At 72.3% G+C, this 56099-nt stretch carries 50 protein-coding genes (1 of these 50 running past the window's edge); 19 read left to right on the forward strand and 31 right to left on the reverse strand.

The window, feature by feature from the left end:
* Positions 1-132 precede the first annotated feature (132 nt).
* The 3 genes from ACFWYW_RS47710 (at position 133) to ACFWYW_RS47720 (ending at position 3857) form a co-directional block, all read left to right on the forward strand.
* Positions 133-1011 (forward strand): GNAT family N-acetyltransferase, encoded by an 879-nt coding sequence (locus tag ACFWYW_RS47710; RefSeq protein ID WP_379626648.1) that lies wholly within the window; start codon positions 133-135, stop codon positions 1009-1011.
* Positions 1008-2120, forward strand: a complete 1113-nt coding sequence (gene menC, locus ACFWYW_RS47715; protein ID WP_379626646.1) for an o-succinylbenzoate synthase — start codon at positions 1008-1010, stop codon at positions 2118-2120. Before ACFWYW_RS47710 ends, menC begins: the two co-directional genes overlap by 4 nt.
* A gap of 87 nt (positions 2121-2207) precedes the next feature.
* Complete coding sequence (locus ACFWYW_RS47720) at positions 2208-3857, forward strand: helix-turn-helix domain-containing protein (protein ID WP_379626644.1); 1650 nt, start codon at positions 2208-2210, stop codon at positions 3855-3857.
* Here ACFWYW_RS47720 and ACFWYW_RS47725 read toward each other — a convergent pair.
* From ACFWYW_RS47725 to ACFWYW_RS47760, 8 genes are all read right to left on the reverse strand, one after another.
* Entirely contained in the window at positions 3835-5889 is a 2055-nt protein-coding gene (locus ACFWYW_RS47725) for a prolyl oligopeptidase family serine peptidase (RefSeq protein WP_379626642.1), read from the reverse strand. The two genes, ACFWYW_RS47720 and ACFWYW_RS47725, sit on opposite strands and share 23 nt — an antisense overlap.
* Positions 5886-7052, reverse strand: coding sequence for an erythromycin esterase family protein (locus tag ACFWYW_RS47730; protein ID WP_379626640.1), 1167 nt, complete (start codon positions 7050-7052; stop codon positions 5886-5888). Before ACFWYW_RS47730 ends, ACFWYW_RS47725 begins: the two co-directional genes overlap by 4 nt.
* Positions 7016-8884 carry an ABC transporter substrate-binding protein gene (locus tag ACFWYW_RS47735; RefSeq protein WP_379626638.1) on the reverse strand — a complete coding sequence of 623 codons (1869 nt, stop codon included), beginning with the start codon at positions 8882-8884 and terminating at the stop codon, positions 7016-7018. The genes ACFWYW_RS47730 and ACFWYW_RS47735 overlap by 37 nt, the downstream gene beginning before the upstream one ends.
* A 52-nt stretch (positions 8885-8936) precedes the next feature.
* Positions 8937-9800, reverse strand: a complete 864-nt coding sequence (locus ACFWYW_RS47740) for an ABC transporter permease (RefSeq protein WP_379626636.1) — start codon at positions 9798-9800, stop codon at positions 8937-8939.
* Positions 9797-10747: an ABC transporter permease gene (locus tag ACFWYW_RS47745; protein ID WP_379626634.1), complete on the reverse strand. Its 951-nt coding sequence runs from the start codon at positions 10745-10747 to the stop codon at positions 9797-9799. The genes ACFWYW_RS47740 and ACFWYW_RS47745 overlap by 4 nt, the downstream gene beginning before the upstream one ends.
* On the reverse strand, positions 10744-12858 hold the full coding sequence (locus ACFWYW_RS47750; RefSeq protein WP_379641298.1) for a dipeptide ABC transporter ATP-binding protein: 2115 nt from the start codon (positions 12856-12858) through the stop codon (positions 10744-10746). Before ACFWYW_RS47750 ends, ACFWYW_RS47745 begins: the two co-directional genes overlap by 4 nt.
* Positions 12859-12979: 121 nt before the next feature.
* Positions 12980-14368 carry a serine hydrolase domain-containing protein gene (locus ACFWYW_RS47755; RefSeq protein ID WP_379623508.1) on the reverse strand — a complete coding sequence of 463 codons (1389 nt, stop codon included), beginning with the start codon at positions 14366-14368 and terminating at the stop codon, positions 12980-12982.
* A gap of 136 nt (positions 14369-14504) precedes the next feature.
* On the reverse strand, positions 14505-15656 hold the full coding sequence (locus tag ACFWYW_RS47760) for an ROK family transcriptional regulator (RefSeq protein WP_379623506.1): 1152 nt from the start codon (positions 15654-15656) through the stop codon (positions 14505-14507).
* A gap of 312 nt (positions 15657-15968) precedes the next feature.
* Here ACFWYW_RS47760 and ACFWYW_RS47765 point away from each other — a divergent pair, with 312 nt between their 5' ends.
* Positions 15969-19841: a discoidin domain-containing protein gene (locus tag ACFWYW_RS47765; protein ID WP_379623504.1), complete on the forward strand. Its 3873-nt coding sequence runs from the start codon at positions 15969-15971 to the stop codon at positions 19839-19841.
* A gap of 28 nt (positions 19842-19869) precedes the next feature.
* Positions 19870-22233 carry a cellulase family glycosylhydrolase gene (locus ACFWYW_RS47770; protein ID WP_379623502.1) on the forward strand — a complete coding sequence of 788 codons (2364 nt, stop codon included), beginning with the start codon at positions 19870-19872 and terminating at the stop codon, positions 22231-22233.
* A 43-nt stretch (positions 22234-22276) separates the two neighbouring features.
* Here the strand turns inward: ACFWYW_RS47770 and ACFWYW_RS47775 are convergent, their stop codons facing one another.
* The 3 genes from ACFWYW_RS47775 to ACFWYW_RS47785 all read right to left on the reverse strand — a co-directional run bounded on the left by ACFWYW_RS47775 (position 22277) and on the right by ACFWYW_RS47785 (position 24193).
* Positions 22277-22771, reverse strand: coding sequence for an SRPBCC family protein (locus ACFWYW_RS47775; protein ID WP_379623500.1), 495 nt, complete (start codon positions 22769-22771; stop codon positions 22277-22279).
* Entirely contained in the window at positions 22768-23133 is a 366-nt protein-coding gene (locus ACFWYW_RS47780) for a metalloregulator ArsR/SmtB family transcription factor (protein WP_379623499.1), read from the reverse strand. Before ACFWYW_RS47780 ends, ACFWYW_RS47775 begins: the two co-directional genes overlap by 4 nt.
* Positions 23134-23212: 79 nt before the next feature.
* Positions 23213-24193: a LacI family DNA-binding transcriptional regulator gene (locus ACFWYW_RS47785; RefSeq protein ID WP_379623497.1), complete on the reverse strand. Its 981-nt coding sequence runs from the start codon at positions 24191-24193 to the stop codon at positions 23213-23215.
* A 69-nt stretch (positions 24194-24262) separates the two neighbouring features.
* Between ACFWYW_RS47785 and ACFWYW_RS47790 the strand changes: the two genes are divergently transcribed.
* Positions 24263-25195 (forward strand): nucleoside hydrolase, encoded by a 933-nt coding sequence (locus ACFWYW_RS47790; protein WP_379623495.1) that lies wholly within the window; start codon positions 24263-24265, stop codon positions 25193-25195.
* Complete coding sequence (gene add, locus ACFWYW_RS47795) at positions 25192-26124, forward strand: adenosine deaminase (protein WP_379623493.1); 933 nt, start codon at positions 25192-25194, stop codon at positions 26122-26124. The genes ACFWYW_RS47790 and add overlap by 4 nt, the downstream gene beginning before the upstream one ends.
* A gap of 1 nt (position 26125) precedes the next feature.
* Here the strand turns inward: add and lexA are convergent, their stop codons facing one another.
* The gene (lexA, locus tag ACFWYW_RS47800; protein WP_379623491.1) at positions 26126-26782 is read right to left on the reverse strand and encodes a transcriptional repressor LexA; all 657 of its coding nucleotides are present in this window, start codon (positions 26780-26782) and stop codon (positions 26126-26128) included.
* Positions 26779-27714, reverse strand: a complete 936-nt coding sequence (locus tag ACFWYW_RS47805; protein WP_379623489.1) for an NAD(P)-dependent oxidoreductase — start codon at positions 27712-27714, stop codon at positions 26779-26781. The genes lexA and ACFWYW_RS47805 overlap by 4 nt, the downstream gene beginning before the upstream one ends.
* 59 nt (positions 27715-27773) lie before the next feature.
* Between ACFWYW_RS47805 and ACFWYW_RS47810 the strand changes: the two genes are divergently transcribed.
* Entirely contained in the window at positions 27774-28124 is a 351-nt protein-coding gene (locus tag ACFWYW_RS47810) for a MerR family transcriptional regulator (RefSeq protein ID WP_379623487.1), read from the forward strand.
* A 229-nt stretch (positions 28125-28353) separates the two neighbouring features.
* Positions 28354-28764 (forward strand): ATP-binding protein, encoded by a 411-nt coding sequence (locus ACFWYW_RS47815; protein WP_379623485.1) that lies wholly within the window; start codon positions 28354-28356, stop codon positions 28762-28764.
* A gap of 123 nt (positions 28765-28887) precedes the next feature.
* On the opposite strand, the gene ACFWYW_RS47820 is transcribed toward ACFWYW_RS47815, so the two are convergent.
* Genes ACFWYW_RS47820 through ACFWYW_RS47840 form a run of 5 tightly spaced genes read right to left on the reverse strand, consistent with a single transcriptional unit; the run spans position 28888 to position 35352 of the window.
* Positions 28888-29721: a sugar ABC transporter permease gene (locus ACFWYW_RS47820; RefSeq protein WP_379623483.1), complete on the reverse strand. Its 834-nt coding sequence runs from the start codon at positions 29719-29721 to the stop codon at positions 28888-28890.
* Positions 29718-31097, reverse strand: a complete 1380-nt coding sequence (locus ACFWYW_RS47825; protein WP_379623481.1) for an ABC transporter permease subunit — start codon at positions 31095-31097, stop codon at positions 29718-29720. Before ACFWYW_RS47825 ends, ACFWYW_RS47820 begins: the two co-directional genes overlap by 4 nt.
* Positions 31097-32287, reverse strand: coding sequence for an extracellular solute-binding protein (locus ACFWYW_RS47830; protein ID WP_379623479.1), 1191 nt, complete (start codon positions 32285-32287; stop codon positions 31097-31099). The genes ACFWYW_RS47825 and ACFWYW_RS47830 overlap by 1 nt, the downstream gene beginning before the upstream one ends.
* 9 nt (positions 32288-32296) lie before the next feature.
* Positions 32297-33616 carry an alpha/beta hydrolase gene (locus ACFWYW_RS47835; RefSeq protein ID WP_379637854.1) on the reverse strand — a complete coding sequence of 440 codons (1320 nt, stop codon included), beginning with the start codon at positions 33614-33616 and terminating at the stop codon, positions 32297-32299.
* Entirely contained in the window at positions 33613-35352 is a 1740-nt protein-coding gene (locus tag ACFWYW_RS47840) for a glycoside hydrolase family 13 protein (protein WP_379623475.1), read from the reverse strand. Before ACFWYW_RS47840 ends, ACFWYW_RS47835 begins: the two co-directional genes overlap by 4 nt.
* Before the next feature lie 134 nt (positions 35353-35486).
* Here ACFWYW_RS47840 and ACFWYW_RS47845 point away from each other — a divergent pair, with 134 nt between their 5' ends.
* Positions 35487-36485 (forward strand): LacI family DNA-binding transcriptional regulator, encoded by a 999-nt coding sequence (locus ACFWYW_RS47845; RefSeq protein ID WP_379623473.1) that lies wholly within the window; start codon positions 35487-35489, stop codon positions 36483-36485.
* A 2-nt stretch (positions 36486-36487) separates the two neighbouring features.
* On the opposite strand, the gene ACFWYW_RS47850 is transcribed toward ACFWYW_RS47845, so the two are convergent.
* Positions 36488-37663: a sensor histidine kinase gene (locus tag ACFWYW_RS47850; RefSeq protein WP_379623471.1), complete on the reverse strand. Its 1176-nt coding sequence runs from the start codon at positions 37661-37663 to the stop codon at positions 36488-36490.
* A 120-nt stretch (positions 37664-37783) separates the two neighbouring features.
* Between ACFWYW_RS47850 and ACFWYW_RS47855 the strand changes: the two genes are divergently transcribed.
* The 3 genes from ACFWYW_RS47855 to ACFWYW_RS47865 all read left to right on the forward strand — a co-directional run bounded on the left by ACFWYW_RS47855 (position 37784) and on the right by ACFWYW_RS47865 (position 39575).
* Positions 37784-38446 (forward strand): response regulator, encoded by a 663-nt coding sequence (locus ACFWYW_RS47855; protein ID WP_379623469.1) that lies wholly within the window; start codon positions 37784-37786, stop codon positions 38444-38446.
* A gap of 243 nt (positions 38447-38689) precedes the next feature.
* A complete protein-coding gene (locus ACFWYW_RS47860; RefSeq protein ID WP_379623467.1) occupies positions 38690-39118 on the forward strand; it encodes a hypothetical protein in 429 nt (142 codons plus the stop codon).
* 85 nt (positions 39119-39203) lie between these two features.
* Positions 39204-39575 (forward strand): hypothetical protein, encoded by a 372-nt coding sequence (locus ACFWYW_RS47865; protein ID WP_379623465.1) that lies wholly within the window; start codon positions 39204-39206, stop codon positions 39573-39575.
* 60 nt (positions 39576-39635) lie between these two features.
* Here the strand turns inward: ACFWYW_RS47865 and ACFWYW_RS47870 are convergent, their stop codons facing one another.
* Entirely contained in the window at positions 39636-40733 is a 1098-nt protein-coding gene (locus ACFWYW_RS47870; protein ID WP_379623463.1) for an MFS transporter, read from the reverse strand.
* A gap of 169 nt (positions 40734-40902) precedes the next feature.
* On the opposite strand from ACFWYW_RS47870, the gene ACFWYW_RS47875 reads away from it, so the two are divergent.
* Entirely contained in the window at positions 40903-41322 is a 420-nt protein-coding gene (locus ACFWYW_RS47875) for a YciI family protein (RefSeq protein ID WP_379623461.1), read from the forward strand.
* Positions 41322-42560 (forward strand): RNA polymerase sigma factor, encoded by a 1239-nt coding sequence (locus tag ACFWYW_RS47880; protein ID WP_379641299.1) that lies wholly within the window; start codon positions 41322-41324, stop codon positions 42558-42560. The genes ACFWYW_RS47875 and ACFWYW_RS47880 overlap by 1 nt, the downstream gene beginning before the upstream one ends.
* On the opposite strand, the gene ACFWYW_RS47885 is transcribed toward ACFWYW_RS47880, so the two are convergent.
* The 3 genes from ACFWYW_RS47885 to ACFWYW_RS47895 are packed head-to-tail and all read right to left on the reverse strand — an operon-like array spanning position 42557 to position 44923.
* Positions 42557-43354: a pentapeptide repeat-containing protein gene (locus ACFWYW_RS47885; protein WP_379623457.1), complete on the reverse strand. Its 798-nt coding sequence runs from the start codon at positions 43352-43354 to the stop codon at positions 42557-42559. The genes ACFWYW_RS47880 and ACFWYW_RS47885 overlap by 4 nt on opposite strands.
* A 25-nt stretch (positions 43355-43379) precedes the next feature.
* Positions 43380-44558 carry an RNA polymerase sigma factor gene (locus ACFWYW_RS47890; protein WP_379623455.1) on the reverse strand — a complete coding sequence of 393 codons (1179 nt, stop codon included), beginning with the start codon at positions 44556-44558 and terminating at the stop codon, positions 43380-43382.
* Complete coding sequence (locus ACFWYW_RS47895) at positions 44555-44923, reverse strand: YciI family protein (RefSeq protein ID WP_379623453.1); 369 nt, start codon at positions 44921-44923, stop codon at positions 44555-44557. Before ACFWYW_RS47895 ends, ACFWYW_RS47890 begins: the two co-directional genes overlap by 4 nt.
* Before the next feature lie 58 nt (positions 44924-44981).
* On the opposite strand from ACFWYW_RS47895, the gene ACFWYW_RS47900 reads away from it, so the two are divergent.
* Both ACFWYW_RS47900 and ACFWYW_RS47905 read left to right on the forward strand, forming a co-directional pair.
* Positions 44982-46178 (forward strand): acyltransferase family protein, encoded by a 1197-nt coding sequence (locus tag ACFWYW_RS47900; RefSeq protein ID WP_379623451.1) that lies wholly within the window; start codon positions 44982-44984, stop codon positions 46176-46178.
* A gap of 155 nt (positions 46179-46333) precedes the next feature.
* Positions 46334-46738 carry a hypothetical protein gene (locus ACFWYW_RS47905; RefSeq protein ID WP_379623449.1) on the forward strand — a complete coding sequence of 135 codons (405 nt, stop codon included), beginning with the start codon at positions 46334-46336 and terminating at the stop codon, positions 46736-46738.
* Positions 46739-46777: 39 nt separating this feature from the next.
* Here the strand turns inward: ACFWYW_RS47905 and ACFWYW_RS47910 are convergent, their stop codons facing one another.
* On the reverse strand, positions 46778-47953 hold the full coding sequence (locus ACFWYW_RS47910; protein ID WP_379623447.1) for a macrolide family glycosyltransferase: 1176 nt from the start codon (positions 47951-47953) through the stop codon (positions 46778-46780).
* A gap of 40 nt (positions 47954-47993) precedes the next feature.
* Between ACFWYW_RS47910 and ACFWYW_RS47915 the strand changes: the two genes are divergently transcribed.
* A complete protein-coding gene (locus ACFWYW_RS47915) occupies positions 47994-48596 on the forward strand; it encodes a TetR/AcrR family transcriptional regulator (protein ID WP_379623445.1) in 603 nt (200 codons plus the stop codon).
* Between the two features lie 10 nt (positions 48597-48606).
* On the opposite strand, the gene ACFWYW_RS47920 is transcribed toward ACFWYW_RS47915, so the two are convergent.
* From ACFWYW_RS47920 to ACFWYW_RS47935, 4 genes are all read right to left on the reverse strand, one after another.
* Complete coding sequence (locus ACFWYW_RS47920; RefSeq protein WP_379623443.1) at positions 48607-49821, reverse strand: aminopeptidase; 1215 nt, start codon at positions 49819-49821, stop codon at positions 48607-48609.
* On the reverse strand, positions 49802-50944 hold the full coding sequence (locus ACFWYW_RS47925) for an MFS transporter (RefSeq protein WP_379623441.1): 1143 nt from the start codon (positions 50942-50944) through the stop codon (positions 49802-49804). The genes ACFWYW_RS47920 and ACFWYW_RS47925 overlap by 20 nt, the downstream gene beginning before the upstream one ends.
* Positions 50941-51456, reverse strand: coding sequence for an ArsR/SmtB family transcription factor (locus ACFWYW_RS47930; protein WP_379623439.1), 516 nt, complete (start codon positions 51454-51456; stop codon positions 50941-50943). Before ACFWYW_RS47930 ends, ACFWYW_RS47925 begins: the two co-directional genes overlap by 4 nt.
* Before the next feature lie 96 nt (positions 51457-51552).
* Complete coding sequence (locus ACFWYW_RS47935; RefSeq protein ID WP_379623437.1) at positions 51553-52122, reverse strand: TetR/AcrR family transcriptional regulator; 570 nt, start codon at positions 52120-52122, stop codon at positions 51553-51555.
* A gap of 79 nt (positions 52123-52201) precedes the next feature.
* Here ACFWYW_RS47935 and ACFWYW_RS47940 point away from each other — a divergent pair, with 79 nt between their 5' ends.
* Positions 52202-53635, forward strand: a complete 1434-nt coding sequence (locus ACFWYW_RS47940; protein ID WP_379623435.1) for an MFS transporter — start codon at positions 52202-52204, stop codon at positions 53633-53635.
* Positions 53636-53706: 71 nt separating this feature from the next.
* On the opposite strand, the gene ACFWYW_RS47945 is transcribed toward ACFWYW_RS47940, so the two are convergent.
* From ACFWYW_RS47945 to ACFWYW_RS47955, 3 genes are all read right to left on the reverse strand, one after another.
* Positions 53707-53970: a DUF1883 domain-containing protein gene (locus tag ACFWYW_RS47945; RefSeq protein ID WP_379623433.1), complete on the reverse strand. Its 264-nt coding sequence runs from the start codon at positions 53968-53970 to the stop codon at positions 53707-53709.
* A 403-nt stretch (positions 53971-54373) separates the two neighbouring features.
* Entirely contained in the window at positions 54374-55474 is a 1101-nt protein-coding gene (locus tag ACFWYW_RS47950; protein ID WP_379623431.1) for an alcohol dehydrogenase catalytic domain-containing protein, read from the reverse strand.
* On the reverse strand, positions 55474-56099 hold the 3' portion of the coding sequence (locus ACFWYW_RS47955) for a DMT family transporter (RefSeq protein WP_379623429.1). The gene runs 283 nt beyond the window's last position; 626 of the gene's 909 nt are visible here — the last part of the coding sequence; the start codon falls outside the window, past its right edge — the gene reads right to left on this strand; it ends in the stop codon at positions 55474-55476. Before ACFWYW_RS47955 ends, ACFWYW_RS47950 begins: the two co-directional genes overlap by 1 nt.

The raw sequence follows: 56099 nt of genomic DNA on the forward strand, positions 1-56099 counted from the left end.
CTACGCGAGGCGCGTCTGGTCCTAGCCTGCGGGCGATGACATCGGCCGGTTGTCCGCCCGGACGAACCGGGCCCCGGCCTGATGTCCGCGCCGACCATCTACGGGACACGATCGGTTGCGACCATGGCCGTCGTGACCGATCTCATCAGCGACCGTCGCGAGTCCCCGGCCGCCGCGGCCGCCCGCGCCGCGGCCGAGGCGGCCGCGCGCGGCGCGGGCGTCGACATCCGCCCCCTGGACAGCGTCGGCGAGCTCGAGGCCGTCCGCCGCCTGTACGAGCGCATCTGGCGCACCGGCGAGAACAACCCTCCGGTGACGGCCGACCTGCTGCGCGCGATGTGGAAGGCGGGCAGCTACGTGAGCGGCGCCTTCGACCGGGGCGAGATGGTCGGCGCCTGCTTCGGCTTCTTCTCCCCGCCCGCCCGCGCGACCCTGCACAGCCACATCGCCGGGGTCCTGGCCCGCACGCAGGGACGCAACGTCGGTTTCGCGCTGAAGCTGCACCAGCGCGCCTGGGCGATGCCGCGCGGGGTCGGCGAGGTCGCCTGGACCTACGACCCGCTGATCCGGCGCAACGCCTACTTCAACATCACCAAGCTGGCCGCCGATCCGGCCGAGTACCTGCCGAACTTCTACGGCCCGATGGACGACGACATCAACCGCAGCGACGACACCGACCGTGTCCTGGTTCGGTGGCGGCTGGAGTCGCCCGAGGTCGAGGCGGCCTGCGCCGGCCGGCCCCGTCCCGCCGAGGTGACGGCCGCGCACATGGGCGTCGCGCTGGGCGTCGCCCCCTCCGGCGGGCCGCTGACCGGCCGCGCCGACGCCCCCACCGTACTCGTCGGCGTCCCCGCCGACATCGAGACCATGCGCGAGAACGATCCGGCCCGCGCCGCCGAGTGGCGCAAGGCGCTGCGTGAGGTCCTGGGCGGACTGCTCGCCGAGGGCGCGCGGGTACGCGGGTTCGACCGCGCCGGCTGGTACATCGTCGACAGGCAGGAGAAGCCATGAAGCTCACCGGGATCGAGATCCGCACCATCCAGGTGCCGCTCGTGTCACCGTTCAGGACGTCGTTCGGCACGGAGACCGTACGCGAGGCGCTGGTGCTGCGCGCCGTCACCGACGAGGCCGAGGGGTGGGGCGAGTGCGGCGCGGGCACGGCACCCCTGTACTCGTCGGAGTACACGCACGCCGCCGCCGACGTGCTGACCCGCCACCTGGTCCCGGCGCTGGCGGGGGTGGCGGAGCTGGAGGCGCACCGGGTCGCCCCGGTGCTGGCCGCGTTCAAGGGCCACCGGATGGCCAAGGCCGCGCTGGAGACGGCGATCCTGGACGCCGAACTGCGCGCCCGCGGCGTCTCGTTCGGCCAGGCGCTCGGCGCCGTGCGTACCTCGGTGCCGTGCGGGGTGTCCGTGGGGATCACCGGGTCGATCCCCGCGCTGCTGGACACGGTCGCCGCCTATCTGGAGGCGGGCTACCTGCGGATCAAGCTCAAGATCGAGCCCGGCTGGGACGTCGAGCCGGTCCGTGCCGTGCGCGAGCGGTTCGGCGACATCCTGCTGCAGGTCGACGCCAACACCGCCTACCGGCGCGGCGACGCCGGGCACCTGGCCGGGCTCGACCCGTTCGGCCTGCTGCTGATCGAGCAGCCGCTGGACGAGGACGACCTCATCGGGCACGCGGAGCTGGCCAAGCGGATCACCACGCCGATCTGCCTGGACGAGTCGATCGTTTCGGCGCGGGCCGCCGCCGACGCGATCGCGCTCGGGGCCTGCCAGATCGTGAACATCAAGCCGGGCCGCGTGGGCGGCTACCTGGAGGCCCGGCGGATCCACGACGTGTGCGCGGCCAGTGACGTGCCCGTGTGGTGCGGCGGCATGCTGGAGACCGGGCTGGGCCGCGCCGCCAACGTCGCGCTGGCCGCGCTGCCCGGGTTCGTGCTGCCGGGCGACACCTCGGCCTCGGATCGTTACTACCGCACCGACATCACGCCGCCGTTCCGCCTGGTGGACGGGCACCTCGAGGTGCCGTCGGGGCCGGGGCTCGGCGTCAGCCCGATCCCCGACGTGCTGGACGCGGTCACGGTCGGCACGAGCTGGGTGCCCGCGAGCACCCCCTGACGGTTGTCCCGCCGGACGAACGGGATGGCATCATTTCGTCATGGCGACCCAACGACCCCGCACCCGCGCTGAGCTAGCTTCAAGCGTGTGCTCGACCCCGTGACCGGCCTCCCGCGAGCCGGCCTCGCCCGCGTGCTGGAGGAGCTCGGCTCCACGCTGCTCGACGTCGTCTGCGGAGACGTCGGGTCCGCCCGCGACGTCGGCGGCGTGGTCATCCACGACCCGCTCGACGAGCCGGAGCTGCCGGGCAACGCGCTCGTGCTGGGCGTCGGCCTGCACGATCCCGCCGAGATCGCGCGGGTCGTCACCCAGGTGGGCAAGCGGGGCGCCGCCGGGCTCGTGGTGCGCGCACCCGTCGTACCGGATGAGGAGCTTGTCGCCGCGGCGCGCGCGTCGGGGGTCGCGGTCCTGGCGTTCGCGCGCGGCGCGTCGTGGACGCACCTGACCGGGATGCTGCGGACGCTGACCGCGGAGGGCGGCCTCGACGACGCCGGCGCGTCCGCGCCCGGCCGGGCCCGGTCGGGTGATCTCTTCGCGGTCGCCAACGCCATCGCCGCGCTGCTCGACGCGCCCGTCACCATCGAGGACCGCAACTCGCGCCTGCTGGCCTTCTCCAGCCGGCAGGAGGAGGCCGACCCGTCGCGGGTGCGGACGATCCTGGGCCGGCAGGTCCCCCGTCACTACACCCAGATCCTCGAGGAGCGCGGGGTGTTCCAGGCGCTCTACCGCAGCGGCAGGCCCGTCTTCGTGGCGCCGCTGCCCGAGAGCGGCGAGCTGCCGCGGGCGGCCATCGCGGTGCGGGCCGGGGACGAGATCCTCGGCACGATCTGGGTGGTCGTGCCGGAGGCGCTGAACGAGGAGCGCAGCGAGGCGCTCTTCGAGGCGTCCAAGCTGGTCGCGATGCACATGGTGTGGCAGCGCGCGGACGAGGACAGGGAACGGCGGCTGCGGGCGGAGCTGCTGAGCACCGCGCTGGAGAGCGCGCCGGGGTCGCTGGAGGCGGTGCGCCGCCTCGGGCTGAAGGACGAGCCCGCGGTCGTCCTCGCGCTCACGGTCGTCGCCCCGGCCGCCGCCCAGCCGCTGCCCGCGCAGCTGGCCACCGAGCGCAAGCGGCTGGCCGACGCGTTCTCCATGCACCTGTCGGCCGTGCACCCGCGCGCCGCCGCCGCGCTGATCGGCGACGTCGCGTACGGCATCCTGCCGCTGCCGCAGAGCGGCCAGGACGCCGAGGAACGCGCCGCCCTGATCGCCACGGAGTTCCTGGCCCGGGTCGGCTCCCGCCTGCGTCCGCTGGTCGGGGTGGGGCAGCTCGCCCTGGACGCGTCGGCGCTGGCCCGATCCCGCTCCGGGGCCGAACGCGCGCTGCGCGTCCTGCGCGCCGGGGTCGTGGCCGGTCCGCAGGTGGCCCGGCTGGACGACGTCCACGTGGAGGCGCTGCTGCTGGAGCTGGCCGACCTGGTTCCGCGCGGCGACCTGCCGAGCGGCACGATCGCGCGCGTGGCCGCCTATGACAAGGAGCACCAGACCAGCCTGGTCGAGACGCTGCACGCCTGGCTGGACGCCTTCGGCGACGTCGCGGTGGCCTCGTCGGCCATGTACGTGCACCCCAACACGTTCCGCTACCGGCTGCGGCGCGCGGCCGAGGTGGGCCGCATCGACCTCACCGATCCGGGCGCGCGGCTGTCGGCCATGCTGCAGCTGCGCCTGATGTCGATCAGGTCGGCCCCGGACGGCTGAGCGGGCCGCGCAGGCCGAGCGTGCCGATCAGGAACGCCAGCCACTCCGCGTCCTGCGCGAGCGCGACGTCGTGCGCGGTCGCGGCGCCGTGGCCCGCGTCGTCGAAGACGTGCAGCAGGATCGGCGCGTCCCCCCGCTGGGCGGCCTGCATCCGGGCGGCGAACTTGCGCGCGTGCCAGGGCCGGCACCGCGGGTCGTTGGCCCCCGCCTGGATGTAGACCGCCGGAAAGTCACCGGGACCGGCCAGCTGGTACGGCGACAGCCGCAGGAGCCGGCGCACCTCCTCCGGATCGTCCGGGTCCGCCCAGGCCTTGCGGATGACGAAGTCGAGGTAGGGGTCGCGGGTGCCGCCGATGAGATCCAGCAGCGGCGCTCTCGGCAGGACGGCCCGCCACAGGTCCGGCCGTGTGGTGACGGCGACCCCGCACATGAGGCCGCCGTCGGACCCGCCGGTCAGCGCGAGCCGTCCGGGGTCCGTGACGCCCTCGGCGATGAGGTGCTCGGCCACCGCGACGAGGTCGGCGTCGCGCACGTGCTTGTTCTCCCGGTGCGCGGCCAGGTACCAGTCCCGGCCGAACTCGCCGCCGCCGCGCAGGTGGGCCTGGACCAGGACGCCGCCGGCGGCGACGAAGGCGGCCAGGTCGGGCTGGTACTGGGGCAGGAGGGGCACGTTCGCGGCGCCGTACGCGGAGATCAGGACCGGCGCGGGACGTGCGGGGTCGCTCCCGGCCGGGCGCACGACGTGGTACGGCACCGCCACCCCGTCGGCGGCGACGGCGTGTCCCGTCTCCAGCGAGGCGTCCAGGGTGAGCGCGGGGGCCGACAGCGTCTCCAGCCCCGCCCGGCCGGGATGGTGCCGGTAGACGCCCCAGGAGCTGGTCGGCGTGGAGAAGGCGAAGACGAAGCCGGTCGCGGGCGGGCCGGCGGCCAGGGCGGTCATCGCGAAGAAAGGGGCGGCGAGCGCGCCGCGCCCGGGTAGCGGGACCTCGCCGGTGACCGTGCCCGTGTGGTCGATGACGCGGACCCTGGCGAAGGTCTGGTCGAACTCGCTGAGGTACAGCCGCCCGCCGACCGGCTGGAGGGAGCGCAGGACGGTCTCGCCCTCGGGGACGAGCTCGGTCCAGCCCGCCGGGTCGTCGGGGTCTGCCGCGTCCAGGGGGATGGAGACCACCCGCCCGCGGGCGGCGCCGACGTCGGTCACCGCGATGTAGTGGTCGCCGACGACGTGGCCGGCGATGGTTCCGGAGCACGCGGTGACGAAGGGGCGCCACGTGGCGCCGGGCCGGGACAGGTCGCGGACCGCGACCGGGATCGGGCTGCCCACGCGATGGCTGGCGACGGCCCACCGGCTGCCCGGCGCCGTCTGGACGAGCGTGTACTCCCGGGAGCCCGCGCCGACCGGGATGGGTTCGAGTGTGGTCCTGCCGTGGCGGTGGAGGAACACCGCCTGCCGGAAGTCCTGGGGCGAGCCGGTGAGGGCGAAGAAGTAGAAGCCGCTGCCGTCGGGCAGCCACGAGACGCCGCCGGCCCACGCGCTGTGCAGGACCTGTTCGGGCGCGCCGTCGAGCAGCCGTCCCGTGTCCACCTCGACGAGGCGGATGGTGTTGTGCTCGCTGCCGTCGGTGCAGACGCCGAGGGCCAGGACGCGGCCGTCGGGTGCTGGCGCCAGCCAGGACAGAACGGCCGGGCCGCCCGCCTCGCCGAGCCCGGCCAGGTCGATCAGCGCGCGCCCGGGGCCGAGCGGCTCGCCGGAGACGACCACCGAGGAGCCCTCCGCGCGAAACCACCGCCCGGCCGCGTACTTGGGCAGGGCCGGACGGGACCCGGCGTCGTGGGCCAGGACCAGTGCCCGGACGTCGCCGGGGTCCTGGCCGGCGTAGGCGACGGCGGTGGCGAGCTCGGCCTGGCGCCGCTGCCAGAGCCGCACCTCGGGGGTCTCCTCCTCCAGCCAGCGGTACGGGTCGGGCGCGCGGACGCCGGCGACGTCCTCGAAGACCTCGACGGTGCGCGCGGGCGGGTAGGGCAGGGTCATGTCGCCTCCAGTTCGGCGCGCAGCCGCTCGAACGCGCCGGGGATCCGGGTGACCCGGCGCAGGTGGATGAGTGCGTCGAAGGCGGCGGGGAAGTCGTCGACGAGGTCGAGGCCGCCGCCGGCGAGCGTGCCGTCGACGCCGTCGAAGAACGTCGTGGGCACGCGGCGCAGGTCAATGGCGGTGACCGCCCGCCCGGCGCGGTCCAGCCGCGCCTCGACGGAGTTCGGCGGCGCGACCCGGGCTTCCAGGAAGACGTCGCAGTCGAACGGCCGCGGCGAGCGCTGCGCGAACCGGACCTCCGGGCCGGAGCCGTAGGTCATCCCGACGACGACCAGCCCGTCTCCGAGCGCGGCGTCGAGCAGGCCGCCCATCGTCGGCCGGTTCAGGAACGGCGTGCGCCGCACGTGCGCGTTGTGGGCGCTCACCACCACGCGCCCCTCCCGCTCCAGGATCCAGCGCACGGTCTCGGCCATGAACACCTCGCGCGGGTACGGCCCGGCCGCGGGCGGATCCAGCTCGGCGGCGAAGGCGTGGAGCGAGGCGGCGCACCGGCGGGCGACCTCGTCGCCGTCCGCGGCGGCACGCTCCTCCAGTTCGCGCAGGCCGCCGAGCAGCCGCGCCCGATCGGCCGGCGGCATGGCCGCGTAGCCGAGCGCCGCCTCGGTGCGTCCGCCCAGGTCGCTCAGGTGGACGAGCTCCCGGTCGCCGGGGCGGCCCGGGATCCGGCCGAGGATCGCGCGGACCGCGGGGCCGGGTGAGGTGGAGGAGCCGGGCAGGTCCATCCCGTAGAAGCTCACCCGGGACGCTCCGGCGGCGTTGCGGGCGCGCATCCAGCGCAGTTGCCCGCGCATCGGCTCGCACTCGCCGAACCGGTAGGTGATGCCGTCGCGGGCGACGTCCTCGGCCCGGCCGGGGCCGCCGTGCACCCAGGCGTCGACGGCCAGGCCCTCGGCGTAGCCGGACTCCATCACGAAGGCGGAGAAGCCGAGCTCCTCGGCGAGGGTGCGGAACAGCCGGTCCTTGAGCTCGTAGAACTCGGTGATGTTGTGCGCCCCCTCGCCGAGGGCCACCACCCGCGCGTCGCCGACCAGCTCGCGCACCGACGCGGCGTCACCGGGGTCGATCATCATGGGCGGGTGCCGGTCGCGTCGTGGAAGTACCACAGCTCCGGGGTGTAGAGGAAGCTGATCAGGGCGTTGAACGACGACTGCGGGCCGGACAGCGTGTTCTTCCACACGACGAGCGTGTGCGGGGTCGGCAGGAAGAGCACGGGCAGGTCCTCGGCCAGGCTGCTCACCTCGGCCGACAGCGACTTCTCGTCCGAGCCGAACGTGGAGGCGTTGATCAGCTTGTCGACGGCGGCGTTCTGGTAGCTGCCCAGGTTGAAGCTGCCCTCCGTGTTGAGCACCGTGTTGCTGCTCGGGTAGCCCGCGGCCAGGTAGAGCGGTCCGTAGTCCTGCATCGCCCATTCGTTCTTGGTGGCGGGGGCGTAGGTGTTGCCGTAGTTGGCGTACATGTAGTTGAGCGACTTGGTCACGATCTTGACGTCGATGCCGAGCTTCTTGGCCGCCGAGGCGAAGGCGACGTCGCGGGCGCCGACGAAGGCCGGGGCGTTGGCGGAGGCCAGGGTGAAGCTGATCGTCTGTCCCCGGGGGATGCCGGCGCCGCACTGGCCGGGGCCGGTGCCGGGGCGTTCGCAGGTGGTGGCACCGTCCGGCGTCACCTTCCAGCCGTTGTCCGTGAGCAGCTTCTCCGCGGCTGCGGGGTCGTAGGGGTAGGGCGGCCGGTCGCCGAACGCGGGCGGGTAGGGCGAGCCGTGGCCGGCCGTGCTGTAGTTCGGGGAACCGGCGCCGTTGTAGACGCCCCTGCTGGTGATGTAGCCCTGCTGGTTGATCAGGTGCTGGAGGGCCTGGCGGGCGTACCTCTGCTTGATGATCTTGTCGAAGTTGTTGACGGTGTTCTTGAAGTTGATGACCAGCGAGTCGAGGCGGGCGGGCGCGGGGGCGCCGTAGACGTTGTACCCCTTGGCCTTCAGGGCGGCGATCTGGGTGACGAAGCTGGAGTCGAGCGTGCCGACGGTCAGGTTGCCGGCCTTGAACTGGTTGAGCACCGCGGCGGCGGAGGTGAAGGCCTTGAAGTCGACCTGGTCGAGCCGCGACTCGCCGGGACCGCTGTAGGCCGCGTTCGGCGTCAGCGAGAACGAGCCGGTCGTCGGGTCGAAGCTCTTGAGCAGGTACGGCCCGTTGACCACCTTCCAGAGCGGGTTGCTCGCGAAGGTGGACTGCGACTCCGACTCCTTCGTCAGGTACTTGTAGATCGCCTTCGCGTGTTTCGGCTGCTTGAAGTCCAGGTGCGGGCCGCCGGTGCGGGCGATGTTCCACTCCGCCGACGGCATCACATACAGCAGCGTGAGCATCGACAGGAGGTACGACGGGTTGTACGCGGTCTCCAGCCTGAGCGTGAGCGTGTCCGGCTTGGCCGCCTCCGCCGTGACCCCGTCGGGGAACTGGCCGGGGGTGTAGAAGCTCCAGTTGGCCGGGCTCTCCGCGAGCGCGGCCTTGAGCAGCGCCATGGAGAAGACGACGTCGTCGGCCGTGACCGGGGCGCCGTTGGACCACTTGTAGTCCTTCATCTTGATGGTCACGGTCTTGCGGTCCGGGCTGTAGGCGGGCGGCTCGGCCAGGCTCAGCTCGGCGTCGGCGATCTGGTCGCCCTCCCCGCTGGGCCGGTAGAGGGAGCGCCACAACAGTCCGCGGGCGACGACGGTCCCGTTGGCGGCGGCCGGCGGGTAGGGGTAGATGTAGTTGGGGCTGAGTCCCGGGGTCAGCGCGACCGTGGCGGTCCCGCCGTCCTTGGGCGTGCCCGTCTGCTTCGGCTGGGCGCTGTAGCCGCCGGCGACGTCCTTCGTCGCGCCCCCGCCGCCGGTGCACGCCGTGGCGAGCACCGCGGCCACGGCGAGTGCCACGGACAGCCGCTTACCGGACACATGGGTCATGGATGGCTCCCTGCTGGTGAAGTGGGTCGAAGATCGCGGCGGACGGACGGGCTCAGCCGGCCCGCCGCCCGACGGCGTCGCGGAGCGTGTCGGCGAGCAGGTTGAGCGCCAGCACCGTGACGATGATGCAGCCGCCAACCGGGTAGATCAGCCACCAGTAGTCGGCGGAGATGTAGGTGACTCCGCTGGCCAGCTGGCTGCCCCAGTCCGCGGTGGGATAGGTCAGGCCGAAGCCCAGGAATCCCAGGGCGGCGACGACGAGCACGGCGTCGGCGACCTGGAAGGTGATGTTGACGATGATCACGCCGAGCGCGTTCGGGATCAGGTGGGTGAAGATGATCCGCCGGCGCGAGGCCCCCATCACCCGCGCGGCCAGCACGAACTCCCGCACCCGCAGGGTCAGCACCTCGCCGCGCACGAGCCGGGCGGACACGAGCCAGGAGAACGCGCCGATGACGAGGCTCAGCGACAGGGCGTCGGCGTGGAAGCGGGCCGACAGGATCAGGACGAAGAACAGGAAGGGGATCGACAGCATGACGTCGACCAGCCGCATCATGAACCCGTCGACCACTCCCCCGGCGAGCCCGGCCACGGCGCCGTAGACGGTGCCGATGGTGGTGGCGAAGAGCGCGGCGAGCAGCCCGATCTGCAGCGACACCTGCCCGCCCGCCATCAGCCTGCCGAGCACGTCGAACCCGTTGGTGTCGGTGCCGAGCGGATGTCCGGGGCCGGGGGGCAGGGCCGCGTTGATCAGGTCCACGTCGGTCTGGTTCGTCGGGTAGACCAGCGGTCCGAGGAAGCAGAACGCGGCGATGAGCACCAGGAGCAGCCCGCCGGTGAGGCCGAGCGGGTGCCGGCGCAGCCCGCGCAGCGCCGGGATCCGCCGCGCCGGGGCGCTCACGTCCAGTGTGGTCATTTTCTCAGCTCGATTCGGCGGTCGGCGGCCGCGACCACGATGTCGGCGATGAAGTTGCCGGCCACGGTCAGCACGCCGCCGATGAGGGTGTAGGCCAGCAGCACCGGATAGTCCTCGCGCTGCAGGCTGTTGAGGAACAGCAGGCCCAGGCCGGGATAGTTGAACAACGACTCGACGATCAGGTTGCCGGCCAGGAGGGTGGGGACGAGCGTGCCGACCAGCATGACCAGCGGCAGGCAGGCGTTGCGCAGCAGGTGGCGCACCAGGATCAGCCGCTCCGGCAGCCCCTTGGCCCGCGCGACCCTGATGTAGTCCTGGCCGAGCTGGTCGAGGGCGGAGGAGCGCTGGTACTGGGCGAAGACCGCGACGCTGGTGACGGCGAGCGTGATGACGGGCAGCGCCATGGCCTGCGGATCGGTGAAGACGACCCAGGGCGAGTGCGACTGGGACGCCTCTGCCGGGAAGATCGGCAGCGCCTGGCTGAAGACGGCGATCAGGACCAGCCCGAGCAGGAACGACGGCGTCGCGTACAGCACGTACGACACGGTCGTGGCGACCCGGTCGGCGACGCTGTTGCGCTTGACCGCCTGAAAGACGCCGAGCGGGACCGCGATCACCAGGGCCAGCACCAGCCCGGTCAGCGAGAGCATGGCGCTGCGCCCGGCGTTCTGCCCCAGCAGCGTCGCCACGTTCTCGTTCAGCTTGTAGGACCGGCCGAGGTCGCCGTGCAGGAGCTGGTTGAGGTAGCCGACGTACTGCACCACCACGGGCCGGTCGAACCCGTGCTGACGGTTGAAGTCCGCCACCGCCTCCAGCGAGGCGCGCTGGCCCAGGACCACGCGCCCCGGGCTGTCGGACACCAGGTGCAGCAGGAAGAAGGTGACGGCGGAGATGCCGAGCAGGACGAACAGGGAGATCGCCAGGCGTCGGACCACGTACCAGGTCATGCGGGCGAGTCCTCTCCGCGCAGGGGGTGGTGGCAGGCCACCCGGTGGGTACCGGTGACCGGGCTCAGCACGGGTTCCGTCGCGGCGCACAGCTCGGTCGCCAGCGCGCACCGGGTGCGGAAGCGGCAGCCGCTGGGCGGGTCGACGGGGCTCGGGAGTTCGCCGTGCACCCGCGCGCGGTTCTCCCGGCCCCGCGTGCGCGGGTCGGCCTCGGGGACCGCCGCGAGGAGCCCGGCGGTGTAGGGGTGGGCGGCGGCGCCGTACACCTCCTCGGTGGTGCCGGTCTCGACCAGCTTGCCGAGGTACATGACGCCGACCCGGTCGGCCAGGTAGCGCACGACGGCGAGGTCGTGGGAGATCACCACGCTGCTGAGCCCGCGCTCGATCTGGACGCGGCGCATCAGGTTGAGCACCTGGGAGCGGATGGAGACGTCGAGCGCGCTGACCGGCTCGTCGGCCACCAGCACCTTCGGGTCCAGCGCCAGCGCGCGGGCCAGGCCGACGCGCTGGCGCTGGCCGCCCGCCACCACCAAGGGGTAGCGCTCCATGACGTTCGCCGGCAGGCCCACGTCCCGCAGCAGCTCACGCACGCGGGCGGTGCGCTGGGCGCCGCTGCCGACGCCCTGGATCGCCAGCGGTTCGCGCAGGATCGTGCCGATGCGCATGCGCGGGTCGAGGGAGGCGTTGGAGTCCTGGAACATCATCTGCAGCTGGGTACGGCGCGGCCCGAGCGCCCGCGCGCTCATCCGGGTCACCGGCTCCCCGTCGAAGATCACCTCGCCGGAGGTGGGCCGGTCCAGGGCCACGAGCATCCTGCCCAGGGAGGACTTGCCGCAGCCCGACTCGCCGACCAGCCCGAACGTCTCACCGGCCGCCACGTCGAAGCTCACGCCGGAAACCGCCTTCACGGTACGGCGCCCGCCGAACGGGCCCCCACCGCCCGCTGGATACTCCCGCCGCAGATCGACGACGCGCAATCTGGGAGCCTCGCCGATCGGAGCCTGAGCGATCGAGGGCGGGGTGGTTGGGGGCGGGGTAGTTGGGGGCGGGGTAGTTGGGGGCGGGGTGTCGAACCGGGGGCGGGGGCTGATCGCCCGGTTCTCGGCCGGGTACCAGCAGGCGTGGGCGTGGCCGTCCGCCTCCGGGGTCAGGACCGGGGTCTCCTCCCGGCACCGGCCGGTCGCGGCCGCGCACCGGGGCGCGAAGGGGCAGCCCGGCCGGGCCGCGGTAAGGTCCGGTGGGGCGCCCGGAATGCTGTGGAGCTCCTCGCCGCGGTCGTGGGTGAGCGACGGGATCGAGGACAGCAGCGCGTGCGTGTAGCGGTGGCGCGTCCTGGTGAAGAGCGCGGAGGTCGGGCCGGTCTCGGCGACGCGCCCGCCGTACATCACCCCGACACGGTCGGCATGCCGGGCGATCACCCCCATGTCATGCGTGATGAGGATCATCGACATGCCCAGCCGGGACTTGAGGTCGTCCAGGAGGTCGAGGATCTCCGCCTGGATCGTCACGTCGAGCGCGGTGGTCGGCTCGTCGGCGATGACGACCCGGGGCTGGCAGACCAGCGCCATCGCGATCATCACGCGTTGCCGCATGCCGCCGGAGAGCTGGTGGGGATGGTCGTCCAGCCGTTCCGCCGGGCGCGGCAGCCCGACCAGGGCGAGCATCTCCTCGGCCCGGCCGCGCGCCGCGCGCTTGGACAGGCCGTGGTGCAGGCGCACCGGTTCGGCGACCTGCTCGCCGATGCGCCGGGTCGGGTTCAGCGCCGTCATCGAGTCCTGGAACACCATCGCGACGTCGTTGCCGCGGATGGCCCGGTAGCGGGCGGCGGGCAGGCCGACGAGCTCCTCGCCGTCCAGGTCGATCGACCCTCCGCTCACCCGGCCGCCGGCCGGCAGCATGCCCATGACCGCGAGGCCGGTCATGGACTTGCCGGACCCGGTCTCGCCGACGATACCCAGGGTCTCGCCGCGGTTCAGCTCCAGGCTGACGCCCGAGACGGGGCGTACGACCCGCTCGCCGCGCCGGATCTGCACCGACAGGTCGGCGATCGTCAGCACACGATCGCCGGCGGCGGGGCCGCGCGTCTTCCGGGAACCATCGGCCGTGCTCACGGCAGTGCTCTCCAAATCCACCCTGCGATAGTGGGACGCGAAGCCCCTCGCGGTGTTTGTCGCGGTCATCGAATGTTCATGGCCGAAATGGTCCGCTCCGACGAACTGATCGTCGTGAGGGTCAGCGCGGCACGCGGCGGTCGGCCCGGCCGGTGTGCAGGTACGCCGCGTGGCCCTGGCCGTCGTCGCCGAGGAAGGCGAGCGGGGCGCGTACACCGTGCTCCGGTTCGACCGGGATGAGCGTGTCGCCGCGCCAGGTCACCAGCTCCGTGCGGTAGGGCAGCTCGTCCAGCTCGGCGGTGACGCCGATGGGCAGGCGCTCCAGCCACAGCCGGCCCTGCTCGTCCTGGCTCACCGTGGTCTCGCTGGTGCTGGAGGCGTAGGTGCCGGTGTAGCGGGCGGCGTTCGGCGCGGGCGCGAGCGCGGGGTCGGGCATCGGCGTCGCGGGCGGCTCGATACCCCCGAGCTCGCGCAGCACGCGCCGCTCGATCTGGCGGAACACCCGCTTCGGCGAGCCGCCGTTGGTGACGAGCGCCAGCGCCACGTCCTTCCCCGGCACCACGCGCAGGAACGCCGACTGGCCGACGGTGTTGCCGTCGTGGCCGAAGACCGTGTCGCCGGACAGGTCGAACAGCTCCCAGCCCAGGCCCCAGGCGGCGCCCTGGCCGATGTCGGGCTGCGTGATCTGGGGCGCCCGCATCGCCGCGACGCTCTCCGGGCTCAGCACCCGGGCGCCGTCCGGGCCGACGCCGCCGTTGAGGTGCATGCGGGCGAAGGTCAGCAGGTCGCGGGCGCGCATCGCCAGCATCGACCCGGCGGGCGCGTTGGAGCGTGCCAGCGCCCAGACGGGGGCCGGCTCGGGGGCGGCGCCCGGCGCCGGTTCGATGTGGCCCACGGCGGCGCGGCGGAGGATGGCCTCGTACGGATCGTTGGCCGCGTGGGTCAGGCCCAGGGGCGTGAACAGGTGAGCCCGCATGCAGGCGTCGAACGGGGCGCCGCGCAGGACCTCGATGATCCGGCCCAGCACGCAGAAGCCGGCGTTGTTGTAGGAGAACATCTCGCCGGGTGCGAACAGCTGGGGCACCTCGCGCAGGACGTCCACGTACTTCTCGATGCAGTCGTCGCCCTTGCCGGTGTCGGTGAAGATGTCGCCCTCGAAGCCGGCGGTGTGGGACAGCAGTTGCCGGACGGTGATGCGCGCGGCGGCCCGTTCGTCGGCGATCCGGAACCCGGGCACGTATTGGCGTACGGGGGCGCCGAGGTCCAGCTCGCCCTCGTCGGCCAGTTGCATGGCCAGCGTCGCGGTCAGCACCTTGGTGATCGAGCCGATCTGGAAGATGGAGTCGGCCGTGGCCTCGACGCCGGTGGCGGTGTTCAGCACTCCGGCCGCGACGTCGACGGTCCGCCCGCCGTGGCCGATCGCCACCACGGCTCCGGGTACCTGGCTCTCCGCGAGCAGTTCCGGCAGCCGGTCGCGCAGCCACGTGCCGATCTCATCCAGTTTCGTCATCGGTGTACCTCCCGCGTTCACTCCGCAGGAGCTTAGGATCGGCGTGACCAGCGGTGTTCGTCTGCTCCGACCATCGAAGGCGGGCCGATTCGTGGAGCCGGCCAAGCCCGCTCGGTCAATGGCCAAGTCCGCTCGGTCAGCGGCCGAAGAGGTCGTCGCGGACGGTGGCCAGGGCGAGGTCCATGGCTCCGGCGAGCACGGGGTTGCCGGCCAGCTCCGATGCGCGCACCGCGGGCCGGGTGGGGAGCAGGACGTGGAGTTCACGCTCCACGAGGTCGCGCAGCCGTTCGCCACCGGCTTCCATGACGCCCCCGGCCAGCACGATCAGTCCGGGGTCGACCACCGAGGCGATGGCGGCGAGACCGACGGCCAGCCGCCCGGCCACGAGCCGCAGGCCCGCCGCCGCCTCCTGGGCCGCACGGCCGGGCTCTTCCGCCATGGCCACGGCCGCGCGCACGGACTGCCGGTAGTCCTGGCGGTCGATCCCGTAGGTGGCGAGCAGGTCGCGGATCGCGCCGCCGCCGCCGACCGACTGGAATCCGTGGCTGCCGTGCCGCCCGCCGTCGCGGGCGGTCACCGTGCCCGAGATCGGCATGTGGCAGATCTCTCCGGCGGCGCCGAAGAAGCCCCGGTGCAGGCGGCCACCGATCACCAGCGCCGCGCCCAGGCCGTCGTCGGCCCACAGCAGGACGAAGTCGGGGCAGCCGGCGGCGGCGCCCCTCTCCTGTTCGGCCAGCGCGACGAGGTTGACGTCGTTCTCCACGCTGACCTCGGCGCCGAGCGCCGCGCTGAGCGTGGGTACGAGGCCGGGCAGGTGCCAGCCGGGCATGTCCGCCTCCGCGACGTGGCCGAGGCGGCCGGTGGCCGGGTCGACGGCGGCCCGCACGCCGATGACCACCCTGCTCAGCGGTCCCGGCGGGGCCGCGCCGTCCAGCGCCGCGCGCAGCCGCTCGACCGCCGGGCCACCGTCCGGGTCCGGGGTGGGCAGCACGAACTCGCCCACGGCGGCGCCGGTGATGTCGGCCACCCGGACCTCGATGGCGCCGGGGGTGACGCCCATGGCCGCCACGTGGGCGGCCGCCGGGTTGATCCGGTACGTCTCCGCGTTACGTCCGGCCAGGCCGGAGCGCATCCCGTCGCTGACGACCAGGCCCGCGGCCTGAAGGCGGGCCAGGAGCTGGAAGGCGGTCGGCTTGGACAGGCCGGTGAAGTCGCCGAGTTCGGGACGCGTCAGCGGGCCGCGCTCCAGCAGGACCCTGAGCGCGATGCGCTCGTTGATGGCCCGCATCAAGCTTGGAGTCCCGGGTTGTGAGGGGTTCACGGCTTCAGAGCGTATCCGAGTGGCCGCTCAAATTTCTTTAGTTAATAAATTTTCCTAACTCCCAGCTCGGGGCCACCTTGACTACCGGCAACCCTCCTGGAGGGAAACCCGCTGTTCAGATATGTGAATGCGGAGAGCTGCGCGCGCTGACTTTCAGTAAAGTTGGGGCTTGCATCTGCCGTCGCAGCCTCCTACGCTCCGCAATAGTTAGGAATATTTCTTAACTATCGGTTGCGCGACCGGACTTCTCACCCCCCGAGATTCTGTCAGGAGCCGTTGATGTCAGGTGTGATCCCCTTACGACGCCGTCTCGCCACGGCAGCGGCCATGTTCGCGCTCGCCGCGCTCCCCCTGCCGGCGCTGCCCGCTCAGGCCGCCGCCGCAGCCGCCATCCCCGATCTGACCAGCGCGAACCGCCGGGCGCCCATCACCGGACTGCCCCACTGGAGCAAGGCGGGCTTCCGCGGCGGCGCCGCCCTGCCGGGGCCCGGCGCCATGAACCCGGACGCGGCCTGTCACATCACCCCGCAGGAACTGGCCGGCCAGTACGGCGTACGCCCGGACGGAAGCGACGCCACCACGGGCCTGCAGGCGGCCATCGACGCCATCAGGACCACGTGCACGCCGAGCGCCGGATACACGAAGCTGTCGTCGATCACCCTGCCCGCCGGCCGGTTCGTGGTCACCAGGCAGCTCGGCCTGGACGCCGACTACCTGGTGCTCAAGGGCGCGGGCATGGGCCAGACGGTCCTGTCCTTCCGCCCGGACGCCAACACCCGCTACGACACGCTGACCGAGGACGGCAGCGACTGGGACGAGGACGGCGCCACCCACGGCGCCGGGAAGGGCGGCTGGACCTGGCCGGGCCGCGGCCTGCTGCGGGTGCAGACCCGCGAGGTCCACAGCAAGTACGCCGGCGACCACTCCTCCGCCCCCGCCAACCGCAAGGACATCTTCGAGGGCAGCGTCAACCAGCACTGGGCGGCCGGCGTCCCGCTGCGCGCCGCATCGGTCACCGGAGAGACCCAGATCAGGCTGGCGGGCAACGCCGACATGGCCCGCTTCAAGGCCGGCGCGCACCTGTGGGTCGGCGCCGCCAACAGCGTGAAGTTCTACCAGCAGCAGACGGTCACCGACACCTCCAAGTACATGAACCTGCACATGCGCCAGCAGATCTTCACGATCACCGCCGTGGACGCCGCGGGCAGGAACCTCACGATCGACAAGCCGCTGGAGTACGACCTGCCGGTGAACTCCACCTCCGACGGCTCCTCCGCGATCGGCGGGACCGTCTACCCGAGCCGGGTCACCCCGCTGAAGGTCGTGCAGGGCGTCGGCATCGAGGACCTCACCCTCACCCAGGACATGGCGGGCATGCCCAAGCTGGGCGGCGGCACGTACGACCTCGACCAGGCCGACGCCCGCTTCAACTACGGGAACATGGCCCCCGAGTACGCCCAGCACGGCATCGTGCTCAAGTGGGCGGCCAACGTCTGGATCCGCCGGGTCGGCACCGAGATGACCGGCTCACACGCGGTCGTCACCGAGAGCGCCAAGAACATCCAGGTCCAGGAGTCGAGCTTCGACGGCTCGTGGAACAAGGGCAAGGGCGGCAACGGCTACTTCCGCGGCTCGCGCGTCTGGGACTCGCTGTATGCCTACAACACCTCGCGCAACCTGCGGCACTTCACCTTCCAGTGGTCGGCATCGAACAACGTGGCGATCGGCAACGACTTCGACTCCGACCTGAACGTGCACGGCGGCTGGGAGCGGCGCAACCTGTTCGAGAACAACAAGGTGCGCGTGCCGTTCGAGCACGCCTCGAAGAACTGCCGAGCCAACTGCGGCGACGAGGGCGGCGGCGGTCCCGACAACTCGACCTGGTGGCCGATCTGGTGGGCGGCGGGGCCGAAGGCGGCCAAGTGGTCGGGCTCCAGCGGGCCGCAGAACGTGATCTACAACAACGAGATGAGCAAGCAGACGGCGGCGGGCGGGCCGTACCAGAGCTACTATCCGGACCGGCAGCGGCTCTACCAGTTCGGCAGTTCGGCCGGTGACGCGACGAGGTTCCAGCACCTGGCGATCAACGGGACCACGATCGCCGACTGGGCGGGCAACGAGAGCGCCGACTTCACGGGTTCCGGCGTCAACGCCTCGCGGACCGACGCCTCGGGCTCGCTCTTCCTGAAGGGCCAGGGCGGCGGCGAGGACACCACCCCGCCGAGCACCCCGTCCGGCCTGCGCTCCACCGCCACCACGTCCACCAGCGTCTCCCTGGCCTGGAACGCCGCCACCGACAACATCGCCGTCACCGGCTACGAAATCCACCGGGGCAGCACCCTGGTCAACACCGTCACCGGCACCACATTCACCGACACCGGCCTGACCCCGTCCACCGCCTACACCTACACCGTCAAAGCCCGCGACGCCGCCGGCAACACCTCACCCGCCAGCAGCCCGGTCACCGCCACCACCCAGCCAGGCGGCACCGACACCCTGCTCTCCCAAGGCAGGCCCGCCACCGCCTCGTCCATCGAGGGCACCGGTTTCGAGGCGGCCAAGGCCGTGGACGGCAGCACGAGCTCCCGCTGGGCCAGCGCCGAAGGCAACGACCCCGAGTGGATCGCCATCGATCTCGGGGCCACGGCCGACATCTCCCGCGTGAAGCTGAACTGGGAAGCCGCCTACGGCAAGTCGTACAAAATCCAGACCTCGCCCAACGGCACGGCCTGGACCGACATCTACGCGACCACCACCGGCGACGGCGGCACCGACGAGGTGACCTTGTCGGGCAGCGGGCGCTATATCCGCATGTACGGCACGGCTCGCGGCACCACCTACGGCTACTCCCTCTGGGAGTTCGAGGTCTACGGCTCCTTCCCGGGCGGCGGCGAGGACACCACCCCGCCGAGCACCCCCGGCAATGTCCGCTCCACCGCCACCACCGCGAACACGGTCTCCCTGGCCTGGAACGCCGCCACCGACAACATCGCCGTCACCGGCTACGAAATCCACCGGGGCGGCACCCTGGTCAACACCGTCACCGGCACCACATTCACCGACACCGGCCTGACCCCGTCCACCACCTACACCTACACCGTCAAAGCCCGCGACGCCGCCGGCAACACCTCACCCGCCAGCAGCCCGGTCACCGCCACCACCCAGCCAGGCAGCGGCGGCTCGATCGTGGACGTCTCCACCGCGGCCCAGCTGATCAGCGCCCTTGCCGCCGCCCAGCCCGGCCAGACGATCCGTCTCGCCGCGGGCGAGTACCGGGGGGCGTTCCTCACCCAGCGGGCCGGGACCGCCGCCGCCCCCATCACGCTGACCGGCCCGTCCGGCGCCGTCCTGGTCAACGACGGCCCGTCGGGGACCGCCCCGTCGTGCCCGGCCCCCGGTGGCGGGTGGGACTCCGGGTACGGGCTGTGGTTGTCCGGCGCGCCGTACTGGAAGCTGACCGGCTTCACCGTCAAGGACTCCAAGAAGGGCATCGTCCTCGACGACTCCCACCACGTGACCATCGACGGCGTCCACGTGCACCACACCGACGAGGAAGGCGTGCACTTCCGGCGTTCCTCCGCCGACGGCGTGATCCAGAACTCCACGATCAGCCACGCCGGTCTGGTCCAGCCCGGCTACGGCGAGGGCGTCTACATCGGCTCGGCCGGTTCCAACTGGAGCTGCCACGGCAACTCGGGCGGCGTCGACCGCTCCGACCGGGTCAAGGTGCTCGGCAACGACTTCGGGCCCGGCATCGCCGCCGAGCACATCGACGTCAAGGAAGGCACCACCGGCGGCGTGATCCGCGGCAACTCCTTCAACGGCACCGGCATCTCCGGCGCGAACTCCGGTGACTCCTGGGTCGACGTGAAGGGCGTCGGCTACGTGATCGAGAACAACACCGGCACGTTCTCCGCGCCCGGCACCTTCGCCAACGGCTACGAGACCCACAACCCGTCCACGTCACCGTCGTTCGCCAACGGCTGCGGGAACGTCTGGCGCGGCAACCGCTCCGACCTGGGCGGCACCGGCAAGTACGCCATCTACGTCTCCTCCACCTCCAAGTGCGCGAGCAACCCGAACGTCGTCCACGCCTCCAACACCGTGAGCAACGCCCGCACCGGCCTGACCAACATCCCGGTCACGCCGTAACCCCCCAAAGAGAAGGACGAACGTCAAGATGAGACCACGAACACTCGCGGCCTTAGCCGCGGTGCTGGCCCTCCCCCTCACCCTCCTGAGCACACCGGTCTCCCAGGCGGTGGCCGTGACGGCGACCGCGTCCTCGACGGAAGGCTCCGGCTTCGAGGCGTCGCAGGCCATCGACGGCGACGGCGCCACGCGGTGGGCCTCGGCGGAGGGCGTGGACCCGCAGTGGATCCGGCTCGACCTGGGCGCCACCGGCACGATCAGCGGGGTCACGCTCACCTGGGAGGCGGCCTACGCCAAGTCCTACAAAATCCAGACCTCGCCCGACGGGACGTCCTGGACCGACGTCTACTCCACCACCACCGGCGACGGCGGCACCGACCAGCTGACCCTGTCGGGCAGCGGGCGCTATGTCCGCATGTACGGCACGCAGCGCGGCACCACCTACGGCTACTCCCTGTGGGAGTTCGCGGTGCAGACCTCCTCCGGCGGCGACACCACGCCACCGAGCACCCCCGGCAACGTCCGCTCCACCGCCACCACCGCGAACACGGTCTCCCTGGCCTGGAACGCCGCCACCGACAACATCGCCGTCACCGGCTACGAAATCCACCGGGGCAGCACCCTGGTCAACACCGTCACCGGCACCACATTCACCGACACCGGCCTGACCCCGTCCACCACCTACACCTACACCGTCAAAGCCCGCGACGCCGCCGGCAACACCTCACCCGCCAGCAGCCCGGTCACCGCCACCACCCAGCCAGGCAGCACCGAGACCCTGCTCTCCCAGGGCAGGCCCGCCACCGCCTCGTCCATCGAAGGCGCCGGATTCGAGGCGGCCAAGGCCGTGGACGGTGACACCACCGGCACCCGCTGGGCCTCCGAGGAGGGCGTGGACCCGCAGTGGATCCAGGCCGACCTCGGCACCGACGCCACCATCTCCCGCGTCAAGCTGGCCTGGGAGGCCGCCTACGGCAAGGCGTACAAGATCCAGACCTCCGCGAACGGGACCAGCTGGACCGACGTCCACAGCACCACCACCGGCGACGGCGGCATCGACGAGGTCGCCGTGACCGGCAGCGGGCGTTTCGTCCGCGTCCACGGCACCCAGCGCGGCACCGCCTACGGTTACTCCCTGTACGAGCTGCAGGTCTACGGCACCGCTGGAAGCGGCGGCGACACCACCCCGCCGAGCGCCCCCGGCAACCTGCGCTCCACCGCCACCACCGCCGGCTCGGTCTCGCTGGCCTGGAACGCCGCCACCGACAACATCGGCGTCACCGGCTACGACGTCTACCGGGGCAGCACGCTGGTCAACACCGTCACCGGGACCACATTCACCGACACCGGCCTGACCGCGAGCACGAGTTACACCTACACGGTCAGGGCCCGCGACGCCGCCGGGAACACCTCACCCGCGAGCAACGCGGTCACCGCCACCACGCAGCCGCCCACCGGCGGCGGCACCCCGGTCGAGGCCAACGGCCGGCTGCGCGTGTGCGGCGTCAAGCTCTGCAACGAGAACGGCAAGCAGATCCAGCTGCGCGGCATGAGCTCGCACGGCCTGCAGTGGTACTCCCAGTGCCTCAACACCGCCTCGCTCGACGCCCTGGCCACCGACTGGAAGGCCGACGTCCTGCGGATCTCGATGTACATCCAGGAGGACGGCTACGAGACCAACCCGCGCCTGTTCACCGACCGGGTGCACAACCTGATCGAGCAGGCCACGGCCCGCGGCATGTACGCCATCGTCGACTGGCACATGCTCACGCCCGGCGACCCGATGTACAACCTGTCCAGGGCCAAGACGTTCTTCACCGAGATCGCCCAGCGGCACAACAACAAGAAGAACCTCTTCTACGAGATCGCCAACGAGCCCAACGGCGTCTCCTGGTCGACGGTCAAAAGCTACGCCGAGCAGCTCATTCCGGTGATCCGCGCCATCGACGCCGACACGCCCATCCTCGTCGGCACCCGCGCCTGGTCCTCGCTCGGCGTCTCCGACGGCGCCAGTGAGACCGAGGTGACCGGCAACCCGGTCAACGCGACCAACATCATGTACACCTTCCACTTCTACGCCGCCTCGCACGGGAGCAACTACCTCAACACGCTGTCCCGCGCGGCCGACCGGATCCCGATGTTCGTCACCGAGTTCGGCACGCAGACCGCCTCCGGCGGCGGTGGCAACAACTTCGGGATGTCGCAGCAGTACCTCGACCTGATGGCCCAGAAGAAGATCAGCTGGGTCAACTGGAACTACTCCGACGACGGCCTGTCCGGCGCCGTCTTCACCGGCGGCACCTGCCCGAACGGCCCGTTCACCGGAACGAGCCGGCTGAAGGAGGCGGGGGTGTGGATCCGCGACCGGGTCCGTACTCCTGACGACTTCTGAGCCACCGGCCCCGCCCGCTCCCCGGCGCGGGCGGGGCCGTCCCTCAGTCGCGCAGCTCCTCGAAGTACGCCTTCATCGCGGGGTAGTAGTCGTCGAAATCCGGCTTGGGCGATCCGTCGCGGGCGGCCACGAGCATGTCGAGGTAGTACTCCCAGCCGGGACCGACGTCGCCGATGGCGTCGAGGCTGTCGAAGTGCTGCACGAACTCCAGCCGCGTGGTGCCGTCGCTCTCCGACAGCAGCAGTTCGAGCCGCCACTCGCCGTGCTCGTCGGTGGCCGAAGCCGCCAGGCGCTCCGGCGGCTCGCAGGCGTCGATGCGCAGGTCCATCCACGGGGACTGCTCCTCGTACGCCATCTGGACCTTGATCGTCCGGCCGGGTCCCGGTTCGCCCTCCCACGGCCCGAACCAGCGGGCGGTGCGCTCGGACTCGGTGACGCTGGCCCACACGTCCTCGATGGGCGCGCGGAAGGTGCGGGTGAGCACGAGATCGTTCTCGGTGTCCTTGCGCAGAAGTCGCGCGGTGGGGCGGGGTGTCATGCGGTGTCCTCCTTGACGTCTCCTGCCGCGCCGCTCGTGCGGTGTTCGCGGCGGGTTCGGTAGACCTCGGTCTCCAGTGCGTCCAGGCGCCGCTCCCACGCGGGCCGCCCGGCGAAGAACTGATCGAGCCACTCGGCCAGCTCGTGGAGCCGCCCGGTGTCGAGCTCGTAGAGGCGTTGCCTGCCGACGAGCTCGTCGTGGACCAGCCCGCCCTCCCTGAGCACGCGCAGGTGGCGGCTCACGGCGGGTCGGCTGATCCGGAAGCGCCCGGCGATCTGGCCGGCCGACATTCGCCCTTCGCGCAGCATGACGAGAATCTCCCTGCGCACCGGGTCGGCGATCGCGCCTGCCACCTCATCCACGAGCAGAAGCGTAACACACTGGTTACGCGTTAACCACGCCAGCACCGTTGTCAGCGGTGTTCGCGGATTTCCGGCCGGTCTATCGCTGGTCGCAGCCGCAGCTGCGGCGCGCGACGAGGGTGGCTCGCGGTGCGGGCACGGGGGCCGCGCGGTCGAACAGAAGGGCGACCGCCTGCCTGGCCATGGCGGCGAGCGGTTGGCGGGTGACGGTCAGCGTGGGGGCGGTGTGGGCGCTGTCGGGGGTCCCGTCCAGGCTGATCACCGCCAGGCCGTCCGGTACGGCCAGCCCCGCGGCACAGGCGCCGGACAGCACGCCGACGGCCTGCTCATCGGTCGCCGTGATCAGCGCCCGGGGCATGGCTCCGTCGGCGATCAGGCGGCGGGTGAGGGCGTCGGCGTCGGCCCGGGAGTAGGTGGAGCGCAGCGGGACGGCTCCGGGGGCGGCGCCGTCCTGCCAGGTCCGCCGGCGCAGTCCCACCGGGCCGGTGTCGTGGGGGCCGGCGAGGAAGGCGGGGTCGAGGTGCCCGTGCGCGCGCAGGTGGGCGAGCGCCTCGCGTACCGCGTGCTCGTTGTCGGCGGCGACCAGGGGCGCGCTGCCGGCCGCCGGGCCGTTGTGCAGGTAGACGGCGGGCACCCCGGCCTGCGCCGCGTGCCGGGCGACGTCGTCGGCGGCGTCGGCCGAGACGATCACCAGGGCGTCGACCTGGGCGGCCAGGAAGCGTTCGACGAGGTGGCGCTGGCGTTCGGCGGAGTAGCCGGCGTTGCCGATGAGCATGAGGCGGTCGTGCTCGGTGAGCGCCTGCTCGACGTGTTCCGCCAGGGCGCCGAAGTAGGGGTTGGGCGCGTCGGCCAGGATCAGGCCGACGACGCCGGTGGTGCGTGAGCGCAGCGCGCGGGCGATGCGGTTGGGGCGGTAGCCGAGCTCGGCCGCCGCGGCCAGCACCCGTTCGCGGGTGGCGGCGGCCACGGGGCGGGGGCCGTCGTTGATCACGTAGCTGACCACGGCGGTGGAGGTGCCGGCCAGGCGGGCTACGTCGGCCAGGGTGATCGGCTTGTTCATGGCGGTTTACAGTCTCACAGCTCATCGTTTAGATTTCGCCAATCTAAACGATTAGACCCCGAGGTGCGCATGATCATCGATACCGACACCGGTTCCGACGACGCGGTGGCGCTGCTGCTCGCGCTCGCCGCGCCCGGCGAGGTCCGCGCCGTCACCACGGTGGCCGGCAACGTGCCGCTCGCCACGGGCACGCGCAACGCGCTGGTCACCCTTCAGGTGGCCGGGCGCGCCGACGTCCCCGTCCACGCCGGGTGCGAACGTCCGCTCGTCCGCCCCATGTCCACCGCCCAGCACGTGCACGGCGACGACGGCATGGGCGGCCACGAACTGCCGGACCCCGTGCGCGGCCCCGAGCCGGACCACGCCGTCGACGTCCTGCTGTCATCGCCCCGCCGCCGTCCCGGCGAGCTGACGCTCGTCACCCTGGGCCCGCTCACCAACCTCGCCGCCGCGCTGCTGCGCGACCGCGCGCTGCTGTCGCGCTTTCGCCACGTGTACTGCATGGCCGGCGCCGCCGACCTGCGCGGCAACATCTCCCCCACCGCGGAGTTCAACGTCTGGGCCGACCCCGAGGCCGCCCGCGTGGTTCTTCAGGAGGCCACGCCCGAGACCGTGACCTGGATCGGCTGGGACGTCTCCCGCCAGGACGCCGTCATGACCCCCGCCGACCAGCGCCGCCTGGAGGAGCTCGGGACCCCGCTGGCCGTGTTCGCCCATCGCATCAACAGGACCGTGGCCGACTGGGCCCGCGACGTCACCGGGCTGGCCGGCTACGACCTGCCCGACCCCCTCGCCATGGCCGTCGCGCTGCGCCCCGAGCTGGTCCTGGAACGGGAGACCGTACACGCGGACGTCGCCCTCGGCGACGAGACCCGCGGCCAGCTCATCATCGACCGCCGCCGCACCGCTCCCCCGCCCAACGTCACGCTGGTACGCCGCGTCGACGAGCAGGGCTTCAAGCACATGCTCTTCGACGCCTGCGCCCGCGAGGTACGCCCATGAACACCCGCCACGAGCTGCACTGCCACCTGGACGGCTCGCTGCGCCCGGCCACGGTCGCCGACCTGGCCCGCGGCCAGGGCCTCACCCTCGACCGCCCCGTGCGGGATCTGGTCGTCGCGCCCGCCCGCTGCGGCAGCCTGAGCCGCTACCTCACCTACATCGACCTGCCGCTTCAGGTCCTGCAGACCCCGGACGCCCTGCGCCGCGCGGCCCGCGAGCTGGTCGAGGACTGGAGCGCCGACGGCGTCGTCCACGGCGAGGCCAGGTTCGCGCCGCAACTGCACGGCCGCCAGGGCATGACACTCGACGAGGCCGTCACCGCCGTGGCCGAGGGCCTCGCGGAAGGCCGCGCGACGACGGGCGTTTCCACCGCTCTCCTGCTGTGCTGCCTGCGGCATCAGAGCCCGGACGAGAGCGTGGCCGTGGCCGAGACGGCGGTCCGGCGGCGCGAGGTGGTCAGCGGCCTGGACCTGGCCGGCGACGAGCGCCTGTACCCGGCAGCGCCGCACCGGCCCGCCTTCGACCTCGCCCACCGGGCGGACCTGCCGTGCACGGTCCACGCCGGCGAGGCCGCCGGCCCGGCCAGCGTGTGGGAGGCCGTCGAGGTGCTCGGCGCCCGCCGGATCGGGCACGGCGTGCGGTGCGCCGAGGACGAGGCCCTGCTCGAACGGCTCCGCGCCGACCACATCACGCTGGAGATGTGCCCGACCAGCAACGTGCAGACCGGCGCCGTCCCCAGCCTCGCCCGGCACCCCGCGACGCGGCTGCTGGCGGCCGGCCTCGCCGTGACGATCAGCACCGACGCCCGCACCACCTCGGACACCAGCCTGGACCTCGAGTTCGCCCGCCTGCGCGAGACGGCCGGATGGGGCGAACGGCAGGAAAACCTGGCCCAGGAGCACGCCCGCGCCGCCGCCTTCGGCGGATGACTCAGACGCTGCGCAGGACGCTCACCACGATGCCCAGCACCACGGCGTCGTCGCCGTCGATGACGTCGTAGGCCGGGTTGCGGGGTTCGAGGTAGACGTGCCCGCCGCGCCGCCTGAACACCTTGACGGTGGCCTCGCCGTCGATCATCGCCGCGACGATCTGGCCCGTGTGGGCCTCGGCCTGCTGGCGTACCACGACGAGGTCGCCGTCGCAGATCGCGGCGTCGATCATCGAGTCGCCGCGGACGCGCAGGCCGAACACGGTGCCCCGCCCGGTGAGGTCGCGGGGCAGGGTCAGCGTGTCGTCCACGTGCTCGTCGGCCGGGATGGGCGTGCCCGCGGCGATGTCGCCGACCACGGGCACGCTCACCAGGCCCGTGTCCTGCTTCGGCGCCGCGCCACCCAGGAACAGCCGCAGGTCGATGGGCCGGGTCATCGTGGCGCTCCGGCGCAGGAAACCCTTGTCCTCCAGACTTCTCAGGTGTTTCGACACCGACGACGACGACCGGAGCCCGACCGCCCGGCCGATCTCTCGGGCGCTCGGCGGGTAGCCGTACCGGATCGCCCAGTCCCGGATCGTGGCCAGGATCCGCTGCTGGCGCTGCGGCAGGGCGGAGAAGTCCAGGTACTCGAACGCGTCGTCGTCGTAGGAGGTCACCTGGACATGCTAGAGGCCGGAAAACCAGCGTCTGCCGCGCGTTTCTTGAAGACCTCGTATACCGCGAGGTAGTTCTGGTCGCCGCGGCCCTGCGCGACGGCCCGCTCGGCGAGCTCCAGCATCAGCCGCGGCTGCTCGGCCGGGACGCCCTGCTCGACGCTCGTGCGGGTGATGTGCTCCAGGGCGGTGAGGTTCATCTCCAGCGTGCCGAGGTCGCCGGGGTAGCTGCCCTCCGCCAGCGCGGCCGCCATCCCGGCCGTGGACGGGCCGAACATCATCGGCACGAACCAGCCGAACGCCAGCTCGGCGAAGTCCCCGACCGGGAGGTCCGCCGCGTCGATCAGCGCCGTGGCGTGCAGCCAGCCGTTCATGGTGGTGTACATCATCTCCAGCAGGCCCACGTTGTAGAGCACCGCCAGTTCGACGGCCGCGCCGAGGTAGCGGGGGTCGCCCATGCCGGCCAGCGTGGCCCGGTGCTCGTCGAAGACCTCGCGCGGGCCGCTGTAGAGGAACACCGAGCCGGGCTCGCCGACCAGCGGCGGCGGCACCATGATCGCGCCGTCGAGGTAGCGCGCGCCGCGCTCACCGGCCCAGGCCGCCATCTCGCGCGCCTCCGACGGCGTCCCCGACGTCAGATTCACCACGGTACGGCCCCGCAACCCGTCCCCCACCGGCTCGAGCACCCGGGTCGTGGCGGCGTAGTCGTTCAGGCACACGATCGTCACATCGGCCGCGGCCACCGCCTCGTCCACGCTCGCCGCGAGCCGGGCGCCGCGGGCGACGAGCGGCTCGGCCTTGGCGGCGGTGCGGTTCCATACGGTCGTGGGGTGCCCGCGGTCCAGGTAGACCTCGGCCAGCACCCGTCCCATGGGCCCGAGCCCGATGATCGCCACGGTTGCCGTGTCATGTCCGGTTTCAAGAAGATCAGTCATGACGGCTAAGCTAAACCCTCACATCGACGTGAGAGTCAAAGGTTGGTGACGGAGGTCACATGCGCATCGGAGAACTGGCCGGCCGTACCGGGGTCAGCATCCGCGCCCTGCGCTACTACGAGGAGCAGGGCCTGCTGCGCCCCCACCGGCGTTCCAGCGGCTACCGCGAGTACGCCGACACCGACGTGCGCGCCGTCGCCCGCATCAGGACGCTGCTGGCCGCCGGGCTCGGCACCGCCGTCATCGCCGAGGTGCTGCCCTGCATGGTCGACAGCGGCGAGATCCTCGCCCCCGGCTGCCCGGAGCTGGTCGACGTCCTGGCCGTGGAACGCGACCGCATCACCGGCGCCATCGCCGAACTCCAGAGCGCCCGCGCCATGCTGAACGGCATCATCGCCGCCACCCCGTGAGGGCGTTTATCGACACAATGCACTGATCAAAATGGTTTGGATGTGCATCATGCACATGGTGGAGGTATGTCCGGTTTTTAGTCTGTCGAGATGAGCACCGATGCCTCCCCAAGTCCGGTGACGTATCCCGTGCCGCAGGTGCGGAAGCACCAAGACCATTAGGAAGTGCCATGTGCCAGCACTGCCCTCTACCCGCCCGACCGAGCAGCGCGAGCGTCAGGTTTGCGGCATGGAAACGCTGACGACGCCCGAGGAGTCCACGATCGCGTCGTGGTCTCTGCCGCCCCACTTCCGCTCGGCCGCCGAGGCGCGTCGCCACACGGCCGGCTACCTCAACAGCTGGGGCTTCCACGACACCGACACCAGCGTGCTGCTGGTCAGCGAACTGGTCACCAACGCCCTGCGGTACGCCCCCGGCCCGGTCACGCTCACCGTCTGGCTCATCGACGGCCTGATGCGCTGCGAGGTCGAGGACACCAGCGCGCAGCCGCCCGCGTGGCACGAGCCGGCCGTCCACGCCGAGGGCCACCGCGGGCTCTACCTCCTGGACGCGCTCGCCTGCTGCTGGGGCTTCGTCCGCACCGGCGAGGGCAAGGCCGTGTGGTTCGAGCTGCCCGTGTCCGGAGAGCACGATGCGTAAGATCGTGCTGCCCCGGCCGCGTCCGCGCCCACCGCGCCAGGACCAGGATCTGCGCACCCCCTCCGGGCGCAAGCTCCCCTACTGACACCGCTCCGCCACCCCCACCAGCCCGGGGCGGGCCGGTCAGGCCTTGACGGCGCCGCTGGTCAGGCCGCCGACGATGTAGCGCTGCAGGAACTGGAAGAGGATCAGCACCGGCAGCGCCCCGATGAGGGCGCCGGCGGCGAAGACGCCCCAGCTCTGCCCGAGCTGGTAGGAGACGAGCTGGTACAGGCCGACGGCGAGCGTCTGCTGCCCGGGGTCGGTCAGGACGAGGCCGGCGATGACGAAGTCGTTCATCGTGGCCACGAAGGAGAACAGCGCGACGACGACCAGGATGGGCCGCACGAGCGGCAGCAGGATCAGGAAGAAGACCTGCGCGTGCGAGGCGCCGTCCATCTGGGCGGACTCGTCGAGCTCGCGGGGGATGGAGTCGAAGAAGCCCTTCATGAGATAGGTGTTCACGCCGAGCGCGCCACCCAGGTACACCATGATCAGGCCCAGCGTGCTGCCCAGCCCCAGCGGCGGAAACACCTCCTTAAATGCCGACAAAAGCAGAAAAATCGCGACATAGGCCAGCACCTGGGGGAACATCTGGATGAAGACCAGGCCCACCAGACCGCTCTCACGGCCGCGGAAGCGGAACCTCGAGAAGGCGTACGCGGCGCAGGCGCCCATGAACACCGATCCGGCCGCCGTCGAGACCCCGATCACCAGCGAGTTCACGAACCAGCGGGGAAACGGGTGCAGCGCGTCGGTGAACAGCGTCGCGTAGTGCTGCCAGGTCACCTCGGCGAACAGGTCGTTCGAGCCGGTCAGCGTCCCGCTCGGGTTGAGCGAGGCGGCCAGCACGAACACCAGCGGGAACAACGCGACCACCGAGGCCAGCACGCCGGTCAGGTGTCTCCAGACCTTCATGCCGCCGCCTCCAGCCGCCTGGCCCGCCGGAACCCGGCCAGCGACACCGCCGCGATCACCGCGAAGATCAGGATCGAGACCGCGCAGGCCAGGCCGTAGTTTCGTGAGGTCCCGCCGAAGGCCAGCTTGTACACCAGCGAGATCAGCAGGTCCGTCGAGCCCACGTCGATCGGCGCCCCGGTGTCGCGGGGGCCGCCGCCGGTGAGCATGTAGATGACGTTGAAGTTGTTGAAGTTGAACGCGAACGTGGCCACCAGCGCGGGCGCCGTCGAGGCCAGCAGGAGCGGGAGCCGTACCGACGCCAGGACCCGCCACGGACCCGCCCCGTCGACCTGGGCCGCCTCGGCGAGCTGGCGCGGCACCGCCTGCAGCGCCCCGGTGCAGATCAGGAACATGTACGGGAACCCGATCCACACGTTGACCGCCAGCACGCTCAGCCTGGCCAGCCAGGGATCGGACAGCCACGGCACGGTGGCACCGCCCAGCAGCACCTCGTTGACGAACCCGTGGTCGGTGTTGAGCAGCCCCTGCCACAGCAACGCCGCCATGAACGCCGGGAACGCGTACGGGAAGACCAGCAGCGAGCGGTAGACGCGGTAGCCGTCCAGGATCAGCGCGAGCACCAGCCCGAAGCCGAAGCTCAGCGCGACCGACAGCGCGGCGAACACGAACGTCCAGACCAGCACGCCCAGGAACGGCCCGCGGATCTCGGCGTTGGTGAGCACACTGGTGAAGTTCTCGGTGCCGACGAAGACCTTCCAGCCGGGGCTCAGCGACCGCCCGCCGGCCGAGGTGAAGGCGCCGCGCCCGTCGTCGCGGTAGACGGTTCCCGCCCGGTCGGTGAAGACGCCGCCGGCGTAGGTCAGGGTGGGCCGGTACAGCGCGGCCGTCACCCCGTCGGCGGTCTTCAGCACGCCGCCCTCGGCCGGGACCCGCAGCTTGACGATCTCCGCCTGCCTGGCCACGATCTCCGCGTACGGCAGCGCCCGCCACCCCGGCCCGCTCTGGAAGCCCAGCTCGCCGTCCTTCTCCGCCACCCGGATCGGCCGGCTCTCGCCGGTCTTGACCTCGCTGGCGGCCAGGATCGCCGCGACCGCGTCGGACTTGGTGGCGTTGTGGCCGTCGCCGTAGTTGGTGAAGGCGGCGTAGCCGGTGTAGAGCACCACGTACACCTGGTAGATCAGCAGCAGCACGATCCCCGGCGCCAGGTACTTGGCGGGGACCGCCCGCTTGCTCAGGTAGATCGCGTTGACGGCCACCGTCCCGGCCAGCAGCAGCGCGAACATCCACCACGAGCGCTGCCCGCCGAGCGCCACCAGTCCGTAGACGGCCAGCGCGTCGGCGACGGCGAGCGGCAGAAAGCGAAGCGCGCGCATCAGGACCCGATCTTCGCGCGGATGCGCTCCGCGGCCTTCCTGGTCAGCTCGGCGGGCTCGCCCCGGCCGGTGATGATCGCGAGCTGGGACAGTCCCCAGTCGGCCCAGACGGCGTCCATCTGGGGCACGTTCGGCGTCGGCACGCCGTCGGCGGCGGCCTCGGCGAACCCGGCCAGGACCGGGTCACCGGCCAGTTCCTCGCGCACCGAGGTCATCGCCGGAGGCCGCCCGCCCGCAGCGTGCAGCGCCTTCTGCGCCTGCGGCGTGGCCAGGTAGTTGACGAGGAAGTCGTTGGCCAGGATCGGGTTGGCGCTCTTGGCGCTGACGAAGAAGCCCTGCACGCCGGCGAACGGCCGCGCCTTCTCCGGGCCCGCGGGGGGCACCGGGTCCACGGCGAACGGCACGCCCGCCTTGGCCAGCGCGGGCGCGTCCCACGGACCGGTGACCAGGAACGGCGTCTCGCCCTTGACGAAGGCGTTGGTCGCGATGTCGCCGGTCAGCGAGGTCGAGACGGCCTTGTCCGCGGCCAGCCGCTTCAGGTAGGCCGCGAACTTCAGCCCGCCCGGGTTGTCGATCTCCAGCTCGCCGTCCGGGCCGAAGACCTGCGAGCCGAAGGAGGTCTGCAGCGCGTACAGGTGGAAGGGCGAGCCCGCCTTGGGGTCGACGGGCAGTCCGACCGGATACGTGCTCTTACCCGCCTTCACCAGGCTCTTCCCGCGCGCCACCAGTTCGTCGAAGGTGGCGGGCGCGGTGGGGACGAGCTTGGTGTTGCGCAGCACGGCCACGCTCTCGATCGCGTACGGCAGGCCGTACGTCTGCCCGTCGTAGGTCATGGCCCGCATGGCCGCCGCGGAGAACAGCGCCGCCTTGGCCGACAGGTCGAGCGGCGCGACGACGCCGTTCTGCACCAGCTTGCCCAGCCAGTCGTGCGGGCCGACGATGACGTCGGGCCCCTGGCCGGAGGGTGCCTGGGAGACGAAGTCGTCGCGCAGGTTGCCCATGGCCTTCTGCACGATCTTGACCCGGACGCCGCGGTCCTTCTCGAACGTCGCGGCGATCCGCTGCAACGGCGCGGCCCGGCTGTCGTCGGCCCAGACGGTGAGCGTGGCGGGGGGCGGGGCCGCCGACTTCTCCGCGGCGCAGCCCGCGACGAGCAGAGTGGTGGCCGCGAGTACGGTGAGCTTGCGCATGGTCGCTCCTCAGGATCCGGCGTGCGGGTCGTTCTGGGCCGGATCGCTCCAGCTCGCGACGCGTACCCACACGCGCCGGTCCGCGTCGTGCCTCAGGGGGGTTCGGATGGGGAAGCCGTCGGTGTCGAGGCCGTCGCGGCGCCAGCCGCGCCCGACGGTGCCGTTCAGGCCGACGCCGCGCGGCAGCCGCCAGACGCCGTGGTGGACGCCGGGCGCGACCTTGGTGGTGACCAGGCCGGAGAAGTAGACGGGCGAGTCGTCAGGGGTGTCGAGGGGGACCACGACCGTGACGTCGAGCAGCGCGCCGGGGGCGCCGTCGACGACGGTGACCCGCTCACTCACCTCCAGCTCGCCGGTGCGGGCGACGACCCGCGCGGCGCCGGGTTCGACGCCTTGGAGCAGGGCGTGGCCGGCGCTCTTGAGCGGGCCGGCCGGCTGCCAGGTCACCTGCGCGCCGAGGGCTGAGTACACGCAGCCGTCGGCGCGTTCGGCGATGGGCGCGACGTCGAGGTCCTGGCCGGTGGCGGTCTCGCCGCCGGTGGCCGACAGCAGGACGGGCGGGCCCGCCGTACCGAAGAGATGCAGGAGCGCGCTGCCGGCGCGCGCTGCCCAGGCGTCCTCGTGGTGCGGCGCGGACGGCTCGTGCAGGTAGCGCAGTTCCTCGTCGGGCGCGTAGCCGAGGTCGAGCAGGTGCTCCGCGAGCTCGCGGACCGGCCTGACCATGATCAGGCCCTCCATGCCGCCGATGTCCAGCCAGACCCGGCGCGGGCCGCGGGCCTCGAAGCGCCGGTAGACGGGGGTCTCTTCGAGCGTGCGCGGGTCCACGAAGACGAGGAACGGCGAGAGCGCCGCGGCCAGGCCGAACACCTCCGGCCGCCGGAAGGCCAGGTGGTAGCTGACCAGCCCGCCCATCGACGAGCCCATGACGGCGGTGGCGGCCGGGTCGGCGGTGACCGCGTAACGCTCGCGCAGCGCCGGCAGCAGTTCCCCGATCAGGAACTCCTCGTACAGCTCGCCCCTGCACACGCCGTCCGGGTCGCGCGGGTAGGGCGCCACGTGCGAGTACTCGTTGCCGCGCTGGTCACCGGCGTTGGAGACGCCGACGGCGACGAGCGGCGGCAGCAGACCGCGCCCGATCAGGTCGTCGAGCGTCTCGTCCACCCGCCAGCTCGGGCTCAGGCCCGCTCCGGCGAACACGTGCTGCCCGTCCTGCAAGATCACCACAGGGTACGGCCCCGCCGCCGGGTCGTGGCCGGGCGGCAGGTAGACGAAGACGTCGCGGGAGTTGCCCAGCGCCCGCGAGCGGACGCCGGTCAGGGTTTCGATCATCGTGCGGTCTCCCAGATGTGGAAGGCGGGCCCGTCGGCGGGCATGGGCTCGCCCGGTGCGAGGTCGGGGGCGCCGAGCAGGCCGGCGAGCGCGGCGGGTGCGGGCATCGGGACGTGGGCGTTCCTGCTGACCTGGATCAGCAGCGTCTCCCCCGGCGCCGCCCGCTCGAAGAGCACCACGTCCCGCTCGGCGCGCAGCCAGCGCAGCCCGCCGCGGCGCAGCGCCTCCCGGCCGCGGCGCAGGGCGATCAGCTCGCGGTAGAGGCGGTGGGTGCCGTGGTCCTGCGCGGCCGGGTCCCAGGGGAAGGGGCGGCGGCCGTCCTCCAGGTGCACGCCCTCGACCCCGACCTCGTCGCCGGCGAAGACCATGGGCAGGCCGGGCAGCGTGAACAGCAGGGCGGCGCCGAGGTGCTGGTGGTCGCGGCCGGCGATCGAGCGGAAGCGGGCGGTGTCGTGCGAGCCGAGCAGCGTGAGGTTGTGCGCGTGGGAGCGCCAGGGGATGCGGGCGGCGTACGCGCGCATGACGGCCGCCAGGTCGTGGCCGCCGTAGGCCGGGATGGGGCCCGGCGTGCCCCAGAACTCGGTGGAACGTTCCCTGGCCAGCCACGACCACACAGGGCGGGCGAAGCCGGCGTAGGCCATGGTCCCGTGCCAGCCGTCGCCGCGCAGCGCGGAGGAGGCGTCGAACTGGTTCTCCGCCAGCAGCAGCCTGTCGTCGCCGAGCGCCGCCCTGGTGGCGGTAGCGACCTGGGCGTTCAGCTCGACCGCGCCGTGGCGTCCGGCGGACTGGGCGACGTCGACGCGCCAGCCGTCCAGGCCGTATTCCTCGGGGTAGCGGGCGATCACGGCGTCCAGGCGGCGGCGCAGCTCCGCCGAGCGGTGGTCGAACTTGGGCAGGCTCTTCACCCCGGCGAAGGTGGCGTAGTCGTCGCCGTCGAAGTAGTAGAAGTCCCGTTCCCTGCTGGCGTGGTCGTTCCTGGCCGTGACGAACCAGTCGTGGGCGTCGCCGGAGTGGTTGAGCGTGATGTCGCCGATGACCCGCATGCCGCGGGCGTGGGCCTGGGCGGTGAGCGACTTCAGCGCCTCGTCGCCGCCCAGGAGCGGGTCGACGTGGTCGAAGGTGCTGGCGTCGTAGCGGTGGTTGGAGCGGGCGGGGAAGAACGGGGTGAGGTAGACGAGGTTCGCGCCCAGGGTCTCGACGTGGTCGAGGCGCTCGGCCACGCCCCACAGGTCGCCGCCGTAGATCTGCTGGAGGGCGTGCGGCCTGCCGTACGGGATGGGCTCGTCCCATGCGGCGGGGCGCGCCCACGACGGGAGGGGGCCGCGCGGCCGCTCGGAACGGGCGAACCGGTCGGGGAAGATCTGGTAGATCACCGCGTCGGCGGCCCAGGCGGGCGGCGGCGGGTAGGCGGTGAGGGTGAAGTCGGCGGCGTCGGTGACCTCGGTGCGCGAGAGTCCCGCGGCGCTCAGCCACAGCGGTCCCGAGTCGGTGTGCAGCAGGAAGCGGTAGCCGCACTCGGGATTGACCACCCGCAGCGTGGCCCGCCACCAGGTCTCCTCAGGGGTGACGCGGTCGGCCGTCGCCTCGGTGAACGCCGGCTCGCCGTCGGGGGCGCTGCGGACGAAGACGCGCCGGGTCCCCAGCGCGCCGGCCGTGCGGGCGAACACCTCGACCCGGTCGCCCAGTCCGGGCGAGGGGTCGGAGACATACAGCGGCGAACCGTCGTGGTGTGCCACTGTGTTGCAAAGTGTTTCCGGCTGGACCATGCTGTTAACGCTCCCTTTACCTGCTTTGATGGTCAGGAGCCTAAGCAGCCTCCCTCAGGTGCGGCAACGTCGCGCAACATGTTTCAACGGTTTCTGGAGTCCCCGTGGCACGACTGTCGGTTCGCACGATCGCCAAGCGCGTCGGCGTCAGCGCGGCGACGGTCAGCCGCGTGCTCAACGACCGTCCCGGGGTCGCGGAGGAGACCCGCGCCCGGGTGCTGCAGGCTATGCGTGAGCAGGGCATGGTCGCGCCCGCGCCGGTGTCGCAGCCGTTCGTCGGCATCATCGTGCCGGAGCTGGACAACCCGGTCTTCCCGTTGCTGGCCGGGGCCATCGAGACCAAGCTCGGCGGGCACGGCGTCACCGCGCTGATCGGCAGCTCCACCAAGCAGGGGCCGACCGAGCTCGACTACATCGCCTCGCTGGTCCGGCAGCGCATCCAGGGGCTCGTCCTGGTCTCGGGGCGGCACGCGAACCCCTCGGCCGACCACGGCTTCTACTGGCAGCTACACCAGCAGCAGCTGCCGATGGTGCTGGTCGGCGGGCACGTTCCCGACCTGCCCGTCTCGACCGTCACCACCGACGAGGCCGCGGGGGCCGCGATGGCCGTCGCCCACCTGCGCGCGCTCGGCCACACCCGCATCGGACTCGCGGGCGGCCAGGGCTACCTGCGCCCCTCCCAGAACCGCCTGCGCGGCTACGGCCGGGAGATGCGCCGCTGGTTCGGCTCCGTGGACGACGCCCTCTACGCCGAGACCGACTACTCGCTGACCGGCGGCCACGCCGCGGGCCTGCGCCTCATCGACGCGGGCGTCACGGCGGTCATCGCCGGCAGCGACCTCATGGCACTCGGCGTCCTGGCCGCCGCCCGGCAGGCGGGGCTGTCGGTGCCCGGCGACCTGTCGGTGGTCGGCTACGACGACACCTATCTCGCCGCGCACAGCAACCCGCCGCTCACCACCGTCCGCCAGCCGGTGGAGCAGATGGCCGGCGCCGTGGCCACCGCGCTGTGGGAACGCCTGCAGGGCTACCACACCCCGCACGTCGACCACGTCTTCCCGCCCGCCCTCGTGGCGCGCGGATCCACGGGCCCGCCCGCCTGACCTCACCCCTCCCCCGCGGTCAGCGGAAAGGTGGCGCGGACCACGAAGCCGCCGGTCAGCAGGGGTCCGGCGCTCAGCGAGCCGTGGTACAGCTTCACCCGCTCGGTCATCCCGATCAGCCCGTGCCCGTCCGGTCCCGGCGGCGGGGCGCCGGGGCGGCCGTCGTTGCGCACGCTCACGCTCAGCGTGTCGCCGGAGTACAGCAGCGACACCTCGGCCCGCGCCCCCGGCGCGTGCTTGATGACGTTGGTGAGCGCCTCCTGGATGACGCGGTACACGCACAGGCTCATGCCCGAGGAGATCGCCCGCCGCTCGCCGCCGGCCGTCACCTCCGTCTCGACACCTGCCGCCCGCACGCGTTGCACCAGGCCGTCGAGGTGGTCAAGACTCGGCGCCGCACTGTACGGCTGCGCGGTGCCGTCGTCCACCTCGATGCGCAGCACCGACAGCATGCGGCGCATCTCGGCCAGCGCCTCGCCGCTGGTCTCGGCGATGGTGCGCAGCGTGTCCTCGGCCGTGGCCGGGTCCGACCGGATGACGTAGTGGCCGAGCCCGGCCTGTACGGAGACCACCGACATGTGGTGGGCGACGACGTCGTGCAGTTCCCGCGCGATGCGCACCCGTTCCTCGGTGACCGCCTGCCTGGCCGCGACCGCCTTCTCCCTGCGCAACTGGTCGGCCAGGTCGGCGAGCTGGGCGTTGCGCACCTTGAGCGTGCGCATGCCGAACGCGAACGCGACGGTCCAGCCGATGACGATGGCGGAGTACCAGGCGGCCGTCCACGCCTGTCCCGGCAGGGCGTTGGCGTAGATCCACTCGGCCAGCACGAGCGCGCCCGCGGGCAGGGCGGCCCGCCGGGAGTGGTGGACGACGACGGAGTACAGCGCGAGCAGCGGGCCCATCGAGTTCGCCCCATAGTGGAAGCCCAAGGCGTGGTAGGCGAACGCCGCGGCGCAGGAGATCACCAGCACCGGCGCCGGGCACCGCCTGCGCCAGGTCAGCGGGAGGTTGACCAGGGCGCAGAGCAGAAGCGCGAGCGCGTCCGGCCGGCGGTCGAGCGGATGCGGGGCGAGCACCGGCCACACCCAGGAACCCCAGGTCAGCGTCATGGCGAGCAGGCCGTCGACGAACGTGGGATGTTTCCTGGCGAAGGCGACGAGGGCCGCGGGCGGGGGCATGGATCGCATCGTCACCGTTCGGCTTGATCGCGCTGTACTGACATGTCACGCTTTGCTGGAAGATCATGGTTTGCTGGTACCCACGTAGGCCCCGCGGCGGACGACTGGCTGGTGACACTTATGATCAAGGTGCTGGTCGCCGACGATCAGATCCTGATCCGCGCCGGGCTGGCCGCCCTCATCCGCGCCGCTCCCGGCCTGGAGGTCGTCGGCGAGGCGAGCGACGGCGAGGAGGCCGTGGCCCTGGCCGCCACCACCCGGCCCGACGTCATCCTCATGGACATCCGGATGCCCGTCTCGGACGGCATCAGCGCGACCCGGCAGATCCTGGCCGCCGCCGAGCAGCCACCGCCCCAAGTGCTCATCCTCACCACCTTCGACATCGACGAGTACGTCTACCAGGCGCTGCGCGCCGGAGCGTGCGGCTTCCTGCTGAAGGAGACGCAGCCGGAACGCCTGCTGGCCGCCATCCGCACCGTGGCCGCCGGCGACAGCCTCCTTTCTCCCGGTCTCATCCAGCGCCTCATCGAGACCTTCCAGCCCGAGCCCGACGCCGCCGGGCCCATCCCGGACCTGGCCCCGCTCACCGGCCGCGAGACCGAGGTGCTCACGCTCGTGGGCCGCGCCTTGTCCAACGGCGAGATCGCCGCCCGGCTGATCGTGAGCGAGGCCACCGTCAAGACCCATCTCAACCGGGCGATGGCCAAGCTGGGGCTGTCCAGCCGGGCCCAGGCGGTGGCCTTCGCCTACGAGTGCGGCCTGGTGGCGCCCCGGCGCCAGTGACGGGCGCGCCGCCGCCGTGACCCGAAGCAGCCGGCCCCGCCCCCGTGCGGGCCGCCGAGCGAACGCGTCACGTCGTGGCCGCGGACGGTCTCCGGTGCTGAGGCCGGTCGCGGCGGTCCAGACCCACACGAGGCTACGAGGGCATCGCTTCCCCGCCCATACCGCCGAAGATCGAACTTTCCCTGCGACTTCGGCGGTACGAGGGTCAACCTTCCGCGGTAGGCCGGCGTTAGGATCCGCACCATGTCCCGTATCCCGTCATTCGCATGCGTTGCGCTCGCCGGATACCTGCTCGCGGCCGGGTGCGGCACCCAGCCGGAGCCCGGGGCGGCCGACCCGCGCGCCGCGGTCGACGCCTACGTCGCCGGGCTCAACGCCGCCGACCACCGGGCCGTCGCCCGGCTCGCGCCGCCGCTCAACGACCCCGCAGAAGACATCCGGCGGCGGTTGGCCGCGTACGGCGGAAAGGCGATCAAGCTGACCTCCGTCGAGCTCAGCAGCGACATCACGCCGAAGGCGGTACGGGCCGAGCTGGCAGGGGCCGGAACCGGCGGCAGGTACAGCGAGACGCTGACCCTGGAGCGCCAGGACGGCCGCTGGTTCATCGCCCTCGGCAGCAACCCGGACGTTCCCGCGGACCGGAGGACGGCCTCGACGACCCGGCCGGGCTGAGCTCAACACGCGCTCAACAATTCTTCAACCCGCCGCGCCCTACCTTCCTGCCATCGATCTGCGAACGAGCACGAAGGGGCGCAACATGAAACACACCAAGAAGCTGGCGGCGGCCTTCCTGACCGCGGCCGTCCTGAGCATCGGCGCACCGGCCACCGCGCACGCGGCCTCGGCACAGCCGGTGCCCGTCTCGGCCGCCGCCGTCATGTCCGGGAACTCGGCGGAACTGGCCGCCCTGGGCGCCTGCAGCCGGGCCAAGGGCTGGAAGATGCGGCTGGCCTGCGAGGCGCTGGTGCGCTCCGGCGGCCTGTGGGTGTGGAGGAAGCTGGAACAGGGCGCGCGAGGCGGCTGGAACACCTACTCCGACATCTTCGAGAACGACATCCCGTACGTGTACAAGAAGATCATCAAGAAGCTCAAGCGGCCCATCTACTGCGCGCTCTCCCGCTCCTGCTAGTCCACCAGGACCCGCCGACGGCGGCGGCGACGCTTGTGATCGCCGCCGCCCGGCCCCCGTTCATCGGCGGCTCGCCACCGCCATCGCCAGGTACGGCACCGCCACCAGCGCGACCAGCACCCACGGCGGCGCCCACCCCGATCCGAACCCGTAGAAGGCGAACACCCCGAGCGCCGCCACCTCCGATCCCAGCCCCGCCATCGAGGTCACGGTCGCCCGCGCCTCGTCGCCGATCGTGTCCTGCAGGCGCGCGTCCAGCACCGCGACCGCCCAGTAGAAGGCCGCGAACGCCACCGCGATCGCCACGAACCCCGCCCAGAGCCCAGCCGCGCCACCGCCGGGCCCGCTCAAGACCGCGCCGCCGCCGAGTGCCAGGGCGCCGGCCGCCAGGATCAGGGGCAGCAGCCGGGCGCCGTACCCGGCCAGCCAGCCGCCCGCCGCGATGCCCGCGATCACCAGCCCGATCAGCAACGCGACCATCGGCGTCGTGGCCCCACCGGCGGTGGCCAGGAGCGGCAGGTACTCATCGATCGAGGTCAGCCCGGTCACCACCGCGAGGAGCACCAGGACCCGGCCGACGGCCGGCGCCCGCCGTACCTCGGAAAGGCCGGTGCGCAGGACGGACAGGTAGGACTCCTCGGCGCGCTCGGCGGCGGGCGGGCGCGACTCGGGCAGCAGGCTTCCGGTGAGGGCGCCCAGCAGGCCGACCGCGACGCTGGCCAGGCCGACCGCCAGATAGCCGCCGGCGGCGAGGACGGGCGCGGCCAGCAGGCTGGCCGCGACGGCGGCGAGCGAGGCGAGCGCCTCGGAGCGCCCGATCAGCCGCGCGTAGTCACCGGTCCGGCCAAGGCGGCCGAGCTCCTCGTAGACCAGCGCCTGCAACGTGCCCGACTGCATGGCCGCCCCCGCGCCCCACAGCACGAACCCGGCGGCGAACGCCCAGTACGCCGGCACGAACGTCCAGAGCGCGAACCCGGCCGAGGTCACCAGCGGCGCGAGCACCAGCAGGCGCCGGCGCGAGAACCGGTCGGCCCACACGCTGGACGGGATCTCCAGCACGAACCCGGCCACCGACCAGATCGCGAACAGCGAGGAGACCTCGGCGGCCGACAGGCCGGTCTGGGTGAAGTACACCGCGTAGACCGGGTAGAAGAGCACGAACTCCGCGGTGAAGGTGTAGGCGTAGAGCCTCGGTTCAGGTCAATGTCGCCAACTCATGCCACCACGGTACAAAAAAGTCGGCCAGGATGTGTCGGAGCGGGCCGCGTGGCTCCGACGTCCCGGGTGAGAGGCGCCGCGGCGGCGCCGGTCACGGAAGAGGAAAACCATGAAGTACATGATCATGCTCTACGCCTCCCAGCAGGACTACGACGCCCTGGCCGGCAAGGGCAGCGAGGGCAACCCCGGGTGGAGCGCCGAGGACTTCGCCGCGATGACCGCGTTCATGGGGGCCTGGAACCAGGAGCTGGTCGAGTCCGGCGAGTTCGTCGACGCGCGCGGCCTGGCCGCCCCGGTCCACACCCGGCGGGTCGGCAGCAAGGACGGCGTGCCGTTCGTCACCGACGGGCCCTACGCCGAGACTACCGAGGTGCTGGCCGGATACACCATCGTCGAGTGCGCGAGCTTCGACCGGGCCACCGAGCTCGCCGCCCGGCTCGGCGACTGCCCGGCGCCGGGTCACGCGCGCGCCAGAGCGTACGCCGACATCCGCCCGATCGTCGACGGCGCCGGCGACCACCTGGGCTAGTGGCGGGCATCCCGGCCGAGGACCTGTTGCGCGAGCTGGCGCCGCAGGTCCTCGGCGCGCTCGTGCGCCGCTACGGCCACTTCGACCTGGCCGAGGACGCCGTCCAGGAGGCGCTCATCGCGGCAGCGGGCCAGTGGCCGCGGGAGGGGCTGCCGGACAACCCGCGCGCCTGGCTGATCACCGTCGCCTCGCGCCGGCTGACCGACCTGCTGCGCAGTGAGCAGGCCAGGCAGCGGCGCGAGGACGAGGTCGCCACCTGGGCGCTGCCCGAGGACCGGCAGTCGCCCGCGGCCGACCGGCGGCCCGCCGACGGCGACGACACGCTGATCCTGCTGTTCCTGTGCTGCCACCCGGCACTCGCGCCGAACCTCCAGGTCGCGCTCACCCTGCGCACGGTCGGCGGCCTGACCACGCGGGAGATCGCCCGCGCGTTCTTCGTGCCGGAGCCGGCCATGGGCCGGCGCATCACCCGCGCCAAACAGCGCGTCAAGGCCAGCGGCCTGCCCTTCCGGCTGCCCGCCGAGGCCGAGCGCGGCGAACGGCTGGCGGCGGTGCTGCGCGTGCTGTACCTGATCTTCACCGAGGGGTACGCGAGCACGTCGGGGCCGAGCCTGGTCAGACCCGAGCTGGCGGCCGAGGCCATCCGGCTGGCCAGGATCGTGCACCGGCTGCTGCCCGGCGACGGCGAGGTGGCCGGCCTGCTGGCGCTGATGTTGCTGACCGACGCCAGGACGCCCGCGCGCGACGGGCCCGGCGGTGAGCTGGTGCCGCTGGCCGAGCAGGACCGGACGCTGTGGCGCAGGGACTACATCCAGGAGGGGGTGGCGCTGGTCGGCGGGGCGCTGCCCAAGGGGCCGGCGGGGCCGTACCAGGTGCAGGCGGCGATCGCCGCCCTCCACGACGAGGCGCCGAGCGAGCGGGAGACCGACTGGCCGCAGATCGCCGCCCTGTACGGGGTGCTGATGGAGCTGTCCGGCAACCCGATGGCCGCGCTCAACCACGCCGTCGCCGTCGCCATGTGCCGGGGCCCGCGCGCCGGTCTCGACCTGCTGGAGGAGCTGGGCGCCGATCCGCGCGTCCGCGGCCATCACCGGCTGCACGCCGTACGGGCGCATCTGCTGGAGATGGCGGGTGATCGCGAGGGCGCGCGGGCCGGCTACGAGCTCGCCGCCGCCCGCACCGCCAGCCTTCAGGAACAGCGTTACCTGTACGGCAGGGCCGCCCGCCTGACCGGCTAACTCCAGTGATCGGGCCGGATCAGCGCGCCGGACAGCGTGGTCGCGGCGTCACCGGCGGCGGCGTTGACCTGGAACTGGGTCAGGAACAGGCTGCCGGCCAGCCGCGCGCCCCTGACGTCGGCGCCCCGCAGGTCCGCGCCGATCAGGTCGGCCTGGCGCAGGTCGGCGCCCCGCAGGTCGGCGCCGATGAGGTAGGCGCCGCGCAGGTTGGCTCCGCGCAGGTCGGCGCCCCTGAGCTTGGCGCCCATGAGGTCGGCGCCGCGGCGGTTCTTCTGCTTACGGCCGCTCCCGGCGCGCACGAGCTCGCTGACCCGCAGCAGCAGCGTGTTGACCTCGCCGCGCACCTGCGTCACGTCCAGCTCAAGCAGGCGCTCCGGCGGCTGCCGGGTGAGGCCGTCGACGTGGTCGAGCGCCTTGCGCAGCTCCTCGTGCACCGGCTCGGCGGCGGGGTGCTCGAGCGACTCGGCGAGGTACCACAGCAGCTCGTGGAGCTGGCGCATCACCGGGAAGACGGCGAACATCTGCCCGGCCGACTCCTGCCGCCAGTCGACCCCGCCATAGGTGACCTGCGCGACCTTCTGCCCGGCGCCGAAGCAGTCGTAGACCGTGCAGCCGGTGAAGCCCTTCTGCCGCAGCCGCGTGTGGATGCCGCAGCCGAAGTCCTCGCGCAGGTTCGGGCAGGGCCGGCCGGCCTCCTTGTCGATGGCGAAGTCCGCCGAGCGGGCGAACGGCAGGGCCACGCAGCACAGGCCGAAACAGTTGGCGCAGTCGGCGCGCAGAGAGTCGTCGAGCATGATGCCACGAGGATATCGTGCGAGCTCAGCGGGCGCGGGACTCCAGATAGCGGCGTTCCGGCAGGCTGAGGGTGCGCCGGGCGGCGAGCCGGTACTCCTCGCGGGCCGCCTCGCGCTCACCGGCCAGGTCGAGCAGATGGGCGCGGACGGCGTGCAGGCGGTGGTGTCCCGACAGTTCAGCCTCCACCTCGGCCAGGCGCTCAAGCCCGGCGCGCGGGCCGTGGACCATGGCCAGCGCCACGATCCGGTTGAGCGTCACCATGGGGCCGGGGGCCAGCGTGGCCAGCAGGTCGTACAGGGTGAGGATCTGCGGCCAGTCGGTCGCCCCCGTGCTGGGCGCCTCGTCGTGGAGCGCGGCGATGGCCGCCTGCACCTGGTAGGGGCCGATCGGGGCGGCGGTCAGGGCCTCGGTGACCAGCGCCACGCCCTCCGCGATGTGGTCGGCGCGCCAGAGCGTACGGTCCTGCTCGGCCAGCGGGATCAGCTCGCCGTCGCGGCCGTCGCGGGCGGGACGGCGGGCGTCGGTCAGCAGCATGAGCGCCAGCAGCCCGGCCACCTCGGTGTCCCCCGGCACCAGCGCGCGTAGCTGCCTGGTCAGCCGGATCGCCTCGCCGGACAGCTCCACCCGTTGCAGGTGCTCGCCGGAGCTGGCCGTGTGGCCCTCGTTGAAGATCAGGTAGAGGACGTGGCGGACCGCGGCGAGGCGCTCGCCGTACTCGCCTTCCGGCGGCAGGACGAACGCCGCGTTCTTGATGCGCTGCTTGGCGCGGCTGATGCGCTGCGCCACCGTGCTCTCCGGCACCAGCAGCGCGCGCCCGATCTCCGCGGTGGTCAGGCCGCCGACCGCGCGCAGCGTCAGCGCGACCTGCGAGGTCGTGGTGAGCTCGGGGTGGCAGCACAGCATGAGCAGCGTCAGCCCGTCGTCGGCGGAGGGCGCCTGGAGCGGTTCCGGCGGCTCCAGCGCCGCCGCGTTCTCCTCCCGGCGCCGCCGCGCCGACTCCGAGCGCAGCGCCTCGATCCGCCGCCGCGAGGCGACCGTGATCAGCCAGCCCTTGGGGTGGTCGGGCAACCCCTCCTCCGGCCACTGTACGGCCGCCGCCAGCAGCGCCTCCTGGACCGCGTCCTCGCAGGCGTCGAAGTCGCCGTAGCGCCGCACGAGCGCGCCCAGGACCTGGGGCGCCAGCTCGCGCAGCAGCTCGTTCACAGGAAGTCGCTCAGCTCGATGACCGGGCGGACCTCGATGCGCATGACCTCGGCCTCCGGCACCCGTGCCGCCGCCTCGATCGCCCGTTCCTCGCTCTCGCACTCGATCAGGTAGATCCCCGCCAGGTACTCCTTGGCCTCGGCGAACGGCCCGTCGCTGACGACGACCTCGCCCTGGCTGACCGTCACCGTCTTGGCCGCCGACGGCTGGGCGAGCGCGGCGTTGGCGATCAGTTCACCGGAGGCGGCCAGGTCGCCGGTGAGCTTGGCGTAGGCGTCCAGTCCCGCCGAGCGCTGCTCCACCGGGAGCGTGTCCCACACCTGGCGGGTCTCGGGGTTGCTGTAGATCAGGATCAGATACTTCACCCTGCCGAGCGTAGTCTCGCTGGCGCTACCCGCCGGTCAGGCGGACACTGGACCGGTGATGACCGCACGCAGCGAGCCCCTCTCGACGTCGCGGCCGGAACGGCGCACCGCCCTGGACGCCCTGCGGGCCATGGTCGTCGTCGGGCTGGTGTTCTTCCACTCCTCCCTGGTCTTCGACGAAGGCAGCGACTTCTACGTCAAGAACGCCGACACCACCGGCGTCACGATGATCTTCGCGGGGCTGGCGGTCGTGTGGGCGATGCCGCTGCTCTTCCTCATCGCCGGCGTGGGGTCGTGGCACTCGCTGGCCAAGCGCGGGCCGGGCGGGTTCGCGCTGGAGCGGTTGCAGCGACTGGGCGTGCCGCTGGTCTTCGCCATGGTCACGCTGCTGCCGATCCCCCAGTGGTTGCGGTTACGCTCACAGCCCGGCCACCACGAGTCGTACTGGCAGTTCCTCCCCGACTTCTTCACGGTCCATCTGGAGTGGGGCAAGTTCCCCTTCGTGCTGCAGGGCCGCTACTTCGAGACCGGGCACCTGTGGTTCGTCCTGCTGCTGCTGACGTTCGCGCTGCTGCTGGCGCCTCTGGTGCGGTGGGTGCCGGCCGCGCGGGCCCGCGCCGCCTGCGAGCGGATGGCCGCGCTGACCGGCCGGCGCGGGGCCATCCTGCTGCCCGCCCTGCTGCTCGGCGCCGCCTGCGCGCTGCTCGGCATCGAGCAGGAGTACGGCGGCTGGCACCACTGGACGTACCTGCTCTTCTTCGCCTGCGGCTTCGTGCTCGCCGCCGACGGCCGCTTCCGCGAGGCGATGCGGCGCGACGCCAAGCTCGCGCTGATCGCGGGGATCGCCTTCTTCGTCGCGGGCGCGCCCGCGTTCATCATCGCGGGTGACGAGATGTTCTCGGCCATGACGCCGTCCGCGATGGGCGCCAGAGTCCTGTACGGCGCGGCGGGCTGGTCCTGCGTCGTCGCCATCATGGGCCTGCTCGACCGCCCCAGCGCCCCCTCCACCCCTTCTGCCCCTTCTGGAGGCGGCAGCCGGTTCTACGCCTACCTGGCGCCCGCCGTCCTGCCGCTGTACGTGCTCCATCAGCCGGTCGTGGTCATCGTCGCGTTCTTCGTGGTGTCGTGGCACCTGCCGCTGGCGGTGAAGCTGGCCGTGGTGGTGCTGGCCTCGCTGGCGATCATCTTCGCCGTGTACGACGTGGCCGTCCGCCGTACCAGGCCGACCCGTTTCCTGTTCGGCATGCGCGTCTAGCCGCGAGCTCTATGATCAGGTTCGTCCTGATCGCTGACCTGCGGAGAAGATGTCCGTCTCATACGCCGTGCCACGCCGCTACGACCGCCTCCGCCGCCGGCCCCGCGCGCGTCGCTTCCACACGCGGATCGGCCGTCCCGCCCGGTGGCACGCGGATGCCGTTCCATCTGTGGGGCGACCACTTCATGTTCGCCGCAGGCGGCTACGGCGAGCGCGACCTGACCTTCTTCGTCGACTCCGGGCTGGTCCATCTCCTGGAGGACGGCGGCAGGCGGCGCCAGGCCGCCGTCCTCGCCACCAGGAGCCAGTATCGGACCTGGGGCGTCGCGCCCGGCGAGCTGTCCGGCACCCATCTCAGGGCCGCTCGCCCGCTGCGGCTCGGCCCGCTGGAGCAGGACGGACACCTGCTGTCGATCGCGCCGGGCCGGCGGCCGCCCTGGTCGGACCTGGGCGGGGTGAGGGTGGACGGCCTGCTCTCGCAGGCGTTCCTCGCCCGGTACGCCTGGACGCTCGACTTCGATCGCCACGAGTACACCTTCAGACCGGGATCACGGCCCTGAACGGATCCATCCTCCTCCACGCCACACCGCCGGCTGCGATCACAGGCCGGCGGCGATGAGCTTTTCCACCTCGTCGGCGGCGGCCGTCGCGCCGCCGGCGGTGGTCAGTTCGCCGTGCATCCAGTCGAGGCGGGCGCGGACCCGTTCGTCGTCCGCGACCTGTTCCACCGCCGTCCACAGCGTGGTGGCGTCGAGCTGGGAGGGGTGGAGCGCCGTGCCCAGGCCGAGTTCGGCGATGCGGTCGGCGTTGGCCCGCTGTTCGGCCATCTGCGGCACCGCCACCATCGGCACCCGGCTGTGCAGGCTCTCCATCGTGCTGCCCATGCCCGCGTGGGTGACGAACGCGCGCGCGTGCTCCAGCACCGCCAGTTGCGGCACCTGCCGGCGCACCTCGACGTTGGGCGGGATCGGGCCGAGCGTGGCCGGGTCCGCCCCGCCCACGGACAGCACCACCTGCCATGGGCGGTCTCCGGCCGAGTCCAGCACCATGCGGTAGAAATCCGGCCGGTCGTTGTAGGCGGTGCCGAGGGAGACCAGCACCACGGGCAGGTCGCCGGACGGGCGCCACCCGCCCTGGTAGGCCCGTTCCGTCAGCGCCGGGCCCACGAAGGCGTAGCCGTCGCCGAAGGTGGCGCCCGCGTACTGGAAGGCACGCGGCAGCATGACCAGCCGCACCCCCGCCTCGCCGCCCTCCATGAAGCTCCGCAGGTCGGCGAAGCCCTCCCTGCGCAGGAAGCCCGCGATCGGCACGACGGTGAACAGGAAGCGCAGGCTCCGGGGATTGAACGTCGTGTATTTCTCGGCCATCGACCAGTGCTCGTTGCCGACCAGGTTGGGCCAGACCTCCGCGGAGGGAACCTGCCAGCGCCTGGCCATGATCCGCCCCCACCAGCCGAGCGGCCCGTCGTGGACCACCAGATCGGGACATGCGCCCTGCGGCACCTGCGCCAGCATCGCCTTGGTCTCCTCGAACAGCATGCGCATGGCCCGGATGAACTCCTTGCCGTGCATCTGCGGCGCCCGCGCGCCGTCGAGCGACTCCCACAGCGAGGTGACTGGCACCACCTCGGCGCCGGTCTCGGCCACACGACCGGCGAACGCGGCCGTAGTGGCGAAGGTGAGGCGATGGCCCCGCCGGACGAGCTCCGCGGCGAGGCCGAGCATGGGGTTGACATGACCCGCGGCAGAGGGAGCGAAGAACGCGATGGTCGCCATACCGCTGTATTATAATACAAAGGTATGAGAATGGAGAACCGTGCCGAAATGGGTTGACCACGACGAACGGCGGCGGCACATCGCCGAGGCGGTGCTGAGCATCGCGGGCCGCGACGGGCTGGACCGGGCCACCCTGCGCGACGTGGCGCACGAGGCCGGGATCTCGCTCGGATCGGTGCAGCACTACTTCCACACCAAGGACGACATGCTCCGCTACGTGGTCGGCTACCTGGGCGAGCAGGTCACCGCGCGGATCGTGGCCGGGACGGATTTCGGCGCGGAAGACCGTCCGGTCCGGGCGTTCCTGCGCTCGCTGGCCGCGGAGATCCTTCCCCTGGACGCCCGGCGCACGTCCGAGCGCCGGACCGGCCAGGCGCTGGCCGCACGGGCGCCCGGCTCTCCGGAGCTGGTCGAGGTCCTGCGCGAGAACAGCTCCTGGCTCCACGCCCGGGTGGCCGAGCTGATCACACGCGCGCAGCGAGACGGCCAGGCCCCCGCCCACCTCGACGCCGGGCAGGAGTCGATCGTGCTGCTCGCCCTGCTGGAAGGACTGGCGACCGACATCCTGCACGGCGTACGCGAGCCCGGACAGGCGCTGGCGAGCGCGCACTACCACCTGGACCGTCTGTTCACGACGGACTGAGGGTCCGGGGTCAGAACTGCCAGGTGTCGTCGCGCAGCAGCACCACGTTCCGGCCGGGCGCCAGGCCGGTGACGGTGACGTCGGGGCCGCCGACCATGAAGTCGACGTGCACGCGGGAGGTGTTCACGCCGGCCTCGTCCAGTCGCGCGGGAACGTCCGTGCGCAGGTGGGCGGGTACTCCGGGAGGAAGGCCCGCGCCCCAGGCCAGGTGGCAGGTGGCGTTCTCGTCCAGGAGGGTCTCCATGTAGGTGATGCCGCTTTCGCCCACACGCGAGGAGCGGTCGACCAGGGCGAGTTCACCCAGGCGGGCGGCCCCCGCGTCGGTGGCCTGGTGGGTGCGCACGACGTCGGCTCCGGTACTGGCCCTGACCTCGGTCACGACGCCGCCGGCGAAGGTCAGTTCGAGGTCGTGGATGACGGTGCCGTCCAGGGACAGCGGCCGGGTGGCGCGGACGGTGCCGTCGACACGCCGGTAGTCGGGGGTGGTGAACACCTCCTCGGTCGGCAGGTTGGCCTGGAACGGGCGGCCTTCGACGTCCCGCAGCCGGGCGGCGGTCCATTGGGCGCCGGGGAGCAGGCCGATGGTCAGGTCGGTGCCGGGGCCCTCGAAGCGCACGGCGTCCAGGCGCATCTCGGTGAGCTGCCCGGCGCGGTCGAGCAGGTCGGCGATGCGTTGCCGCCAGGCGGCGCGCGGGTCGGGCTCGTCGAGGCGGAGGATGCGGCGCAGGTGCCGCCACAGCCGGTCCTCGTCGGGTTCGCCGAAGACGGTGCGGGCCCACTCGGGGGTCGGGCAGGGGATGATCGTCCAGCGGACGAGGTTGTTGAGCTGGAGCCGCTGGCGGGAGGTCAGGGACGGCATGCGGTCCAGCCCCGTGCGTACCGGATCGAGCCCTGCCAGGAGGTCCGGCGCGGCGGCGCCGCGGAGGTTGACCAGGACGCCGCCGTGCCGTTCGAGGTCGTCGTTGCGGGCGTCGAGCCAGGAGGGGACCTCGGCCAGCGTCGCGGCGTCCGCGTGCCGGATACGCGAGCCTTTGGCATGCGGGTCGAAGTACCAGATGTCGACGTAGCGGGCGCCCCTGGCGTAGGCGGCCTCGACCAGCGCGCGGGCGAGCGGGGCATGCTCGATCTCGGCGTTGATCAGCACCCTGTCGCCGGCCAGCAGGGGCACGGCCACGTCGAACACGACGTCGGCGTAGCGGGACAGGTCAGCGGCGGGAAGCGTCACGAGATGCTCCTTGGTGTTCGTCGTGGCGGAGAAGAGGCAGGAACAGCAGGGCGCCCGCGGCGGACACGGCGCCGGCGAGGACGAAGCCGCCGGAAAGGCCGAACCGGCCGGCGAGGGCGCCGAGGGTCAGGGCCGCGCTGAGGAACCCGATGTCGAAGAAGGCCGTCGTGGTGGCCACGGCGGATCCGCGTGCGGCGGCCGGCACGCCGTACACCGCCATCCTGAGGAAGGCGGGCAGCCCCAGCCCCTGCCCGGCGCCGGTCAGCGCGATCGCGCACCAGGTTCCGGCGGGCGAGGGCCAGGCGGCGAGCAGGACCGATCCCGCCCCGGTCAGCAGGAGGGACGCGATGGCCAGGCGGGCTGGGGAGGCCGTGGCGAGCAGGCGCTGCCCGGCCAGCCGTACGGCCAGGAGAACGATCCCGTAGGCGAGGAAGTACGGGCCGCCGGAGCCCGCCCCGAGTGCGGCCAGGTGCAGCGGCAAGAAGGCGCTGACGACGGTGTAGCCCCACACGGAGGCCAGGTAGCCGAAGCCGGCTCGCAGCGCGGACCTGGGGCGGCGGGATGGAGCCTGTGGGGTGCCCGCGCCCGGCGGGCTCATGGACTTCGGCACGGTCGCGCCCGCGATCGCCGGCACCAGCGCCGAGACCGCGGCCGTGATCCAGACGGCGGTGAACCCGGCGGCGGCGTACAGCGTCTCGGCGACGGCCGGTCCCATGAGCAGACCGGCGTTGACGGCGACGGAGAAGCGGTTGATCGCGGCGCCGGGGCGCCGGTGGTCGCTGGCCAGGGCGGCGAGACCGACGTACACCAGCGCCTCACCGATGCCGGCGACCCCGCGCAGGAGGAGGAAGAGCGGCAGATCCCGGGCCGTGAGCAGGGCCAGCGACGACCCGGACAGTAACAGCGCGCCCGCCCACACGGCCGCCCGGCGTCCCGACCGATCGGCCACCCGCCCGGCCAGCGGCCGGGCGAGCAACCCGGCCGCCGCGGTGACGGCCAGCGAGACGCCCACCCAGCCCGTCTGCGCGCCCAAGGGGCCGGTGACAAAGCGGGGCACCGCCGGGATGAGCAGCCCGATCGACAGGAACGCACCACCCGTGCAGAGGAGCAGGCGACCGGTCATCGCTCATCACGTAGTTCGAGCAGGAGCGCCGTCATGCTGACCTTGACACCGTCACGCGGCGGGCCGGCGTGGTCGTGAACGAGCGCCACCGCCTGGCTGATCAATCCGACGACCTCCTCCCAGACGGGCCTGGCCAGCCACACCTCGGCATCGGTGGAGACGCGCTGGCGATCGGTCTCGGCCAGGCGCCTGCCCAGGTCGGCACTCATCGCCTGGTGAAGGAGCTGGCGCCCCTCCGATCGATCGATGCGGTCGCCGCTGGACACGTCGTACCGGTAGCGCCGCCGCGGGCGCCCCCTCCCGGCCGCGGGCTGCTCATCGGTCTGCCGCAGGAAGCCCGCCTTGGCCAGCTGCCGCAGGTGGTAGCTGGCCGAGGCGTGCGCGATGCCCAGCTCGTCGGCGACCTCGGTGGCCGACATCGACGTGCCGGTCAGCAGCGACACGATGCGGATACGCAACGGGTTGGCCAGCGCGCGCAACGGCACCAGATCGTCCCGCTTTTCCAAAGACATGTTGGGATTATGACTTACCCAACAACTCTTTGGAAAGTGGGCAGGCGCTCGCCGCCTTGAGATCGCCGGTACGTGCCCGCGAGGGCGGGGTCTGGATCAGGCGAGCAGCCGGTCGATCAACCCGTCGAGGTAGTCAGGGGTGAGCGGGACCGCGCCGAACAGGACGCGCACGTAGATCGGCGCCAGGAGATGGTCCAGCACCTCCAGTGCGCCGGGCGGGTCCTCGCCGCGGTCGCGGGCGCGGTCGAGCATGGCCTGCAACTGCCTGGTGCGGTCGGCCAGGAGTTCGTCGCGCGCCTGGAGGCCCTGCCGGCCCTCGCCTGACAGCGCGACGGTCAGCCGTACCAGCGCCAGGCCGTCGGGGCCGGTGACCTCGCGGGCCACGTTCGCGGCGTAGGTTCGCAGATCACCGGCCAGGCTGCCGGTGTCGGGCATCGGCGACTGTGCGTTGAGCCGGGTCAGCAGCACATCGCCGAGCAGGGCCTGGAGGTTGCCCCAGCGGCGGTAGAGGCTGGTGTCGGCCACGCCCGCGCGGGCCGCGATGTCGCCGACGGTGAAGTTCCCGTAGCCGCGCTCGCCGACCAGGTCGGTCACGGCCTGGTGCACGGCCGCGCGGACCCGGGCGCTGCGCCCGCCGGGCCGCCTGGCCCGCCCCTGTTCATCCATGCCCCCACCTTAACGCAGTCAAGACTTGCGTTAGAGTCTCTCCTAACGCAGTTGATAACTGCTTTTAGGAGGGATGTGCGTGAAAGCACTGCTCACCCTGACCTGCGCGGGTCAGTTCATGGTGCTGCTCGACAACACCATCGTCGGCGCCGCCCTGCCCGACATGCAGCAGCGGCTCCACACCGGGCTGACCGGCCTGCAGTGGATCGTCGACGCCTACGTGCTGCTGGTGGCCATGCTGCTGTTGTCGGGCGGCGTCTTCGCCGACCGGTTCGGCCGCAGGCGGGTGTTCCTGGCCGGGGTGGTGGTGTTCACGGCCGCGTCCGTGGTGTGTTCGCTCGCGCCCTCGATCGGCTGGCTGATCGCCGGGCGGGTGCTGCAGGGCGTCGGGGCCGCGGCGCTCAGCCCCGCCTCGCTCGCGCTCATCGCCGCCGCGTACCCCGCCCCGAAAGAGCGCGTCAGAGCGATCGGGTTGTGGGCCGGGTTCAGCGGCATCGGCCTGGCCGCCGGACCGCTGGCGGGCGGAATCCTGGTGGAGGCCTTCGGCTGGCCCGCCATCTTCCTGGTCAACGTGCCCATCGGGGCGGTCCTGCTGCTGGCCGGGCTGCGCGCGCTCAAAGAGTCCCGCAACCCGGGCGCGCCGCCGATCGACGTCCCCGGCACGATCCTGTCCGTCGCGGGCGTGGGCGCCGTGACGTACGGCCTGATCGAGGGCGGCTCCCGAGGCTGGACCTCGCCGGTGATCCTGGGCAGCTTCGCCGCCGGACTGGCGATGCTGGCCGCGTTCGTCGTGGTCGAGAGTCGCGTGCCGGCGCGGATGCTGCCGCTGCGGCTGTTCCGTCAGCGGCTGTTCACGGTGTCCAACACGGCCATGGCCGTGGTCGGGTTCGCGCTGATGGGGTCGTCGTTCTTCTTCTCCCAGTTCTTCGTCTACGTCCAGGGCACGTCGATCCTCCTCGCCGGACTGCAGACCTTGCCCCTCTCGCTGGCCATGGTGGTCGTCAGCCCGTACGCGGGCCGGTTCGCGGCCAGGTACGGCTACCGCGTCGTCGCCGGCATCGGCCTGGCGCTGGCCGGGCTGGGGCTGCTGGCGCTGGGTCTCGTCCACGCCGACACCGGCTACGGCAACGTGTGGTGGCGGCTGGCGGTCGTCGGCATCGGGTTCGCACTCACCATGTCGCCGCTGACCGGGGCAGCCATCCAGGCGGTCAGCCCGCAGGAGGGCGGCCTCGCCTCAGGCGTCAGCAGCACCACCCGGCAGATCGGCGCGGTACTCGGCGTGGCGGTACTCGGGGCGATCGTGCACACGCGGCAATCCGGCGGCGCCTCCTTCGAATCCGGCCTCAACACCGCCTTCCTCGTCGCGGGGGTCGTGACGCTGGCCTGCGCCATGTTCACCGGCCTGTGGCTGACCGCATCCCGGATACCGAGGAGCGTTCAGGCCGAACAGCCGGGAGGCCGAACAGCCACCGAACCGCCCGTGACAGCTCCGCCAGGTCGGCCCACGTCTTGAACCGCTCGGCGTAGGCCTGCTGGGTCATCCGTGGCCCTCTTACGCGTGGGCGCGCGCAAGGCCCGGCGTACTCAGTCGAAGAGCTGGCTGACCCAGACCTTCACCCGCCCGCCGTAGCCGTCGACGACGAGGTACCAGTCGTCGTCATAGGGGACCTCCAGGACGACGGGGCTGGTGTCGGAGAAGCCGCCGTAGTACTCGTGGGCGTCCTGGTCGAGGTAGGCCTGGTACTCGTCGGCGTCCATGAGGCACACCCGGCGGGCCGAGCCACGCAGTTCCACCTCGAAGCGGGCGCCGACCGCGACAGATCCGAGGTCCCAGTACAGGTGCTGCATACGTCCTTGGTAACCGCTCACGCGGCGACTAGGGACTGATTTGTCCGTTTTTTACGCTCTGGGGGGTGGCGGGGCACCACGGCGGCGCGCACCTCACCTGGGTTGCCGCCGCCAGGTTCTCGCAGTGTGGTGGCGCGCACTTGTCGGCCACCGGCCGGCCGCAGAACGGAGGCGGGCAGGACGCGGGGACGCTGGATGCCTCCCACGGCAGGGCGTTGGCCACACCCCCTCCGGCGAGCAGGCAGAAGAGGATCGCCCCGGCGGTGACGACGAGGCGGTAGACGGTGCGCATGGAAGCTGTCCCTTCGTGAAAGCGGTCCGGGCATCTCGGACCGGCCCGGCGCCTCGGTCAGCCTAGGAAGCGCGCGCCGAGCCGTTCGAGGACTTTCACGCCGGCGTGAAACTACCGGTCGAAGATGATCAGCTGGCGCAGGGTGGTGCCGTCGGCCAGGTGGTCCATCGCCTCGTTGATGGACGCCAGGCCGATCCTGGACGACACCAGCTTCTCCACCGGCAGCCTGCCCTCGCGCCACATCCGGGCGAACACCGGGATGTCGCGGGCGGGCAGTGCCGAGCCCAGGTAGCTGCCGACGATGCTGCGTCCCTCGGCGACCAGGGCGAGCGGGGAGATGGCGGCGCGGGCGCCGGGGGCGGGCAGGCCCACGCTGACGGTGCGGCCGCCGGGGGCTGTCGCGGTCACCGCGGTCTCGAACGCCCGCGCGCTGCCCGCCGCCTCGACCACGACCTCGGCCCTGGCCGGCAGGTCGGCCGGGCCGTACACCTCGTGGGCGCCCAGTTCGCGGGCGGCGGCGAGCTTGGCGGGGTTGGCGTCCACGCCGATGACCCTGATGTCGTCGAGGGCCAGCGCGGTGAGCAGGGCCGCCATGCCGACGCCGCCCAGCCCGACGACCATGACGCTCTGCCCGGGGCGCGGCCGGCCGACGTTGAGCACCGCGCCGCCGCCGGTCAGGACGGCGCAGCCGAGCAGGGCGGCCACCTCGGGTGGTACGTCGTCGCCGACCGGGACGACCGAGCGGTGGTCGACGACCGCGTGCGTGGCGAACGCGGACACCCCGAGATGGTGCAGCACCGGCGTCCCGTCCCGGTGCTGGCGGACCGCGCCGCTCAGCAGGGTGCCGCCGTTGTTGGCGGCACTGCCCGCGACGCAGGGCGTGATGCCGTCGGTGGCGCAGCCGTCGCAACCGCCGCACCTGGGCAGGAACGTCATGACGACACGCTGTCCGGGAGCGAGGCCGGGAACGCCGGGGCCGGTCCGTTCCACCACGCCCGCCGCCTCGTGGCCGAGGAGCATGGGCAGCGGCCGTACCCGGTTGCCGTCGACGACCGACAGGTCCGAGTGGCACACGCCCGCGGCCTCTATCCTGACGAGCAGTTCGCCCGGCCCCGGCGGGTCAAGCTCAAGATCACAAACCGTCAAAGGCCGCGATTCGGCGTACGGCCGCGCCCGGCCGATCTCTTCCAGGACAGCTCCGCGAATCCGCATCAGATCGCCCTTCTTGTCGAGAGGTTGGCCAGCAGCACCCCGCACCCGCCCAGGACGAGCCCGGCGACCGCGAGCGGGGACAGCGGCTGCCCGGCCAGCGACCAGGCCAGCACTGCGGTCACCGCGGGGGTCAGGAAGAACAGGGTGCTCACCCGGCTGGCCGGCGCGCGCAGCAGCATCCGGTTGAGGAGGATGAACGCCGCGATGGAGTTGACCAGCGCCATCCAGCCCACGGCCAGCCCGAAGGAGGTCCAGTCCGACACCGCGATCGGCCCGGTCGCCACCCAGGCCAGCCCGGCGACGGGCGCGCTGACGAGCAGTTGGACGGCGGTGCCGCTCAGCGCGTCCATGCGGGGCACGTACCGCTGCTGGTAGAGGGTGCCCGCGCTGAGCCCGGCCAGCCCGAGCAGGCACAGCGCCACCCCGGAGGCGGACAGGCTGACGCGGTCGGCGACCGCCAGCACCACCCCGGCCAGGCCGAGCCCGAACCCGAGCCACTGCCCGGCGCCGATCCGCTCCCCCAGGAAGCGCGCGGCCAGCACGATGACCACCGGGTTCAGCCCCTGCACCAGGGAGACGACCGCGGCCGGCAGCCCGGTGCCGAGCGCGCTGAAGAAGGCGCCGA

Source organism: Nonomuraea sp. NPDC059023 (assembly GCF_042740095.1).
Classification (GTDB): domain Bacteria; phylum Actinomycetota; class Actinomycetes; order Streptosporangiales; family Streptosporangiaceae; genus Nonomuraea.

Excerpts from the sequence above, each read along its gene's own strand:
- menC (WP_379626646.1), top strand. The coding sequence starts at position 1,008 with ATGAAGCTCACCGGGATCGAGATCCGCACCATCCAGGTGCCGCTCGTG.
- ACFWYW_RS47725 (WP_379626642.1), bottom strand. The coding sequence starts at position 5,889 with ATGACCCTGCCCTACCCGCCCGCGCGCACCGTCGAGGTCTTCGAGGAC.
- ACFWYW_RS47735 (WP_379626638.1), bottom strand. The coding sequence starts at position 8,884 with ATGACCCATGTGTCCGGTAAGCGGCTGTCCGTGGCACTCGCCGTGGCC.
- ACFWYW_RS47740 (WP_379626636.1), bottom strand. The coding sequence starts at position 9,800 with ATGACCACACTGGACGTGAGCGCCCCGGCGCGGCGGATCCCGGCGCTG.
- ACFWYW_RS47745 (WP_379626634.1), bottom strand. The coding sequence starts at position 10,747 with ATGACCTGGTACGTGGTCCGACGCCTGGCGATCTCCCTGTTCGTCCTG.
- ACFWYW_RS47755 (WP_379623508.1), bottom strand. The coding sequence starts at position 14,368 with ATGACGAAACTGGATGAGATCGGCACGTGGCTGCGCGACCGGCTGCCG.
- ACFWYW_RS47760 (WP_379623506.1), bottom strand. The coding sequence starts at position 15,656 with ATGCGGGCCATCAACGAGCGCATCGCGCTCAGGGTCCTGCTGGAGCGC.
- ACFWYW_RS47765 (WP_379623504.1), top strand. The coding sequence starts at position 15,969 with ATGTCAGGTGTGATCCCCTTACGACGCCGTCTCGCCACGGCAGCGGCC.
- ACFWYW_RS47770 (WP_379623502.1), top strand. The coding sequence starts at position 19,870 with ATGAGACCACGAACACTCGCGGCCTTAGCCGCGGTGCTGGCCCTCCCC.
- ACFWYW_RS47775 (WP_379623500.1), bottom strand. The coding sequence starts at position 22,771 with ATGACACCCCGCCCCACCGCGCGACTTCTGCGCAAGGACACCGAGAAC.
- ACFWYW_RS47785 (WP_379623497.1), bottom strand. The coding sequence starts at position 24,193 with ATGAACAAGCCGATCACCCTGGCCGACGTAGCCCGCCTGGCCGGCACC.
- ACFWYW_RS47790 (WP_379623495.1), top strand. The coding sequence starts at position 24,263 with ATGATCATCGATACCGACACCGGTTCCGACGACGCGGTGGCGCTGCTG.
- add (WP_379623493.1), top strand. The coding sequence starts at position 25,192 with ATGAACACCCGCCACGAGCTGCACTGCCACCTGGACGGCTCGCTGCGC.
- ACFWYW_RS47805 (WP_379623489.1), bottom strand. The coding sequence starts at position 27,714 with ATGACTGATCTTCTTGAAACCGGACATGACACGGCAACCGTGGCGATC.
- ACFWYW_RS47810 (WP_379623487.1), top strand. The coding sequence starts at position 27,774 with ATGCGCATCGGAGAACTGGCCGGCCGTACCGGGGTCAGCATCCGCGCC.
- ACFWYW_RS47815 (WP_379623485.1), top strand. The coding sequence starts at position 28,354 with ATGGAAACGCTGACGACGCCCGAGGAGTCCACGATCGCGTCGTGGTCT.
- ACFWYW_RS47820 (WP_379623483.1), bottom strand. The coding sequence starts at position 29,721 with ATGAAGGTCTGGAGACACCTGACCGGCGTGCTGGCCTCGGTGGTCGCG.
- ACFWYW_RS47825 (WP_379623481.1), bottom strand. The coding sequence starts at position 31,097 with ATGCGCGCGCTTCGCTTTCTGCCGCTCGCCGTCGCCGACGCGCTGGCC.
- ACFWYW_RS47830 (WP_379623479.1), bottom strand. The coding sequence starts at position 32,287 with ATGCGCAAGCTCACCGTACTCGCGGCCACCACTCTGCTCGTCGCGGGC.
- ACFWYW_RS47835 (WP_379637854.1), bottom strand. The coding sequence starts at position 33,616 with ATGATCGAAACCCTGACCGGCGTCCGCTCGCGGGCGCTGGGCAACTCC.
- ACFWYW_RS47850 (WP_379623471.1), bottom strand. The coding sequence starts at position 37,663 with ATGCCCCCGCCCGCGGCCCTCGTCGCCTTCGCCAGGAAACATCCCACG.
- ACFWYW_RS47855 (WP_379623469.1), top strand. The coding sequence starts at position 37,784 with ATGATCAAGGTGCTGGTCGCCGACGATCAGATCCTGATCCGCGCCGGG.
- ACFWYW_RS47860 (WP_379623467.1), top strand. The coding sequence starts at position 38,690 with ATGTCCCGTATCCCGTCATTCGCATGCGTTGCGCTCGCCGGATACCTG.
- ACFWYW_RS47865 (WP_379623465.1), top strand. The coding sequence starts at position 39,204 with ATGAAACACACCAAGAAGCTGGCGGCGGCCTTCCTGACCGCGGCCGTC.
- ACFWYW_RS47875 (WP_379623461.1), top strand. The coding sequence starts at position 40,903 with ATGAAGTACATGATCATGCTCTACGCCTCCCAGCAGGACTACGACGCC.
- ACFWYW_RS47885 (WP_379623457.1), bottom strand. The coding sequence starts at position 43,354 with ATGCTCGACGACTCTCTGCGCGCCGACTGCGCCAACTGTTTCGGCCTG.
- ACFWYW_RS47900 (WP_379623451.1), top strand. The coding sequence starts at position 44,982 with ATGACCGCACGCAGCGAGCCCCTCTCGACGTCGCGGCCGGAACGGCGC.
- ACFWYW_RS47905 (WP_379623449.1), top strand. The coding sequence starts at position 46,334 with ATGCCGTTCCATCTGTGGGGCGACCACTTCATGTTCGCCGCAGGCGGC.
- ACFWYW_RS47910 (WP_379623447.1), bottom strand. The coding sequence starts at position 47,953 with ATGGCGACCATCGCGTTCTTCGCTCCCTCTGCCGCGGGTCATGTCAAC.
- ACFWYW_RS47925 (WP_379623441.1), bottom strand. The coding sequence starts at position 50,944 with ATGACCGGTCGCCTGCTCCTCTGCACGGGTGGTGCGTTCCTGTCGATC.
- ACFWYW_RS47930 (WP_379623439.1), bottom strand. The coding sequence starts at position 51,456 with ATGTCTTTGGAAAAGCGGGACGATCTGGTGCCGTTGCGCGCGCTGGCC.
- ACFWYW_RS47935 (WP_379623437.1), bottom strand. The coding sequence starts at position 52,122 with ATGGATGAACAGGGGCGGGCCAGGCGGCCCGGCGGGCGCAGCGCCCGG.
- ACFWYW_RS47945 (WP_379623433.1), bottom strand. The coding sequence starts at position 53,970 with ATGCAGCACCTGTACTGGGACCTCGGATCTGTCGCGGTCGGCGCCCGC.
- ACFWYW_RS47950 (WP_379623431.1), bottom strand. The coding sequence starts at position 55,474 with ATGCGGATTCGCGGAGCTGTCCTGGAAGAGATCGGCCGGGCGCGGCCG.